Genomic DNA, 57,671 nt, shown 5'->3' on the forward strand with positions numbered 1-57,671 from the left:
AACGATCGTGACTGAAGTCGATCCTGAAGGGAACAGTGCACTTGAAGGCCTGTACAAATCGGGTGGTGCTTTCTGTACGCAATGTGAAGCGGAAGGTTTCCGTCGTATCACTTACTACATGGACCGCCCAGATGTGTTGGCAAAATTCACCACAACGGTTATCGCCGACAAAGCAGAAAATCCATTCTTATTAAGTAATGGTAACCGTGTTGATGAAGGTGAAGCTGAAAATGGTCGTCATTGGGTGAAGTGGCAAGACCCACACCCAAAACCAGCATACCTATTTGCTTTGGTTGCGGGTGACTTTGACGTACTTCGTGATGCTTATACTACGCAATCGGGTCGTAAAGTTGACCTAGAAATCTTTGTCGACAAAGGTAATCTAGACAGAGCTAACCACGCGATGGTTTCTTTGATTAACTCAATGAAGTGGGATGAAGAGCGTTTCAACTTAGAGTACGACTTAGACATCTACATGATCGTAGCCGTTGATTTCTTCAACATGGGTGCGATGGAAAACAAAGGCCTGAACGTATTCAATTCTAAGTTTGTTCTCGCGAACGACCAAACTGCAACGGATACAGATTACCTAGGTATTGAAGCAGTAATTGGCCATGAATACTTCCACAACTGGACAGGTAACCGAGTGACTTGTCGCGATTGGTTCCAGCTTAGCTTGAAAGAAGGCTTAACCGTATTCCGTGACCAAGAGTTCTCATCTGATCTTGGCTCTCGCGCAGTAAACCGCATCAACAATGTTCGTATTATTCGCGGGCCACAATTCGCTGAAGACGCAAGTCCAATGTCTCACCCAATTCGTCCAGAAAAAGTGATAGAAATGAACAACTTCTACACATTGACTGTGTACGAAAAGGGCAGTGAAGTGATCCGAATGATCCACACATTGTTGGGTGAAGACGGATTCCAAAAAGGCATGAAGCTTTACTTTGAACGTCACGATGGTACGGCTGCAACATGTGAAGACTTCGTCGCGGCGATGGAAGATGCGTCGGGCGTTGACCTATCTCAGTTCCGCTTATGGTACAGCCAGTCTGGTACGCCGACGCTGTCTGTTGAAAGCCACTACGACGCAGAGAAGAAACAATACACGTTAACAACTCGCCAAGTAACAGCGCCAACTCATGAGCAAACGAAAAAGCAGGCTCTGCATATTCCTCTTGATATCGAGTTATACACGGCAGCGGGTGAAGTTGTTGCGTTACAATGTAACGGTAAACCAGTTCATAATGTATTAGATGTGAACGAAGCAGAGCAAACGTTCGTGTTTGAGAACGTTTCTGAGCAACCGATCCCATCATTACTTCGTGAATTTTCTGCGCCAGTGAAATTGGAATACGACTATTCAGATGAAGAACTGATCTTCTTGATGGTAAATGCCCGCAATGAATTCTCTCGTTGGGATGCGGGTCAAATGCTATTAGCGAAGTACATCCGCAGCAATGTTGAGAAGGTTCAACAAGGTCAAGCGTTTGAGCTTTCGGATTCTGTTGTTGATGCATTCCGTGGCGTACTGTTGAGTGATTCACTAGAGCCTGCGTTTATTGCAGAAATGCTTTCTCTACCAAGCCACAATGAAGTATCAGGTTGGTATGAGCGTGTTGATATTGATGCGGTCGCATCAGTTCTTAACTCAATGAAAGTCACACTAGCTGCAGAACTTGAAGACGAGTTAGCAGCGGTTTATCACAGCCACGCGCTAACGGAATACACGATCGATCACGATTCGATTGGTAAGCGTACTCTACGTAAAGTTTGCCTAAGTTACTTAGCTCATACTGAGCAGGGTAATGACTTGGTTGTTGCGATGTACCAGCAAGCAAACAACATGACAGATACCATGGCAGCAATGGGTGCGGCAAACAGTGCACAACTACCATGTCGTGAAACCTTGATGGCGGATTACAGTGACAAGTGGAAACACGATGGTCTTGTTATGGACAAATGGTTTGCATTGCAAGGTACAAACCCAAGTTCAAATGCACTTGAAGTGATCAAAGCGTCGATGTCGCACCAAGCGTTCAGTTTGAAGAACCCGAACCGTACCCGTAACTTGGTCGGTTCATTTTTAAACATGAACCCGGTTCAATTCCACGACAAGTCTGGTCAAGGCTATGCATTTGCTGGCGAGATCTTACGTGAGCTAAACAGCAGCAACCCGCAAGTGGCTTCACGTTTGATTGACCCGCTACTTAAGTTCCGTAAGTTTGATGATGAGCGCCAAGCTCTGATCAAAAAAGAACTAGAGACGTTAAAGAACATGGACAACCTAGCAAAAGACTTGTTTGAGAAAGTGACGAAAGCACTAGAAGCTTAAGTTAAACGCTCAATAAGATAAGCTGTTTGCTATAACGAAAGGTCATCAGTGGTAGAGAATATCTGCCACTGATTTTTTGTTTCTGGTTCATCGAATTTTCGATAAGCTAGAGAGGTTTTCAAGCTCAGTTTCACAGTCAGACATCGTTAAGTGCCCAAAAACACCGGCACTGTATATTTATACAGGCATCGTATGAATCACTATATTTTCCAACTTAACATCTCATATCAGCAGTTTTTGGCCAGCTATTCTGGTGCGGCCAGTAAAGTTCAAGTGATAACAACAACAGGTTTACGCTTACAGTTACCTGCAACTCGGTTCAGACCATTTCTTACACAAATAGGGGTTAGAGGGCAGTTTAGGCTGACAACTGACCAAAAAAATAAGTTTATTAAGTTAGAAGCTCTGTAAACCTTGGCGTGCCTAGTGAGTTAAAAGGAATCTTAATCACATAATCAAACATTTCACCTCTTACCACCTCCAAAACAATTAACTATTTTTCAATAATGCTTTTACAATAAATGAATGCATTACCTTTGCTTAACTCGTTAGTAGAAAAGCGCTCAACGGCACGTTTCAAACACCAGATTAAGTGATCCCCCTAATAATAAAATATAATTCTAATTGTGGAGTGTGACTATGACCGCACGTGAAACTGTGGTTCCAGTTTTACTTGAAAAAGTTTACAAGCTGATTCAAGACAAACTTGACCTTGCTCATCGACCTCTCGTAACTCAACTTGCTCAACACTTGTTTAGTAACGTTTCTCACGACGATCTAACTCAGAGAAACGAATCCGATTTATATGGTGCTGTAGTTAGCTTATGGCATCACATCAATGAAAAGAAAGCCGGCGAAATCTCTGTACGCGTATTCAACCCGACGGTAAGTCGTCAAGGTTGGCAGTCTACTCATACTATCGTTGAGATAGTCGTTCCAGACAGTCCATTCCTTGTTGATTCCGTAAAAATGGCATTGACTCGCCTAGACCTTTCTTCTCACCTTATGCTTCATAACCCAACACAAATCTCTCGCTCAGATAAGGGCAGTGTTGTCGGTGTTAGCAATAACGAAGGTGCATTCCAATCGCTTTTCCATATTGAAGTTGACCGTCTTAGCAGCAAAGCTGAAATGACAGCACTTAAAACGGAATTGCTGGATATCTTTACCGACACTAGCTTAGTCGTGAACGATTGGTTGAAGATGGTTGAAAGACTTGAAGAAGTGACCAATCAAGTTGAACAGCAAAAAGAGAGCATTCCAGTAGACGGCCAGCGCTTTGATGAAACGTTGGCGTTTCTTCGTTGGTTAGGCCAACACAACTTTACATTCATGGGTTACAAGGAATATGACCTAGTTTCAGTTAACGGCGACACTGAGCTGCAACCGACCAAGGAGCAAGGTCTTGGTTTGTTTGCGAATTCAGATCGTGTACGTAACGTTAAGTTATCTGAGTTTTCTGATTCGGCACGCCTTGAAGCGAAAAAGCCTTATGTACTTATCGTAACCAAGGGCAACACGGCTTCACGCATTCACCGCCCAGCTTACAACGATTACATTGGCATTAAGAAGTTCGATAAGAACGGTAAGGTCATTGGTGAGCACCGCTTTACTGGTCTTTACACATCTGCCGTTTATAACCAAACCGTTGAAACGATTCCTCTTGTTCGCGAGAAAGTAGAGCGAATCTTGGATGCGAGTGGGTACCGTGAAGGTTCATACTCTTACAAAGCTCTGCACAACATTCTTGAAAACTACCCACGTGATGAACTGCTTCAAGCTCGAGAAGAAGAGTTACTAGAAGTCGGTACGGGTGTAGTGCAAATGCAAGATCGCGATCTTCTGCGTTTGTTTGTTCGCAAAGACCCGTTTGGTCGTTTCTTTAGCTGCATGGTTTACGTAACAAAAGATCGTTACAACACTGAGCTTCGTCGCCAAACACAGCGCATCTTAAAACAGTACTTTGGTTGTGAAGAAGAGGTTGAATTTACAACGTACTTCTCAGAAAGCCCGCTAGCAAGAACGCATTATATTGTTCGTGTTGAAAACAACAACATGGATGTGGACGTGAAAACAATTGAGCAAAATTTAATGGAAGTATCGTCTACGTGGGATGACCGCCTGTCTGAGTCAATCATTGCAAACTTCGGTGAGAGTAAAGGTCTGCCATTGTCGAAAGAGTACATGCGTGCATTCCCACGTTCGTACAAAGAAGACATGATGCCAGGTTCAGCTGTTGCTGACATCGAACGTTTAGAAGCATTAAGTGAAGACAACAAACTGGGTATGCTTTTCTACCGTCCTCAAGAAGAAGCGGCAGATTCAAAAGCCGTTCGTTTGAAGTTGTTCTACCACAGCGATGAGCCTATTCACCTTTCTGATGTTATGCCAATGCTTGAAAACTTTGGCCTACGCGTTATCGGTGAATCTCCATATGAAGTGCGTAAAACCAACGGTGTGACATATTGGATCCTTGATTTCTCTATGCTGCACAAGAGCGATAAGACCATTGATCTTCGTGAAGCTCGCGATCTTTTCCAACAAGCCTTTGCTGCAATTTGGGCGGGTGAGCTAGATAGCGATGGTTTCAACCGCTTAGTACTTGGCGCTGGTCTTTCTGGCCGTGAAATCTCAATCTTACGTGCTTATGCTCGTTACATGCGCCAAGTTGGTTTCCCATTCAGCCAACAATACATTGAAGACACATTGTCTCATTACCCAGAGTTAGCTAAAGGGTTAGTGAGTTTATTTGGCAAGCGTTTTGACCCGAAACTGAAGGGCAGCGCGAAAGGCCAACAAGATCTTATTAAGAAGATCACTGAACAGTTGGATCATGTAGAAAGCTTGGATGATGATCGTATCATTCGTCGCTACATGGAAATGATCACTGCAACGCTTCGTACTAACTACTACCAAGTCGATGACAACAAGCAGTCTAAACCTTGGTTAGCTCTGAAAATGAGACCAAGCGAGATTCCAGATATCCCTGCGCCGGTTCCTGCGTTTGAGATCTTCGTTTACGCACCAGACATTGAAGGTGTGCATCTACGTGGCGGTAAAGTAGCACGTGGTGGTTTACGTTGGTCAGATCGTCAAGAGGATTTCCGTACTGAGATTCTAGGCCTAGTTAAAGCGCAACAAGTTAAGAACACGGTTATCGTCCCTGTTGGCGCTAAAGGTGGTTTCGTATGTAAGCGTCAACACATGATGTCTGGCCGAGACGAGATCTTTGCTGAAGGTCAACGTTGTTACAAGCGCTTCATCCGTGCACTACTAGACGTATCAGACAACATCATTGAAGGTGAGGTTATCCCACCTAAGAGCGTTGTTCGTCACGATGAAGATGACCCGTACTTGGTTGTTGCTGCCGATAAAGGTACCGCGACATTCTCAGATCTAGCGAACTCAGTCGCTGAAGAGTACAATTTTTGGTTAGGTGATGCGTTTGCATCGGGTGGCTCTAACGGTTACGACCACAAAGCCATGGGTATCACGGCGAAAGGTGGCTGGGAATCTGTTAAACGTCACTTCCGCGAAATGGGTATCAACTGTCAGAGCACAGACTTCACTGCCATTGGTGTGGGTGATATGGCGGGTGACGTATTTGGTAACGGCATGCTGCTATCTAAGCACATTCGCTTACAAGCTGCGTTTAACCACATGCACATCTTCATTGACCCGAATCCAGAGTCGGCATCAAGCTGGGTAGAGCGTGACCGTCTGTTTAATCTGCCTCGCTCAAGCTGGGAAGATTACAATAAAGATCTTATTTCTCAAGGTGGTGGCATCTTCTCTCGTCGAGCGAAGTCTATCTCTTTAACACCTGAAATTCAGAAAATGCTGGGCACCAAGAAAGCATCAATGGCACCAAACGACTTGATCAAAGCGATCTTGTCTATGAAGGTTGATCTACTTTGGAACGGCGGTATTGGCACTTACGTTAAGTCTTCTAGCGAGACTCATACAGATGTGGGTGACCGTGCCAATGACGTGCTACGTATCGATGGCCGTGACCTGAAAGCTAAGGTTGTTGGCGAAGGCGGTAACTTGGGTATGACTCAACTGGGTCGTATCGAATACGCTCTTACGGGTGGCCGAGTGAATACCGATTTCGTTGATAACGTTGGTGGTGTAGATTGCTCGGATAACGAAGTTAACATTAAGATCTTCTTGAATGGCTTGGTGTCTAATGGCGATCTAACCGTTAAGCAACGTAACCAAGTTCTTGAATCTATGGAAGATGAAGTAGGTGAGATCGTACTAGACGACGCTTACTGTCAAGCTGAGTCTATCTCTGTTACTGAGCATCAAGGTGTTGGCTTAGTGAAAGAGCAAATCCGCTTTATCCACACAATGGAAAAAGCAGGGTACTTAGACCGTGGTTTGGAATACATCCCAGATGACGAAACGCTGCTAGAACGTGAGAAGCAGGGCCAAGCACTAACAAGACCAGAGCTATCAGTATTGATCGCTTACGGTAAAATGGTTCTAAAAGAAGATCTTGTGAGTGATGATATTGCGAATGATGAGTTCCATGCTCAACAACTGATGCAATATTTCCCAACAGAGTTACGCCGTAACTACTCTCAGCACATGGATAACCATCCACTTCGTGCAGAGATCATTGCGACTGCGCTTGCTAACCAAATGGTTAACGAGATGGGTTGTAACTTCGTGACTCGCTTGCAAGAAGAGACGGGCGCAAACATTGTTGATATTGCGAATGCTTACGCGGCATCACGTGAAATCTACGGTTTGGGTAAGGTACTGAAGAGCATCCGCGAACTGGACAACATCTCAAGTTCTGAAGCTCAATACGAATTACTTTACCATGTACGTCGTACGCTTCGTCGTCTAGCTCGTTGGTTGCTAAGAAACCGTACCGGTAAACAGTCAGTGAATGCATTGATTGAGCTTTACCAAGGTGATGTCGTCGCAATTACTGAGAAGCTGGATGAAAACCTAGTGGCTTCAGAAGTAGAAGAGCATCAAGCAATGGCTCAACTATGGATTGACCAAGGTGTAAACGCTGAGCTGGCTAATTCAGTGGCTCGTTTGTCTAGCCTGTACTCAGCACTGGATATATCCACAGTAGCCCGTGAAACAGGTAAAACAGTACAGCAAGCGTCTAAGCTTTACTTCAACCTAGGCGACCGTTTGTCACTGCACTGGTTCTTGAAGCAAATCAATGGCCAAGCGGTAGACAACAACTGGCAAGCATTGGCGCGTGCAGCATTCAGAGAAGATCTGGATTGGCAGCAACGTCAGTTAACTGGCCAAGTACTTAACTGTGGTTGTGCTTCAGATATCGATGTAATTAAAGCGCTGGATGACTGGATGGAAAGTAACTCTGTTTCTCTACATCGTTGGGAAAGCATCCTAAACGAATTCAAAGTAGGTTCTGTTCATGAGTTTGCTAAGTTCTCAGTAGCATTGCGTGAATTGATGCTGTTGAATCTAAACTGTATGTCGAAAGACTAGTCACTAGATAAGACGAAAAACTATAAGGGCAGGCCACAAGGTCTGCCTTTTTCGTTTCGGTAAAGTGGAAACAATAGGCCTAACGACTTTTGAAGAACCAATTTCGACGAATACGTTGTTTGTTGTTAAGTGAGCTGGTGGCTGTATTAAGGTTGAGATTAGAAATGGGTTAATAACCTGAACAAACGATAACGTTTGCTTAATAATGAACCTCATTCGTTAGCAAACTCGATTATCTTACCCTTACAGACAGTAATAGATTGAATAGTTGGGTAAATAAGTAAATAATATCGCCCCGTTTACACGGGGCTTTTTTCTATCGGAGGCACAATGCTTTACCGTCTAGCCAGAACTGGCTTTTTCCAACTTGATGCCGAAAAGGCACATGATCTTGCAATTCAAAATTTCAAACGCTTTACAGGCACACCTATTGATCTTTTGTATCGCCAACAATTACCTCATCGACCTGTAGAGTGCATGGGTCTTACTTTTAAAAACCCAGTTGGCTTAGCTGCCGGCCTAGATAAAAACGGCGAATGTATTGATGCATTTGGCGCAATGGGTTTTGGTTTCGTAGAAGTAGGAACAGTGACTCCACGTCCGCAAGCCGGTAACGACAAACCTCGTTTATTCCGTCTTGTTGAAGCTGAAGGTATCATCAACCGCATGGGCTTTAATAACCTAGGCGTCGACAACCTTGTTGAGAATGTTAAGAAGTCGAACTACGATGGCATCTTAGGCATTAACATTGGTAAGAATAAAGACACACCAATTGAAAAGGGCGCTGAAGATTACTTGATCTGTATGGAGAAGGTATATCAATACGCTGGTTACATTGCTGTGAACATCTCTTCACCAAACACTCCAGGACTTCGTTCTCTACAATACGGCGAAGCTCTAGACGATCTATTGTCTGAACTAAAAACGAAACAATCTGAACTGGAAGAGAAGCATGGTAAATATGTGCCTCTTGCTCTTAAGATTGCTCCGGATCTAAGCGACGACGAAATTCGCCAAATTTGTGAATCATTGATCAAAAATAAGATCGATGGTGTGATCGCAACAAACACAACATTGGATCGTTCAATCGTTGAAGGCATGAAACATTGCGATGAAGCGGGTGGCCTAAGTGGACGTCCTGTTCAATCTCGTAGTACTGAAGTAGTTCGTAAACTTCACGAAGAGCTTGGTGACAAACTGCCGATCATTGGAGTAGGTGGTGTTGACTCGTATGTTGCTGCAAAAGAGAAAATGATGGCGGGTGCTAAGCTTGTACAGGTTTACTCTGGTTTCATCTACAAAGGCCCAGGTCTAGTTGGCGACATCGTAAAAAATCTATAAGCTGTAATTGCTTTTATGTTTTAAAAGCGACAATCTGGCATCGTCTTACTAAAAGAGACACTGTAACTCACTGAGTTGTAGAGAAAAGCGATAAGAAAGAGGAATTCATTTCCTCTTTTTTTTTGCCTATTGCTCAGTAAAATTACTGTAATTGAAGGTAATTTTGCGTTTTACCTAATGGAATGGTTCAACAGTGTGAGACGAAATGATGCTTAAACCTAGCGATACATGGAGTTGGTATTATGATGAGCAGCAATGTTCATTAATGCTAAACCTCGGAGAGGATATGATTTTCAAAACGAATCTGGTCCGCAATAAGCTGGTGGACTGCGCGTTTAGAGATAATGAATTCACCGTTGATGACGCATCTTCATACCAAACCTTCAAAGAACAAATTTCTGGCTTAGAACTGTCTGAGCCTCGTCAAGCTGAACTCGCGCTTTATTGCGTGGCAGCAAAGCGCTTCCACAAGCCTGTACAGCCTAAGAGTTGGTTCTTCGACTCACAGGGTGCTGGCCATGAATACCCTCAAGAAGGGGATATCGTACAAATGAATAACGAGCATAGCTTAGGGTATTTCATTGTATTAGAAGTGGGAGAGTGTGCGAGCCTATGTGCATTTGTTGACCTAGAAGAGTTTCTGCTTACACCTTCAAAAGGGTTACGCTTTGGCGACTCGATTAAGGTCATGCACGACAGAATGATAGACGCGAACGCTATTCTTCATCAAACGCACATTGCGATGGTTGGTTAGCCTTCAATCTAGTCCATCATTTCTCACAAACATCGCAACGCATCAACCTATCAAATCTTCCCCAAAATCGGCTCATTAGCCGATTTTTTTGTGCCTAAAAAACCTCACTCTGATAAATACATCACTGCTTAACCATTTAAATAGTGAACTTACGATTGTTTTTTCGCCTTAATTTCTGCCTGTTTTTATCGCCAGAAGTGTAATTTACCCATCTTTATTCCCTGTTTTTGTCCTTTTGTAGCTAACTTTCAACCCTAAATTCCACTTGGTATATACCAATTTAAGGGTGAATATAAATTCACATTGTCGCTTTGACGGGGATTTGCTCATGAATCGTGTTGGTTTGATAAGTCTTATGTTCTAAGGGGATGTGGGTAAGCGATCGCTTCAACACTGTGCGTTTGCTAGCCAATTAGAAGAAAGATTCAATGAAAAGACGAGTTTAGTGTGATGCTCTAGTAACAAATTCAGGTATAATCGAGCTCATTTTTATCAATAAAAGAACACTATGAATCAATATCTAGCGGTTACCTCAAATGGCCTTGAGAATTTATTAGTTGAAGAACTAACCCAACTAGGGATTACAAACGCAAAACCTGTTCAAGCAGGTGTTAAATTCAAAGCCACCAATGAGCAAATTTATCGTTGTTGTTTGTGGAGCCGTTTGGCTTCTCGATTTGTACGTGTCCTTTCTGAATTTACTTGTATGGACGACATGGATTTGTACCTATCAACCACTGCGGTTAACTGGGTAAATCAATTCCATAGCTCTAAGCGTTTTGTTGTTGACTTCAATGGTACGAACAACGAAATCCGTAATAGCCAATACGGTGCAATGAAAGTAAAAGATGCCGTTGTTGATTGCTTCGAGAAGAAGTCTTTACCTCGTCCTTCTATCAGCAAAGAGAACCCCGACATTCGTATTCACGTTCGTCTACACCGTGATAAAGCGATTCTTGGTGTTGATATGGTGGGCAGCGGTCTTCACCAACGTGGTTACCGTCCAGAATCAGGTCGAGCACCTCTGCGTGAAACACTTGCTGCAGCGATTCTTCTTCGTAGTGGTTGGGATGCGACTAAGCCTTTCCTAGATCCTATGTGTGGTTCAGGTACGTTAGTGATTGAAGCGGCAATGATGGCTGCAAATATGGCTCCAGGTGTTAAACGCCAGAAGTGGTGTTTCGAATCATTAGAAGATTTTGAGCCAGAGCTTTGGGCTGAAGTGAAAGCTGAAGCGAACGTTCAAGGTCGTCGTGGCGTTAAGAAAGTAGAATGTAAGTTCTATGGCTATGACAATGACGAACGCATGATCAAAACAGCGCGTGACAATGCTCGTCGTGCTGGTGTTGAAGAGTTGATTGAATTCGAAGTAGGTGATGCTGCAAAACTTAAGCGTCCTACCGAGTTTACTGATGGTGTGATTGTTTCTAACCCACCTTATGGTGAGCGTTTAGGTACAGAGCCGGGTCTTATTGCTCTTTACACAGCATTTGGCGCGCAGCTTAAAGCTGAATTTGGCGGTTGTAACGCGTCTATCTTCTCTAGTTCAGATGAACTACTTAGCTGCCTACGAATGCGTGCAGACAAACAGTTCAAATTGAACAACGGTGCGTTACCGTGTCACCAAAAGAACTACTCAATTTCAGATCGTCCGATGTCAGAGCGTCCAACGGGCGAGCAAGAACAGCTGATTGCTCCTGACTTTGCAAACCGTCTTAAAAAGAACATCGGTAAAATCGGTAAGTGGGCTAAGAAAGAGCAATTAGATTGTTACCGTATCTACGATGCTGACTTACCAGAATACAATGTAGCGATTGACGTATACCCAGGTCACCTTGTGATTCAAGAATACGCAGCGCCTAAAGATGTACCGGAAGAGAAGGCGAAACGTCGCCTAACCGATATTATCCGTGCTTCTATTCAAGTAACGGGCGTTGAAGCAAACAACGTGGTTCTTAAGGTTCGTCAGAAGCAGAAAGGCCGTTCTCAATACCAGAAGATGGCTCAAGATTCTTCTAACCTAGAAGTGAACGAATACGGCGTTAAGCTGATTGTTAATCTTCATGATTACCTAGATACTGGCTTGTTCCTGGATCATAAGATCACTCGTCGTCGTATCGGTGAGATGGCTGCAGGTAAAGATTTCCTAAACTTGTTTGCTTACACGGGCAGTGCATCTGTTCATGCTGCTGTCGGAGGCGCACGCTCTACAACAACGGTTGATATGTCGAATACCTACCTTGAGTGGGCAAAGCAGAACATGGAGCTTAATGGCCGTGTTGGTCGTCAACATCAGTTTGTTCAAGCTGACTGCTTGCAGTGGTTGGTTAAGGAGCAGGGTTCTTACGACCTGATCTTTATTGATCCACCTACGTTCTCAAACTCTAAGCGTATGGATCAATCGTTCGATGTTCAACGTGATCACATTCAGTTGATGGAAAACCTTAAGCGTCTTCTTCGTGAAGAAGGCACGATTGTGTTCTCTAACAACAAACGTCACTTCAAAATGGACTTGGAAGCTCTAGACGAGTTAGGTCTTAAGGCTCAGAACATCTCAGCTAAAACGCTTCCATTGGACTTCTCTCGCAACAAGCACATTCATAACTGCTGGTTGATTACACATAAGTAATTAAGAGATTGTATAAGGATATAGCTTGCTGACTCTCTACAGTACAGAAGGGTGCCATCTATGTGAGATGGCATTCCAACTCACGGAACAGTTAAATATTAGCCATCACGTCAACGTTGTCGACATTGCATTTGATGATGAGCTCTTTTCCCGTTACGGGGTCACTATTCCGGTGCTCAAATTTGAAAGCTCTGATTTTTCTCAAAGCTCAGAACTTAACTGGCCATTTGGCTTGTTAGAACTTAATGATTGGTTAAAGAAGAATGGCATTACTTACAATTCATAATGGGCAATTAGCGTTTGGCGATCACCCGTTATTAGATCGTGCAGACTTTGCACTACAAGAAAACGAACGTGTGTGTTTAGTAGGGCGCAATGGCGCTGGTAAGTCTACATTGATGAAAATCCTGTCTGGGAACATCATCATGGACGACGGAAAGATGCAAATCACACAAGATGTGGTTGTATCTCGCCTTGAGCAAGATCCACCGCGTAATGAAGAAGGCACCGTTTATGATTACGTTGCTGGTGGCCTAGCGGAAATCGGCGAACAGTTGAAGATCTACCATGATCTTCTGGATCTCATCGGCACTGACCCTAGCGAAAAGAACTTAAATCGCCTTACTCGCGTTCAAGAGCAGTTGGATCATGCCAACGCATGGCGTTTTGAAGATCGAGTAAGTAACGTAATGGCTGCGCTTAAACTCACGGCTGAAACAAAACTGACTGATTTATCTGGTGGTTGGCAACGTAAAGCGGCACTTGCTCGTGCGCTTGTATGCGACCCTGACGTGCTTCTACTTGACGAACCGACTAACCACTTGGATGTTGCGACAATCGAATGGTTAGAAGGCTTCCTGAAAGACTTCCGTGGTTCAATCATCTTTATCTCGCATGACCGTGCTTTCATCAAATCGATGGCAACACGCATTGTTGATCTTGATCGTGGTAAGTTGAGCTCGTTCCCTGGCGATTACGAAAACTACCTATTAGATAAAGAAGAAGCGTTACGTGTCGAAGAGATGCAAAACGCTGAATTCGATAAGAAACTTGCTCAAGAAGAAGTATGGATTCGTCAAGGCATTAAAGCTCGTCGAACTCGTAATGAAGGCCGCGTACGTGCGCTTAAGAAGCTACGTGAAGAACGTTTGAACCGTCGTGAAGTGCAAGGCAAAGCGATTATCCAAATCGACGATGGCCAGCGTTCAGGCAAAATTGTATTTGAAGCTGAGAATCTTAACTTTGGCTTTGAAGGCAAAGAAATTGTTAAGGACTTTAGCTTTAACATTATGCGTGGCGATCGTATCGCTCTGATTGGTCCGAACGGTTGTGGTAAGAGTACAGTACTTAAACTACTTCTTGACCAGCTTAAGCCTGATTCAGGCCGTCTGCATTGTGGTACTAAACTTGAAGTCGCTTACTTCGACCAATACCGTGAAATCCTAGACCCTGAGAAGTCTGTAATTGATAACCTAGCGGATGGTAAGCAAGAAGTGACAGTAGGCGGCCGTGAGCGTCATGCACTAAGCTACTTGCAAGATTTCTTATTCTCTCCAAAACGTGCTCGTACTCCTGTTAAAGCGCTGTCTGGTGGTGAGAAAAACCGTCTGTTATTAGCTCGCATCTTCCTTAAGTCGAACAACTTATTGATTCTCGATGAGCCAACCAACGATCTAGATATCGAAACTTTGGAACTTTTAGAAGATTTGCTTGCCAACTATCAGGGTACGCTTCTTTTAGTGAGCCACGATCGTCAGTTTGTTGATAACACGGTTATGACAAGTTGGATCTTCGAAGGTGACGGTGTGATTGAAGAATTTGTTGGTGGCTATCACGATGCTCAGCAGCAAAGAAAGCAAGCATTAGAGTACCGACAGGTTGAAAAGCCATCAAAGCCTGAAAAAGTAGTTGAGGAAACTCCCAAAACTGCGCCAGTTAAGGCTAAACCTAAGAAGTTATCGTATAAGCTACAACGAGAACTAGAAGCGCTACCAATGCGTTTAGAAGAATTGGAAACTCAAATTGAAACTCTTCAGGAAGAAGTCAACGATCCAAGCTTCTTTTCAAAATCTGTAGAGCAGACACAACCAGTATTAGATAAGCTATCTGCAGCAGAGCAGGAGCTTGAAGTTGCTTTTGAGCGCTGGGAAGAGCTCGAGGCACTACAACAGGAAAGTTAAGAAGTAATAATGACTTGTACTAAATTTAAATTAACTACAGTTGCAGCATTAGTTTTTGCTGCAACTAACGCGAACGCTGCGCTTTATGAGATTGTTGAAGTGGACAGCCCTGTATCAGGTAATGAAGTGCATGGTGTTGCTATTGAGCCTGCAGCAATTCCTACGTTAGCACAAGGCCTTACAGCTACTTTAGGTTGTTTTGGTGGTGACAGTATTGATGGGAAGGCATGTTCATCTTACGTTCTAGCTGGTGAAACACGAAATACTCTAGAAGCGGTGAGTTATCGTGAAGAGGTGCCTTTCGCTATGGATGCTCCGTTTCAATACATTCAAGAGTTTGAAGACTTTGAAAACTATTGCTATCGAGAGCTAAGATATTCAACTTGTCAGAGCTGGGCAGAAAACCGTTGGAATGATACTTGGAGTAAGGAAAAAAATGACCTTACTTACGTTAATGCCAAAGCTTTTGTTGAAGATGGTGATATCTTTGAGAGCCACAATACGGTCATTAACTCATTGGATGATGACGCCCAGCCATTGGGTGTTAAGTCTGACGGCAACATCCGTAATAATGCGATGTTCACGACGGAACCAAGCGGACCAGCAGGTACTTCTGAAACTCGAGCGTGGCGCGCAATCAAAGCAAGTAACGGCACCGTTTATAACGTAGGTAGTGTATCTACGGAAGGCCCTAACACTGATACCTCGGATACAACGTTTAGTTCAAAAGCGGCAATCTGGGATGGAACGAAAACTACAGAGATCGACTGGATTAGATCTGGAAGTGCTCAACAGGGTGATTATTTTGCTCAAGGCAGTATGCGTTCAATTGTTGAGTCGAATTCTATCTTTTATGGTGTAGGCTATAACACTGCTGATGGTAACGGCGATCTTCAAGATATGAATGCAAGTGTCTTTGTAAGTAGTCAGATCGACTTTACAACTAATGTTGATTTATCTGCAGTTACTTGGGACACGAAACCTATCAGCGGCGCTGAGGTTAAATCTGGGTCATCTAATGATGATGCTAGATACAGTAACTCTGTTGCAACTGACATTAATGATAACTTGTTTGCTGTGGGTTACTCTAAACGTAATGGTTATGTACCAGAGAATGGCAGTGCAGGTAACAAGATTTTTGTTGTTACTGATGCGACAAATCCAACAGCAACATATTTAACTGATGGTATTTTCTTTGGCGGTTCGAGCGGCGAAGCTAAAGCGGTCAATAACTTCAATGAGTTTGTTGGCCAGATTGATGCGGAAACGACTCGTGAAGTTGATGGTAGTGAGCGTAGACACAGGGGCTTTATCTATCCATACAATTTACCTTCTTCAATCGATGCTCGCCGTGTTGATATTTTTGGTGGTAAAGCATGGTGGTTAGATGATTTAACTAACGATGGTGATGCATCTAGTCACAATAACCAATTTAGAATTATTGACGCAACCGACATCAATGATGCAGGTGTGATTTCTGCAACGGCTATCAAATGTACCGTCGACGGTAAAGATAAGCCTTATGACACAACATCACACAACTCATACTGTGGTGGTGCCTCATCTAACGCAGTTGAAAAGGTTGTAGCGGTTAAGCTAATCCCAATTAAGGGAGCAAGGTATGACACTGGCTCTGACGTTGATAGCATTGTAACTCGTAGCGCCGATACAGAGAAAGTAGATCGCCAAGGTGGTAGCCTAGGTTGGTTAACTTTGACTGTGCTTGGTCTGTTAGGGTTCCGCAGAAAATTTAAATAATTTTATCTCTTGAGCCCGAGTTCACAATTCTGAACTCGGGCTTTTTTTCGCCTTGAGAAAAGTGAAAATTTGATCGATTCTTAAAGTTGGAGTCACAAAAACTCCGCAAAGTTGTAATCATTGTATGTTAGTAAATGGAACACCCGTATGAGGACTGCACTATGAAGAGACAAAAGCGTGATCGACTCGAACGAGCACAATCTCAAGGTTACAAGGCTGGTTTAAATGGACGGTCGCAAGAAGCTTGCCCATATAGCCAAATGGATTCTCGGTCTTATTGGTTAGGTGGATGGCGTGACGCCAAAGATGACAAGCAATCAGGTCTCTATAAGTAGAATAGGGCGCAAAGAATTAAAGGTCAGGGCTCCATTGTCTGTTGATTACAACGGCTGGAGCCTTGTTAGTTTCAGAAGAGTGCCAAGTTTCCCAGAGCTATAAAGTACTATAATTTCACTATCATAAGAGCGTCTTGCTGGTGGATTTAACCTATTTCACGCTTAGGTCTGAACACCTTAATGCACCATAACTAAATTGATTGAAATAAAAATAAAGCAGCTATGGCTGCTTTATTAAAAATCTAACTAATAGATTAGAATGCTGACGTATCTTGGAAAAGGCCAACTTTCAGATCTTTAGCAACATAGATCTCTTTACCATCAACAAGTACGCGACCATCCGCAAGGCCCATAACTAGGCGACGGTTAACAACACGCTTCATGTGGATCTCGTAAGTTACTTTTTTCGCAGTAGGTAGAATTTGACCAGTGAATTTCACTTCACCAACACCTAGAGCGCGACCTTTACCTTCGCCGCCAACCCAACCAAGGTAGAAGCCAACAAGCTGCCACATTGCGTCAAGGCCTAAACAACCCGGCATTACAGGGTCACCTGGGAAGTGACAATCGAAGAACCATAGGTCAGGAGTAATATCCAGCTCAGCAAGAACTAAACCTTTACCGTAATCACCTTCAGTTTCAGACATTTTAGTGATGCGATCCATCATTAGCATGTTCGGTGCTGGTAGTTGAGGACCTTGTGGCCATAGTTCGCCTTGGCTTGATGCTAGAAGCTCTTCGCGAGTGTAAGAATCACGTTTGTTTTGCATTATCAATTACTCCGATTTTTGATAGGTGCATATTAGTGAACAGGTGTACGCTAAACAAGTCCGATCAGTACTAGACAAACCAGTTTTTAATGCGTCCAACGATTCCAATAGGGTGCTCATGTCTTTCAAAGTTTTCAATACGTTCCGCGATTTTGCTCAGAACGCTTTCTTGTTCATCGTCTCTAAATGGTTTGTTCATAATGAGAGGAATTGCTTCATCTACATTAGACACAGACCAAATATGGAATTCTTCATTCTTAATGCTTTCAATAAGGTCTGGCTTCAGTGCAAGGTGCCTTAAATTTGATCTTGGAAGTATCACACCTTGTTCGCCAGTTAAGCCATTGTGCTTACACACATGGTAAAAGCCTTCGATTTTTTCGTTTAGCCCACCAACCGCTTGTACACGACCAAATTGGTCCACTGCACCAGTAACCGCAATTTGTTGATTGATAGGGTATTCAGACAAAGCACTCACCAAAGAGCAAAGCTCTGCAAGAGAAGCACTATCGCCATCTACTTCGCAATACGATTGCTCAAATACCACAGAAGCGGCATAAGGTAGCGGATCTTCAAGGTTGAGTGCGCTGCTCACAAATGCTTGCATGATCATCATACCTTTAGCATGAAGATTACCACCAAGTTCGGCTTTGCGCTCAACATCGGCAATATCACCATCACCAAAGTGAATAACACAGGAAATTCGTGCAGGTTCACCATACGATATCGGGTGCCCAGGAACATCGATGACTGTTAGGCCATTAACCTGACCAACTTGTTCACCTTCAGTTTCAATAATGACTTGGCCATCTCGAATATCATCAAGAGCGCGTTCTGGTAGGTACGACTCTCGGTTGTATTTGTGTTGTTGAGCTTGTTGGATATGGTGAATATCAATCTCACCATTGTTAGCTTCAATCAAAGCTTCGTTCAATAACGCATTGTGCCAAATAGGGCATAATGGAGTATAGCTTTGATCTTCAGTCTCTCTTGCTCCGGCAGTAAGAATGCCCGTCAACGCTTGTTGCGTGATGGTTGGCAGTTCATAGCGTAGTTGAAGCCACTTAAGGTAACCAAGATATTGAGTCAAATTCTCTTCAGAGATCTTGATATCTTGCTCAATTTCGCTAAATAGGCAAAAACCGGTTTGAATATCGCTGTCTAGATAATCAAGGTCACCTAATTGAGCTCTATCACCAACCACAATCAACTTAATGTTGTAGGTAAGAGGCAAAGTTGGAGATTGGTTCAAGTGCTCTGGGTTGCTACTGATAGGCTCTACGGCTTCACCAAGCAGCGCAGATTTAAGCAGTAACCAGCTTCCTGGGTTTGCTAAGATCAAGTTTGCTGAAACGATCAGATAACCGTTGTTTGCTCTAGCCAGGAGGCCAGGTTTTGTCGCAACAACCTTACCGTCTTTCGATTGAACTTGGTCAAAAAGAGAGGCAGCATTTAAAGATTCAGTTTTTATAACCGGTAGAGTGTGATCATCTAAAGCAGTGACTAGAGATTCAACAATCATTTGACGATAGATCGAATTGTCCGGAGCGTTTACAAGTAAAACACGCGAAAGGTTAGACAAACGGACAAAGCGGGTTAGCGCATCTTTGAATCTATGTTGAATATCTGAAAACGGGAAAGGCGAGATGTCAGGGAATTGCTCTAATTGAGCGCTATATTCGTCGTACTGAGGCGTAACATGTCGCCAATCTACTTGAGTCATTTAAGTTTCTGATTATGATAATGAGGTAGGGAGTATATAGAAAAACCGATCTCGCTTGTAGCTCTATGTGGTAGTTACTAATCACTAAGCTAATATAAGTATGATCTTGGTCTATTCTTTCAAGACAATAATTGTTAAACAGCCCATTTTGGGTTACGCTGTCACTAGGATTAACTCTCGAGATTAGACATGAAATATCAGCAACTTGAAAACTTGGAATGTGGTTGGAAATGGAACTATCTGGTCAAAAAATGGAAAGAAGGTGAATCGATCACTTGCCATATTGATTCAAGTGAAGCTGATGTTGCTGTTCAAGCCTTATTGAAGCTGGAACACCAGCCTACGGGTGTTCTTGAGTGGATCTCTAACAACATGTCTCCTGAGCTCGATAACAAGCTTAAACAAGCGATCAGAGCTAAGCGAAAGCGCCACTTCAATGCTGAACAAGTTCACACCAAGAAGAAATCAATCGACCTTGATTATCGTGTATGGGAAAAACTATCTCAACGAGCGAACGAGCTAGGTTGTACGCTTTCCGACGCCATCGAGTATTTGGTTAGCGAAGCGTCTCGTAGTGAACAGGCCAGCAAGACGGTGACTAGCCTTAAAGAAGACTTAAGCAAACTCCTTTCTGACGATAAATAACCATCAACAGTAGTGGTGACATTATGATGTACGTAATCTTAATCGGTGCGGTATTAGTTTTTTGGTTAGTAGCAGTCGATCGACCGGTGTTGAAAATTAAATTTAGTGACGGGGCGATCGAACAAGTTAAAGGGCATCTTCCACCGAGCTTTAAGCATAACCTTCAAGAGATTGGTCATAACAATACCTTTAAAGGTGAGCTAAAAGTGTATGCAAAACGTTCTGGCTACAATCTCAAGTTCACTAAAGATGTGCCTAAAAACGTACAGCAACGTATTCGTAACGTGTTCCCGCATAATGGTTTTAAGTCTAAAGGCTCAAAGAAAGCGTAATCGTTGAGAGTTACGCGCTAGCTAGTCAATCTTCATACTAAGTTAATCCTTCATTTCTCTTAAATCTCCGCATACTGTTCTCACCCTCAACAAAGAGAGAGCAGTATGAGATACCTAGTATTACTATTATGTTTTTTATCCCCAGTCGCTTTTCCCGACGATGCATTGGTTAATCCTGTAGCCAAAAAGATAAAAGTCACCGTCATGAAAGGGCTCAACAAGAGTAATGTTGATTTCGAGGGTTATTGCGATCTGATGATTGAGATGAAGCACTCTAAAGGTTACGCAAGAATCAAAAAGGTGAGAACGTCTGGAGATAGTAAAGTTTGCAAGCAGGCAAAAAAAAATCTACCGACGAAGAAAAGGTTCAAATACAGCTTTCCAGAAAAGTATATCCGGCTACATATCACACACTAGCCACTCTCAACGCACTATAACTAAATATCCTTAATTTTATTGAAACAATTTCGTGAACCAATCTCTAATTTCTATTAATATTAGTTTTGTTATAAAGGCAGGATATGCCGATACAAGAGCATTTACGGCAAAGGAAAGTCACGGTTGTTGTTAGCAAATAAAAGTTATACCCCTGAAGTCGTTGAGATCTCAAGGAAGGTCTCAATCAATGTTGAAGCTCGCTTTAATCGATGGTTAATCTCACCTGAATATAAGCTCGCACAATCTACAGTAGACACGTTACTAAGTTTGGAAAATAGGTATTGTGATAGCGTCATATTTGATGAATCTGACCGCATATCTCACAACCAACGTATTTTATTGCGCTGCGAGCAGGATAGAGTCAATGCTCATCGCGAGAAAGTCGACGCGAAGCAACAAACCTTACGATACGTTATCGATGATGTCAGCAATGCCGCTTCTGCGCTAATGCTTGAGAAGCTTCAAGGTACCTTAATAAGTTCGTTGTTTTCAGACTTACCCGATTACAATCAATTCGCTAGTGTTGCGTATTCGCCATCTTTAAACTTTTCCAAACTCCATGAAATATCCGCGAAAAGTAGGCCATTGAGCTCAAGTTTAATCGAGTTTGTTTCCAATCAAGAGTTTGCAGATAAATATGGAAAGAAATCTAAGGTGATTCTCGATCCAAAAATTGCAGCACGACAGATAGGTATTGAAAATTGTCGTTTATTGTTCCCATTGTTAATGAGTCAACAGCTGATCAAGTGGAATGATGGCAATATTAAACACATCACACCTAAGGTTTGGCAGCACTTGGTCGTGACGTCAAATGCGACTCGAATTCGACTTCAAGAAACGTCGGTTAAAGATCCAAACGTAGGAATTTTACTTGGCGTGTTGCGAGTTCTGCCTTTGTTTCTAATTTGTAACCACTTTTCTTCCACGTTTGAAGACGCATTGGTAAAAACGATGCTTGGTTATCGTGAAGCAAGTGACAAACATGACGAATATTATGCTTGTACTGAGGTGATGCCAAATACACAGTTTCTCGAAGCGATGGTCGAGCAGTTAGAGCTTAAACTACTAAAAAACCTCGTTGAATTTATAGATTGGAGCCCTGGAAACCAGTTCATAAAGAGGGCACTTCTAGAGGAAGTGAATGACACTCCTGTACTTGAGCGAACGGTTTATGGGGCAGCTTTGGCTCAAGGTAGGAAGTATTCTGTTTTCGAAGCGTTAGAGAATAGTGAGTTATTTAACGTTAAGCACCGACCTTATTGGTTTTCAACTGTTCAAATGTCTATAGCGACGATTGAGCAGATGCAAGATCAAGTGCCTGGAAAACTGACGACGAACATGTAAAAAGGGAGCCACATTAAATGTGGCTCCCTTTTTTTGTTGCACTGTAACTTAATGTAAGTACCTGACTTATTATTATAATCTTGCTTTATACCGTTTAACAGACCACTTCGAATGTAAACGACTCCTGCTTGGCAATTGCATGCTTAACGGGTATACCAAGGCGCTGGCAAGTCATCAGAACTTTCAGCTTCCTGTCGGCAGGAGCGTGCTCTGACAGAATTACTGAGCTTAGGCATTCTCTATTAAGGTAGAGCTTATTACCGATCATTTCCTCATCAGATAGCACCCAACGGTATTCCTTTTCATAACGCCAATTAGAATGCTTAATTTTGAATATCTCAGCTCCCAGTCTTGCTGTTTGTAAACCACTTAGCGATGCCGGGAGGAACATACTAGGTTCGTCTTCATACTGGACTTCAAAACAGTTGAGATTGGCCTCGCCGTTATAGCAGTTGAGATCATACTCGATACACATGCCTTTAAAGTTGTCACCATACTGTGACCATAGTATTGGATGATCACTCGACTGAGAGAAACACATGATCTTAAAGTTTTCTTGAAGTTCTTTGTTGCATACTTGGTTAGATTCAAAAGGGTTATTAAAAGTTTTAGAGTAATCAAACCACAACGAACACTCGGAAATAGATTGTATGTTTCTGTCGTGGAGCGATCTGAACTTATAAAGTTTAGGCAACATATCAAACACCTAGTTTACAAAATTGCCTGATGTTAACACTTTAATTTATTTTTAAGGATTGAATGCATAGCATTTGATTGCTTAATCACCAAATTTATTCATATAACTGTTTGATAGATCAAAATTTAAACACGAAATAGTAGCCTGTCAAAGTGGTTTATTTTGCGTTAAGGCTAAGTTTTCAGGCTGCAGTTTTGAAGAAAGATACAACGTAACTTTATTTATGGTTGAATTATCTTGTCAAAGTAGAGGTCGAGTAGGGAAATAGGTGATCAAAATTAAAGCCGAGCTTTAAAAGGACGGCTTTAGTAGTATTGAGCCTACGAGTGAATCAAGTTTAGAAGTGGTACCTTGCACCTAGGTAAGCGGTTTGAGGTGACACATCGATGGATTCAATTTCAACGTTTGCAAAGCGGTAACCAATATGAATGTCGATATTGTCTGTCACTATTGCACCAAGCTCAGCACCAACTTGGTAGGCTGCTTCAGACTTAGAGTCTGATACTCCAAAAGCTTTCGCTTCCATATCCATAGAGCCAACACCGGCTAATAAAGATACATACAGATCTAATACGTCACCTTTAACAATAAACTTTGGTTTAATGTTTACGAAGAAAGCATGGCCTTCAATATCCATTAAGTCGTTATAGCTAACTTTTCCGATTTTTCGGTACTCGGCTTCTAGCCCCAGTTTGACGACATCATGTGTATTGAATTCGTAGCCTCCAACCAAGTTATAGCTAAAGTCTGATAGATCTGATGAATCTTCAATGGCGCTGCCACGATATTCTAATTCAGTTTCATTATAAAAGCCGATATCAACACCAGCATAAAAATGACCATGCTCTCTAGGTGAGTTTTCGTTTTCACTAGCAAGCGCCTGCGAGCTGATGCCAAAAAAAGCGGTGAATAGCGATAGGGCGATTGTACTGATTTTCATGTAAAGCCTTCTAAGATAATAAGTTATTCAGTTCCAGAATATGTTAACAAACAAAAGATACTCTAACTAATTGAGAACTAGCCTAAATATCTGATTTTAAAGACTTGTTGGTAATAGAAGTGTCATTATCGCAGTTATGAGACAAGGTAAATACAGTCCAGACAGAGGTTAATAGAATTTATGTTGCACTGTAACTTACTATTAGCCAAGTCGTTTAGAGAAGTTCGTTTTGGATGGCAACGCAATTTGGCAACAATGACTGTTGAGCATCAGACAATTCAAAGTTAGTGGTTTGAAAAACTAGTACGGATGTATAGCGTTGATAGTTGATTCAATTTGGTAAAGAACCAGCCAACATAGATAACCTCCGCAAGATGATTCGAGAGTACGCTTGGTCTTTTGGAACCGTTATATCTAGCGAACAAGAGTAACCAAGTCTTTTCAGTCTATTGGTAGTACGGACAATAGACCGAGAGTTAGTGGAAGCGTTAATCATCTAGGTTCTTTCGGGAAACAAAATCAGCGTAATAGTTTTTAATTCTCAACCAGCAGAGACTCTGGACTAACTTTGGAGAAGCATTCGTATTTAGAAGTCTAATTAAGTTTGAGCAGACATGTGATAAAGCCATCACGATTTAATTCAATCAACGCGGAGTCAAAAAAGCCATAAAGTAAATAGATAGATTCATGCGGCGCTGTACGTGAAATCTACTGGTAATAAGGCTACGAACACTCACAGATCTTAATCTCCGCCACTGCGTATTATGTATATTATGTTAAATTGATTTTGGTGTTTATAAGGCAGGTATCTTTAAGTGATGCCCTGCCTCTTGTTTATCTATCAAATCGGCGTTCTATTTAACAGTAAGGCTATTTACCATAAAATACCTAATAAACATATTTCCTAATCTTCGATTAAGAATACGTTTATTAGACTTCAAGCATTAATCGATCAATTGCTTCTGTGATCTCTTTAGTTCTTACTGGCTTGGTCACGAAATCATTCATGCCTACATCCAAGCACGAACATTTGTCTTCTACTGATGTGTGTGCTGTTAGCGCGACGATTGGTGTTTTGATGTTCGCGTCTCTCATGTATTTGGTTGTGGTTAATCCATCCATGACCGGCATCGACACATCCATTAAGATAATGTCTATCGAGTCATTGGCTCTTTCCACAAAGCCAATCGCTTCCTCACCGTTGCTTGCGATGAAAACTTCGTGGCCTTGTCGCGTTAGGATTAATTTGATCACCATTTGATTGGTTGGATTGTCTTCGACAACTAACACTGAATAACGGCTTCTTAACTCTCGAGAAGATTCATCTTCGTTGTTGGCCAGATTATTCGTAACTCTAGTAAGCACTGGTAGTTGTACTTCGAATTTGGAACCTTTTCCAGGCTTACTCTTTACCGATATGCGCCCACGCATCAGCTCAACCAGTCTTTTAGTGATGGCCAAGCCTAAACCTGTGCCACCAAATCTACGTGTGATTGTGCTATCAGCTTGCACAAATGGACTGAACAGCGACGAAAGTTGTTGTGAGCTAATGCCAATCCCTGTGTCTTCTACTGTTATATAGAAAGAGCTCTGCTGGTACTTGATAGAAACATGGACATGCCCACGCTCTGTGAACTTAATCGCGTTACCAATCAGGTTAAATAGGATCTGTGCTAATCGGCTTGGGTCTATGTAATGAAGCTCACCCTCAGGGATATCGCTGGTTACTGTTAGCGCCAAACCTTTATCGTCTGCTGTCTTCTTTTGTTCAGACAATACAAAAGTTACAGTGTCTCTTACATTGCTCCATTGAGGTGCTAGTGAGAAGCATCCAGATTCAATCTTAGAAAAATCCAGCACGTCACTGATAATTGCCAACAAAAGCTCAGATGATGTGCTCATATTAAGCAGTATAGACTGTTGCTCTTCGTCCAGTGATGTGGATTTTAGGGTGTCTATTAGGCCAATGATGGCATTTAGCGGTGTTCTTAGTTCATGGCTCATCATTGCGAGGAATTCAGACTTGGCCTTGTTCGCTCTTTCTGCGTCTTTTCTTGCTGTGACAAGCTCTGCTGTACGTTCTCGAACGGTTGCTTCAAGCTTTTCTTTGTTCTCAATATCGAAAACAGCACGCTCTATCAACGGTCGGAAACGGTTTAGTGTGGCCTTGGTTTCAATACTAAAGTGCTTGGTATTCGAGTGGATAAAGATGATGACGGATTGTGTTAGGCCGCTATCTATACCTGTAATCAGAACGGAGTTGATTTGGTCGAGAATAATGGGATGCAGAGAGTTGAATTCCCCAAGAGACTTGGGTTCGAAAAGAATGGCGCATTCACCATTAATGACTCGCGATAGCTTGCCACAATCGCTCCAATTCATCTGTTCGAAGACTTTGTTATTACTTAGCAGGGTTTTGAAACTGCCTTCGTTCCCTACCCTTGATACCACGATAAAGTCATCAAACTTAATGTATTTTTTGAGCACAAACTCAAGACTGGAGAATATCTCAGATATGTTACTTGCCTTACTGATCGCAGAGATGGTTGATAAGATCACCCTGTTCTCTTCAGCCAGTTTTCGCTCACGGGCTTTTAGTTTTTGCAGTTCAATACGAGCTTCTTGCAGCGCTTCTTGACCTTCAGAACCCATTACTTTTTCAACCTATAAAACGTTGCAGACGATACCATTAAATTCCCGTGTGCATTCTCACCACCAGAGAGCCTGCCTTGTTCACCAAACGTAAATGGACATATGTACGGAAGCCCATTAAGTGCTTGATTTATTTGCTCACAAACCTCATCCATATCTTGTTTAAGGTTCAACATTGGGCCTGCACAAAAGATATTGATCGCCCCTAGTTTCTCTTCAAGATCCATGTCGTTGTAGTATGAGGACTGAATGATATTCGCGGCGCGGCTAATCAATTGCTGCTTAGAACCTTGCATCAAGTAGATGGTGTCACCTTCACTGATGTCTGTGAATAGCTCAATCCCATTACATTCTGTCTCTCTGATCGAATGAGACAATTTGAAATATGGGTAATCGTATGAAGAGCCGACTTTCCTGCCTAGTGGGTAGACAGACGACTTTTCGAAGATATAACCATCATCACTGCCACCTAAGTGGAAATTTGTCCATTCGTTGTAAACGGTGACGGCTGGCCTGTGGTCTATCTCCAACAAAATTCGGTTTCTTACTTTGGTCACGGTGCCTGAATAGCGCGTAGGTGTATGACCGGCGCTGAAAGAGGAATAGATGGACTGAGACGCAAACACTACCGTCAAAGATACGCCATTTATAGACAGCGACTCTTCGGTGAAGATACTCCAGTTTCCTGAAACCTGATTGTCTGCAGCACTGCCACCAATAATTGGCACTTCAGTACCAAATTTCTTATCGATAGCCGCCATCACCTTTTCTTCGTTACCCGGTGTGGAATGCAACAAGATAAGATCAGGGATTTCACCTTCTCGGTTGGCGTTCTTGAGTGCTTTGTCTATCGCGTTGAAGGTACTGCGGCCGATGGAGTCGCTGAAATGTTCGATTCCCGTACCATAGGCGTTGATCCCCGAGTCATATATAATGAGGACGCCAATGACTGGACCAGAATGAAAACCAGTTTCGGTCATAATGCCATGACAAGTAGTACAGCCATGTATGGGAGTGTTCGGGAGAGCATCTACGAAATATCTCTGCACAGCGAGTGTCGAATACTCTTCTGTGCAGTAGCAAATAAGACAAGCAATATCGTCAGGGTTTTCCACCCCGCTGAGCAACTCATCTACTGCGATTTTATCGTCTAGGGAGTAAGAGACTTTTGATAGAAATTTCATAGATTCTGGCTAACTTTATTAATGCTCTCTTTATAACACTTTAATGCACTGTGTTTCACTGATTTGGTACATATTTCTATCAAAAGACCCGAGGCGTGCCCCAGTTTTATCTCTGTTACTCTTTGGACAAGTTTACAGAAAACGTGCTCACCTGTTGTGGAAATGTAACCGTTATTGAGGAGGTCTTATCATTAGTTTGTAACAGCCAATTTGATGGCCCTTTTTCTTCCAGAATTCCGCTTTCATTATAGCTAATGATAAATTTGCCAGTTTTAGATGTTTCGATCGAATACCCTAGGTTATCGCCCGAAATTAAAACATTATGATTATCAATACCAAATTCACAAGGTTTTGAAACTATACAGTTCACTGTTTCGTTATTATCGTATGTTACTGTTCTCCAAGTAAATGCAGCTATTAAAATAACCAACATGACGATAATTTGAACAAGCCTGCCTTTTGTTAGCTTTTGTGCCGCCATTATAATCTTTACTCCTTGTTACAAAGTTCAAAGTTTTTAAATAAAAATCCAATTCCAGACCAAGCGTAAGGTTACTACTCTGTCATTGATTTGTTAATTCAAGTATAGTGTCGCGTTGAAAATGCCACTTTTTTTTAAAATCAGCAAGTGGAAATAAAGCCCTGAATAGGCTGAATTTCCTTTTCTAATTTGGGTGGCATTACGACGTGAGTCGTGTTGGAAGTAAAGTGTAGTAAATAAGAAATTGGAAGCATGCAAATGAGCCAAGAAAAGCAGCTTGAACAAAACTACAACTATACGGTCGTCCGTCAATTTACCCTAGTTACAATTTTGTGGGGTATTGTCGGTATGGGCGTTGGTGTTTTGATTGCCGCTCAATTAGTTTGGCCACAGCTAAACTTTGATACGCCGTGGTTGACGTACAGTCGTTTACGTCCCCTGCATACTAATGCGGTTATTTTTGCGTTCGGTACAAGTGCGCTGTTTGCAACATCATATTATGTTGTACAACGTACCTGTCAGACGCGTCTCTTTGGTGGCCCTCTCGTAGCCTTTACCTTTTGGGGTTGGCAAGCGATTATCCTGTCCGCTGCAATTACTTTACCGTTAGGTTTAACCTCTGGTAAAGAATACGCAGAACTTGAATGGCCAATCGATATTGCTATTACTCTTGTGTGGGTAGCTTATGCGGTCGTGTTCTTCGGAACCATGATTAAACGTAAGACATCGCACATTTACGTAGCAAACTGGTTCTTCGGAGCCTTCATCATCACGGTTGCCGTGTTGCACATCGTTAACAGCCTAGCTGTTCCTGTATCTGCGTTTAAATCGTACTCGATTTATTCCGGAGCGATCGATGCAATGGTGCAATGGTGGTACGGACACAATGCGGTAGGCTTCCTATTGACAGCTGGTTTCCTAGGTATGATGTACTACTTCGTTCCTAAACAAGCTGGTCGCCCTGTTTACTCTTACCGTTTGTCGATTGTTCACTTCTGGGCTCTCGTGTCTCTGTATATCTGGGCTGGTCCTCACCACCTACACTACACTGCACTTCCTGACTGGACTCAATCTCTAGGTATGGTTATGTCTTTGGTTCTGTTTGCTCCATCTTGGGGTGGCATGATCAACGGTATTATGACTCTATCTGGTGCGTGGCATAAGCTTCGCTACGACCCAATCCTACGTTTCCTAATCGTTTCTCTATCATTCTACGGCATGTCGACCTTCGAAGGCCCAATGATGGCAATCAAAACGGTTAATGCACTATCTCACTACACGGACTGGACTATCGGTCACGTTCACTCTGGTGCGTTAGGTTGGGTTGCAATGGTTTCTATCGGTTCGGTTTACCACTTAGTTCCTAAACTATTTGGTCAAGAGCGTATGTACTCTGTATTTCTAATCAATGTTCACTTCTGGTTGGCAACGATTGGTACGGTTTTCTACATTGTTGCAATGTGGATCTCTGGCGTGATGCAAGGTCTGATGTGGCGTGCAGTTAACTCTGACGGTACATTAACTTACAGCTTCGTTGAATCTGTAGAAGCGTCTTACCCGTTCTACTTTGTACGTTTCTTAGGTGGTTTCATCTTCCTATCTGGTATGTTCTTAATGGCATACAACACGTACAAAACTGTTTCTGCACCTAAAGATAGCCTTAAAGCTATCCCTCAACCGGCTTAAGGAGATTTAGAATGAGCTCAAATTCAAATAATCGCCATGAGTTGGTAGAGAAGAACGTTGGCCTACTAGCGATTCTTATCGTTATTGCTATCAGTTTTGGTGCTTTAGTAGAAATTACCCCACTTATTTTCCAAAAGCAGACTACTGAACCTGTAGAAAATCTACGTGTTTACTCTGCTCTGGAAATGGAAGGTCGTGATATCTACATTCGCGAAGGTTGTAACGTATGTCACAGCCAAATGATTCGTCCTTTCCGCTCTGAAACTGAACGTTACGGTCACTACTCTGTAGCTGGCGAAAGTGTTTGGGAACACCCATTCCTATGGGGCTCTAAGCGTACTGGTCCTGATCTAGCGCGTGTTGGTGATCGTTACTCTGATGAGTGGCACCGTGTTCACCTTATCGACCCTCGTGAACTTGTTCCTGAATCAAACATGCCTGGTTTCCCATGGCTTGCTGAGAATGTACTTGATGGCAAATTGACTAAACAGAAGCTTGAAATCTTCCGTAATCAATTTGGTGTTCCTTACACAGACGAACAAATTGCTAACGCTAAACAAGATGTTGAAGGAAAAACAGAGATGGATGCAATCATCGCTTACCTTCAATCGCTTGGCCACGCAATGAAATAAGGAATAATTATGGACATTATTACATTTCAAAGTGTTTGGACTGTTACTGTTTTTGCTTGTTTCATCGGCATCGTTTGGTGGGCTTTCGGTAAAAATCGTAAGTCGCGCTTCGACGAAGATGCAAACCTAGTGTTCGCTGATGAAGCACCTGCGAAAGATAAAAATCAAGGAGTGACGAAGTAATGAGTACATTCTGGAGTATTTGGGTAACAGTAATCACAATCGGTACATTGATTGGCTGTGCAGCCTTGCTTCGTTGGTGTTCCAACGATAAAACAGGTGTAGAAGAAGGTCAGGATATGGGCCATGAATACGATGGTATTCGTGAGCTTAATAACCCACTACCTAAATGGTGGACATACCTTTTCGTGAGCACAATTGTGTTTGCAGCTGTTTATCTAGCTCTATACCCAGGCCTTGGTAACTTTAAAGGTCTACTAGGTTGGACGAGTTCAAACCAAACAGTTCGTAGCGTAGAAGAGTCTCGCTCTGCAATCGCTGCTGCACAAGCAAACAAACAGTTAGACGCATACGCGAAAGAGCTTGATGATGCAGACACCTACTTTGGTGAAGCATTCAGAAAGCTAGCTCACGACGAAAATGGTCTACGTTCTGTCCCTGACATTGCATCAGATGCTGATGCAATCAAAGTGGGCCAACGCTTGTTCCTACAAAACTGTTCTCAGTGTCACGGCTCTGATGCACGTGGTCAGAAAGGTTTCCCGAACCTAACTGATGACGCATGGCTATATGGTGGTGAACCACAAGCTATCGTTACTACCATCATGCATGGTCGTGTCGGTCAAATGCCAGGTTGGAAAGACGCTCTTGGCGAAGAAGGCGTAAAAGAAGTAGTTAGCTACACGCTTAGCCTTTCAGGTCGTAGCGTAAACGCACGTGAAGCAGAAGCTGGTAAAGCGCGCTTTGTAGTGTGTGCAGCGTGTCACGGTACTGATGGTAAGGGTAACCCTGCTGTTGGCGCACCTGACCTGACTGACCGCGACTGGCTATTCGGCGATTCTCGCGCTGATGTGACGGAAACAGTCATGTATGGACGTTCTGGTGTAATGCCGGCTTGGAAGGACATCCTCGGTGAGGATAAGGTTCAGCTCGTCTCTGCCTATGTCTGGAGCCTCAGCAACTCAGATAAAGAGTAACATAATAATAACAGCCCCTTCTTAAGGGGCTGTCTTTCTTTTACAGTTATAACCTTAAGTGTTTGTAAAAATTAGTTTTATTTCATTGTATATATTGAGAATAATAATATGGAACAACCTTGGTATAAACAGTTTTGGCCGTGGTTTTTGATCTTCCTAACCGTTGGCGTTTCTATGCTAACATTGGTTCGAGTCGCGATACTTACCAACCATTCAGTTAACGTTGTCACTGAAGATTACTATAAAAAAGGTAAAGGTATTAATGTAGACATTTCAAAAGTAAATGTCGCTAAAGAGCTTGGCCTATCAGCTTCAGTTAGCGAGAAAGGTAACTCCGTTATCATTACCCTAGACAAAGGCAAGCTAGACCACTTCCCTGCTATTAGCGCAATGTTCGTGCACCGAACGCTGCCTGACCGTGATTTTACTCAGCTACTGACCGCTGATGCGAGAGGCAATTACACGTTGACTCTGGACCATGAAATGCAAGGTCCATGGTTTATCGAGCTTTCTCCGCATGATTCTGAATGGTTAGTGCAAGGTCGCATGAACTTCCCTATTGATACTCCTACTCAACTAACGAACTAAAGCTTATGTGTGAATCCTGTTATCACTGCGGTGAAGATGTACCAGCGGAAACGGATTTTAAAGTAGAAATCTTAGGATCGGTGCGACCGATGTGTTGTCCGGGTTGCGAAACCGTAGCCCAGACAATCGTTGATAGCGGTTTGGTCTCTTACTACCAATATCGTACCGCTCCAGCTGAAAAAGCGGATCTCGTGCCAGAGCAACTTCTGGCACTCAGTCATTACGACAACGAAGATGTTCAATTGGAGTTCGTCCGTAACTCTGAAAACACCTCTGAAGTGACATTGTCACTAGAAGGTGTCTCTTGTGCTGCTTGTGCATGGCTTATTGAGAAGCAAGTCTCTTCAAAGTTAGGGGTTGTTAGTATTCGTGTTAATACCACGACTAACCGCGCCCTGCTCAGTTGGGACAACACTCAGACAAAACTGAGCGAGCTGTTGTCTGCAATCCATACATTAGGCTACAAAGCCGCACCTTTTGAGGCTGATCAACAAGAAGCCGCCTATCATCGTTCGATGAAGAATTATCTCTATCGTCTTGGTATTGCTGGTTTAGCAACCATGCAGGTCATGATGCTTGCTGTGGCGCTTTATCTTGAAGTCTTTGGTAACCTTGAGCCCGAATTCAAAAGCTACTTCCGTTGGGTGAGCTTAATCTTCGCAACGCCGGTTCTGCTCTACTCTGCATTGCCTTTCTATATCAACGCGTGGCGTAGCCTCAAAGGTCGAACATTGGGTATGGATGTGCCTGTGTCGATTGCTCTGTTGTTTGCCTACGTTGCAAGTTTGGTCGCTACGGTGACTGAAAAAGGTGAAGTATTCTTTGAATCCATCTCGATGTTTACCTTCTTCTTACTGCTTGGTCGTTTCCTTGAAATGCGCGCTCGTCGTAAAGCTGCGGCTGCTAGTGGTAACCTGCTTAAGCTCGTTCCTGCTATGGCAACAACGTTAGATGGCGAACAAGTTCCGGTAAAAACCTTAAAAGTTGGCGACCAAATTCGCGTTCTTCCGGGTGAACACATTCCTGCCGATGGCAAAGTATTATCTGGCAGAGTCCATATCGATGAATCGATGCTGACTGGCGAATCTATACATGTGGTCAAAAACGAAGGCGATACCGTCTTCGCTGGTACATTGAATGGTGATGAATCGTTTGAATTGGAAGTGATGACGTCAAAAGCGGATTCGGTTATTTCCAATATCGTTCGCCTGCAAGACGAAGCGCAATTGTCTAAACCTCGCATTGCAGAAATTGCTGATGTTGTAGCTCGATACTTTGTTGCAGTGATCTTAATCATCTCATTCGGTACTTGGTTTTACTGGCACCAAACACGACCAGAAGACGCTTTCTGGATCATGCTTTCGGTATTGGTAGCAACATGTCCTTGTGCTCTGTCATTGGCAACACCGACGGCGATTACCTGTTCCACTTCTCGCATGGGTAACTTCGGTATTTTGCTGCGCAAAGGCCACGTATTCGAAACCTTGTGCAAAGTGAATCACTTGATCATCGATAAAACAGGCACATTGACTGAGGGTGATATTCGTATCAGCCAAGTTGAAACCTTCGCTGAACTTGATAAAGACACTTGTCTCAAAGTAGCGGCGAGCCTGGAGCAACACGCTAACCACCCTATTGCGAAAGCGTTCAAGACTCATCTTTCTGATGAGATCGAAGTAGAGTCTGTCAATAACGTGATTGGTTCCGGCATCACTGGTGAGTGGAATGGGCAAGAAGTTGCGATTGGTAGTAGTGAATTCATTCTAGGTGAAGCTCAACCATCGGAAAGTAACGGCATTTACTTGTCGATGGCGGGTCGTCATATCGCGACATTTACTTATGAAGATCCAATCCGTAAAGAAAGCATTGAGTTTATTAAGCAATTTAAAGAAGCGGGAATCAAAACGACTCTGCTGACTGGCGACTCTTTGATCAATGCGAAGCCTGTTGCTGAAGAGATCGGTATTACTGATATTGTTGCTAACGCGAAACCTGAAGATAAACTTGCTTACCTGAACTCTCGAGATGCAAGTGATATTACCATGATGGTTGGCGATGGTATTAACGATGCCCCTATTCTTGCGGGTGCCCACCTTTCAGTCGCTATGGGCGGCGGTACGGATGTGGCGAAAGCCTCTGCAGATATGGTGTTATTAGGTGATAAGCTCGATAGATTACTTAAGTCGCGTACTTTGGCATTAAAAACGCGTAAGATAATCCGTGAAAACCTAGCTTGGTCATTAGGATATAACTTACTTATCCTTCCATTGGCTGTCGCGGGTTTGGTTGCTCCATACATTGCCGTTGTGGGCATGTCTGCCAGCTCTATTATTGTTGTGTCTAACTCGTTAAGGCTTTTAAAAGAGCAAGGTAAATAATGGAAAGTTTATACATTCTGATCCCCATTGCGATTGTTCTGGTGTGCATCGCTGTTGGTATTTTTCTATGGGCGGTGAAGAGCGAACAGTTTGAAGACCTAGAACGTCAAGGTCACAACATTCTGTTTGATGAAGACGAAAAGGCTCACAACCATTCTGATAGCAAACCTGTCAAGAATGAGAAAGCTAACAGCGAAAGCCAAACTAACGTAGACAAAAAGAACGATGACGCCTGATTGGATCGGAGCCTTTGTTGTTGGATTGATCGGCGCAGGCCACTGCATGGGAATGTGTGGTGGTATTGCGTCGCTTCTTTCGATTGGCAACAGTAAACCTTCCCCTATTATTCCCCTACTTTATAACCTAGGGCGCTTGCTGAGTTATGCCGTGATTGGTGGTGTGATTGGCGGTGCAATCTCTTCGATAGGTCAACTAAGCGATTTTAACGCTCTGCTGGGTTGGCTGCGATTAATTGCTGCTGGCTTTATGATCGTCTTAGGTTTGTATATCGGTAAGTGGTGGTTCGGCTTGTTGTTCTTTGAAAAAGTCGGACAGAAGCTATGGCGCTATATTTCTCCTTTAGGTAAATCATTTCTACCATTGAAGCACCCTAGTCACGCTTTACCGTTTGGCTTTATTTGGGGTTGGCTGCCATGTGGCTTGGTTTACTCTATGCTTACGTGGGCAGCCGTATCAGGAAGTTGGTACAACGGAGCCGGTATCATGCTTGCTTTCGGTTTAGGTACGCTTCCGGCAATGCTCACCGTTGGTATGGGCGCTAATTTCCTCAAAAAACTGCAACAAGCTGACTTATTTCGCCAATTAGGCGCAATTTTAATCCTCCTTTACGGTTTCTATACCGGATATATGGCATTGCAGCTCATTATTTATACCGTATAGGCAATCTTTAAATCCGGTTTTTTTACTACCCAACTGGATAAAGGAATGCTAAAATATTGACGTATATCAAATAGTGAAAGATTGTTATGATTTCTGAAAAGCCTGTGACGAAACGTGTTCAGTCTGGTGGCTGTGCGATCCATTGCCAGGATTGTAGTATTAGCCAGCTCTGTATTCCGTTTACTTTGAATGAATCTGAACTCGATCAACTTGATCAGATCATTGAGAGAAAAAAGCCTATTCAAAAAGGCCAAGAGTTATTTAAAGCCGGTGACGAGCTTAAATCTCTATATGCTATTCGCTCTGGAACGATCAAGAGCTACACGATTACCGAGCAAGGTGATGAGCAGATTACTGCATTCCACCTAGCGGGCGATCTTGTTGGCTTCGATGCGATTACTGGTGACCAACACCCTAGTTTTGCACAAGCGCTAGAAACTTCTATGGTATGTGAAATCCCATATGAGATTCTTGATGACCTATCAGGAAAAATGCCTAAATTGCGTCAGCAAATTATGCGCCTGATGAGTAACGAGATTAAAGGTGACCAAGAAATGATTCTGCTTCTTTCTAAGAAGAACGCGGAAGAGCGTCTTGCTGCATTCCTTTACAACCTTTCGACTCGCTTCTCTCAACGTGGCTTCAGCCCGCGTGAGTTCCGCCTAACGATGACTCGTGGCGATATTGGTAACTACCTTGGTTTGACTGTTGAAACAATCAGCCGTCTTCTAGGTCGCTTCCAAAAAGCAGACATCTTGAGCGTTAAAGGCAAATATATCACTATCGAAGATCACGATGCGTTGATGGAACTTGCTGGCGTTTCAAAAGAATAGTCTAGATATCAATGATGTAGTTCAATAATGAGCTACATCATGTTTCTCTCTTAAAACCTCTTATATTTCTCTTAATCTCTCCATAACTACGCTACATTATTTATATGTTCGGTCTGAAAAGTAGGCTTAGTTATGAGTATCTATAACAAAATTTTAGTTGTCGCAGACATTAATCACGATGAGCAACCTGCTCTAGTTCGTGCTATCCAACTTGCTAAGAAAAGCACCTCAACAAGCCACATCACTTTCTTTTTGTCGATATACGACTTCTCGTATGAAATGACATCTATGCTCTCTATCGATGAAAGAGACGCAATGCGCAAAGGCGTAATTCATCAACGCGAAATTTGGATGAATAAAGTCGCAGAACCTTACCTAGATGATTCTATTGAATTTAATGTACAAGTGGTTTGGCATAACCGCCCGTACGAAGCGATCATTGCTGAGGTTTACAGCGGCGAGCACGACATCTTAATCAAAGGCACGCGTAAGCACGATACCTTGGAATCTGTCATCTTCACTCCAACCGATTGGCACTTATTGAGAAAGTGCCCTAGCCCAGTGCTATTGGTTAAAAACGATTTCTGGCCAGATCACGCGAAGATTTTTGCTTCAGTTCATGTTGGTTCTGAAACAGAAGCTCATTTAGAGCTTAACGATACGATGGTCGACAGATTACTAGAGATCACCGGTCGTTTGGATGCTGAACCTTTCTTGGTGAATGCCTACCCAGTGACACCTGCGAATATCACCATTGAACTGCCAGAGTTTGACCCAACGTCTTATACTGACGCGGTTCGTGGTCATCACTTAACGGCAATGAAAGCATTGCGCCAGAAGCATGGTATGTGTGAAGAACAAACTGTGGTTGAGCAAGGCTTGCCTGAAGATGTTATTCCTCGCGTCGCTTCTGAAAATAACGCTGCGATGGTGATTCTGGGTACAACGGGTCGTACTGGCTTGTCTGCCGTATTTATTGGTAATACAGCGGAACATGTTATCGACAAGATTAACTGTGATGTGTTGGCTCTTAAACCGTCTGGTTACGTGAGCCCATTAGACCCTAACCTTTCGAAAGGTTAAGTCATAGAAAAGTTTAACTTATAAAAAAACGCCTCAAGCATTGCTTGAGGCGTTTTTGTTTATCTAGAGCAACGCCATTCCAAACACAGAATGGCAAACATCATCTTTATCCAATCTAATGGTTAAACATTCGTTACGTCGATGAACATTGACTCATCAATGTTAGATGATGAGATTTCAGCTTCTTCGAATTCGTATGCTTTGCGGTCTTCACTACGGTCCAGTGGAAGGTTCACGAAGTCAAACAGCTCGCGGTCAGCCAGTTGGCTTGGACTTACGTTCTGGATTGATTTGAAGATCTTCTCAACACGACCGGGCGTTTTCTTATCCCAATCAATTAGCATCGCTTTAATGTTCTGACGCTGTAGGTTCTCTTGAGAGCCACATAGGTTACAAGGAATGATTGGGAACTCTTTGTGTTCAGCGTATTTGATTAGGTCCGTTTCACGACAGTAAGTCAGTGGACGGATAACAACGTTACGACCATCATCTGAACGAAGCTTTGGTGGCATAGCCTTTAGGCGCGCACCGTGGAACATGTTTAGGAACATGGTCTCAACGATGTCGTCTAGGTGGTGACCCAGAGCGATCTTAGTTGCACCAATCTTCTCTGCGAATGAGTACAAAGTACCACGACGAAGACGAGAGCATAGGCCACACGTTGTTTTACCTTCTGGCACTTTCTCTTTAACCACTGAATACGTATCTTTATCTACGATGTAGTAAGGAATGTTCAGCGTTTCAAAGTACTCAGGAAGAATGTGTTCAGGGAACCCAGGTTGTTTTTGATCTAGGTTTACTGCCACAACATCAAATTTGATCGGTGCTGCTTCACGTAAACGTAGCAAAATGTCTAGCATCGCAAATGAATCTTTACCGCCACTAATACATGCCATTACTACGTCATTCTCTTCGATCATGTTGTAGTCGATGATGGCATTTCCAACATTTCTTCTCAGACGTTTCTGAAGTTTGTTGAATTCAAGTGTTTCTTTTCTATTATCGTTTTGGTTCATTGCGACTCTCACACCGTCGTATTACCGACTGTAGATTGCTAGTGGGACTGTTTTAGGGCGTGGATTATACGGATTTTTATTTGATGTTGAAATAGTAACGGCAGGATAAACAAGCTGAGTAATAGAAAGATTCTGCTTTTATTGTTCGATAAGCTCCCTAGCTGCTAGAGAAACGCGGCTTCACATGCTCTCGGTTGGTATCGAAGATAAAGAAAAGCAGCCTGTTCTAATTCGATAAGGCTGCTTTAAGATATGTCGTAAAAGCTTAGGGGAATGATTCCGCTAAGCTTTTACTTCACTAACAATGATTCCGTTAAAAATTATTGCGCGGGAATGTACGGCAATACGCGAACTGTTGGTTCCGGTAACGTGATGCTGTCACTTCCATTCAGTTCTTCTAAGGTGAATTTCGCTCGCCCTTCTTTGATTGGTAGTTGCTTACCATTTGAAAGCTCGATGTTACTTTCCAGTTTATTAGCGAACTCTAGCGTTAACCCTTGGATATCTGGCGTGAACCAACCAGAGAACATGCCGCTGACGTCTTCAAGCATCGCCTGCATCTGTGGCAATAGGTTTTCTATCTGTGCAACTTCTACTGTTCCAGCTAAAGGCTCTTGAGTCATCACAACTAAAGAATACGCACACTCTTGTTCTTGAGTTTGTACAAAGATAAGAGGATTTGCCGAGCGTAGATTTTGATCTACCGGTAGAAGCAGTTCATTGGCTGGAGAGACTTTTAGCTCTTCGTAGTGCTCTTCTTTTTCCATCCAAGCTTTGCTGATGTGACAGGTTTGCTGAGCTTGTTGATCAACAAAGAAGACCGCAACTTTGACATCATCATGCCCTTCTTTGGTGTTGTTTTTCAGCTGAGTATAAAGCTTAGAATACGTGAACATGTATTCTTGCGCTGAAGCAGGAAGAGAAACCCCAAGGCTTAATGAGGCTAATAAAGCGAGTGCTGTCTTTTTCATTATTATAATCTTGTCGAAGTTGAGCGTTTATAAATAGAAAGAGCAGCCAATGAGCTGCTCTTTTTGTGACATTACTTGGTATAAGCCGACTATCGAAGGCAACCAAGTTGGTATCAAAATGAGTTACTTTTTCCAGTATACCTCGTTGTGACGGATCATAGCTTGTAAATCAGTCACATAGTCGGAACCTCGCTCAGAATATTTTAGTAAGCCATTGGTGAGCTCTGTCGCCGTTGCGGTTGTTAAAAGATCATCACCTTGCGCAGCAAGTTTTGCACGAATCGCTCTTAGATCGGCGTAAGCACGATTACGATTAAGGTTCATGAAGTAACGATGTACGGATTCTTGGCTTGAAGAGAAAGTTGCGACTTCATGCGAGCTACCTTCGTTACGTTGTAGCGGAACAAGGCCACAACCTTTGGTGTAACACCAATGTCCAAAATAGTTGTTCGCTTTGGTGGCGAAACGCGATGTTCCCCAAGCCGACTCATTTGCTGCCTGTGTCAGTACAAGCGCTTCTGGCAGCACATTGACGCGGTTAAGCATCTCTGTCAGCCATGCCTGATCCAAACCTTCACTAGGTACTGGCAGGCTGTACAATTTCCCTAACCTTTTCGCATAAGACGCATCTTCAGAATCAATATTGCTTAAACCAGACTCAGAGAGCTTAGTTAAAAACGCGCGTTCTTTGGTGATACGTTTGTTTTCGATATTGATGCTTGGACGTAGGAACGAAAAGAACGTGTCCTTTTTCTCATTCACATCTTCGATGGCCGCAAAGTTTGGTGTGCTCGAAGAAACCGTCAAGTCACCAAACTGGTCAGTTGAGTTGGAGCTCTGCTCTGTCGTTCGTCGACGCTCTTCTTCTTGGTAAATATAAGGACCAATCAGTGAAATAGAGCCAACAAGAGCCAGTGCCGTCACTTTAAGCGCAAGTGATTTGCTTGTGCTTGCCTGTGTGTCTTTATGCATCGAACACCTGTGGGTTTTTGTTATTGTCGTCGTTATTGCTGTCGTTGTTATCGTCATCGCTCTTTGGACGATCCGAAGCAATCAGTTTCAATTTGATGCCAAACATTTCACGGTAAAGGATACCTTTCACGTGGAAGAAGAACGGAAGAACGAAGATTAAGCCAATGCCGTACATCATTGCAGCCACGATGAACATCAACATAACCATTAAGTAGATAGACGCGACTACGAAGATCTTCTTATTTACTGCTCTTAATGAAAGCAGCAGCGATTGCATTGGCGGCACTTTCTTATCACAAATCAGCAGAATTGAATGGCTGAACGCAAGCGAGAAGTAAATCGACAAGAACGGCAGAATCATACCTGCGATGCCTTGAAGCATTAGGCTAAACAAAGTCACTAGAATAACCGGAACCGTAAACTGCAAACCTTTACCGATGTGGCGTACTTTGGTTTGTAGGCCAGCGGCGTGGCTCATTGCCATTAAACAGATACCGGCATAGATAGGTGCGCTGATCACTTCATAGCTAAAGTTCGCAATAAAAATCGATTCAACAATTTGTGGCGTGAACGATTCTGGGTCGATAACCGCATCCAAGATAACCGCAGGATCACCAAGCTGTAGTTTTAGTGCGATATAAAAGATAGCGAGCTGCACAAACATCAAAGCAATAATCGCTGGGGAAAACGAAAGAAAGTGACTTATCGTATGTTTCCAAGCTTCTTGGAATACAGCCGTTGCTTTGAGCTCATAATCGCCAGAAAGTGCACGGTTGATACTACCGCCCAAATTAAAATCTTTTTCGATGTCGTTGTTCATATTGATACCTAGGTGTGCCGATTAAGCGAAGCCACCTAACTTATTGATAAAAAATTACCTTCATTATACTCATATGTCGGATACAAACTAAAATATGAATCTGTAACAAGGCTTGCTTTTGCGTCTTAATGGTTAATAATTAGACACTTGTTAGGGTGTAAACCCAGTAAATAACAGTATGGTAAAGGATGTTTACTTTTACCTGCGAAATTTTTTATCTTCGAAAGGTAAAAAATGCTTTGAATTCACGTTTTTGGTGATTATGATGCGCGCCTTAAAGGTGTATAGCAACAGGTCTCAAATAGAACCAAGGTGGAGAAAAACAGACGTTGAACGCTAAAAAATCAGTAGGAAAGCCAGTAGTACAGCTAACTGGCATCAGTAAAAGTTTCGATGGTAAGGAAGTCATCGGCAATCTGGATTTAAACGTAAATCATGGTGAGTTTCTCACGATTTTAGGCCCATCAGGTTGTGGTAAAACAACCGTGCTAAGAATGATTGCGGGTTTTGAAACGGCAGATAGTGGTCAAATACTATTAGCTGAACAAAACGTAACCCAAGTTCCTGCTGAACAAAGGCATGTAAACACTGTATTCCAAAGCTATGCCCTATTCCCGCATATGACCGTTTTCGACAATGTGGCATTTGGCTTACGCATGCAGAAAGTTCCAAACAGCGAGATTGAACCTCGTGTAATGGATGCTTTGAAAATGGTGCGCCTAGAACAAATGGCACAACGAAAGCCACACCAGCTATCTGGTGGCCAACAGCAACGTATCGCAATCGCTCGTGCTGTCGTTAATAAGCCTAAAGTTCTTTTGTTGGATGAATCTCTATCTGCTCTGGATTACAAACTACGTAAACAGATGCAAATCGAGCTGAAACAATTACAACGCCAACTTGGTATCACGTTCATTTTTGTAACGCATGACCAAGAAGAAGCGCTGTCTATGTCTGACCGTATTATTGTTATGCGTGATGGTGTGATTGAACAAGACGGAACACCAAGAGAGATCTACGAAGAGCCTAAGAACCTATTTGTAGCGCGTTTCATTGGTGAAATTAACGTATTCGAAGCGACAGCGAAATCTCGTCAAGATGAAAAACGCATTGTTGCGACAATCGAAGGTGAAGAGTCCATTATCTATCACGATAAAGACGTAACACCGGGTCAAAAACTGCAAGTATTGCTTCGCCCTGAAGATCTTCGTATCGAAGAAATTAAAGAGTCTGAGCAACGCGGTATTGTTGGCCACATTGTCGAGCGAACCTATAAAGGCATGACATTAGACTCAGTCGTAGAACTTGAATCTGGTATGCGTGTCATGGTTAGCGAATTCTTCAACGAAGATGACCCTGATGTTGATCACTCACTGGGCCAAAAAGTTGCAGTAACTTGGGTTGAGAGCTGGGAAGTGGTATTAGAAGATGAGCAAGAAGTTTAATTTACAAAACGCAATTGTTGCTTTTATCACAGGTTGGTTAGTGCTGTTCGTGATGATTCCAAACATCATGATCATTGGTACTAGCTTCCTTACTCGTGATGAAGCGAACTTGATCGAGATGACCTTCACTCTCGATAACTACGTGCGTTTGGCTGACCCGCTGTATTTTAAAGTGTTGATGCACTCTTTCTATATGGCAATTGTCGCAACCCTACTTTGTTTGATTATTGGTTACCCATTCGCTTACATCGTGGCAAAAATGCCGGCGAAGTGGCGTCCAATCATGTTGTTCCTAGTGATAGTGCCATTCTGGACTAACTCTTTGATTCGTACATACGGATTGAAAATTGTACTGGGTACGCAAGGTGTCTTGAACAAAAGCTTGTTAGCGCTCGATATCATTGATAAACCGCTACGTATCATGTACTCAGAAACCGCAGTAATGATCGGTTTAGTGTACATCCTACTTCCGTTTATGATTCTGCCGCTGTATTCAGCGATTGAAAAACTGGACGATACGTACTTAGAAGCGGCTAAAGATTTAGGTGCGAACAAACTGCAAACGCTATTGAAAGTTGTACTGCCACTAACAATGCCGGGCATTATTGGCGGCTGTTTATTAGTACTACTGCCAGCGTTAGGTATGTTTTACATCTCTGACCTATTAGGCGGAGCTAAGAACCTATTGATTGGTAACGTGATTAAGAGCCAAGTGCTCAACGCTCGAGACTGGCCGTTTGGCGCAGCGACGAGTATCGCACTGACCATGGCAATGGCTGTGATGCTGTATGCCTACTACCGAGCAGGTAAGCTATTGAACAAGAAAGTGGAGCTAGACTAATGGGTCGCACAGTTAAGTTCAGCTTTATGGCGCTGGTATACGCCTTTCTATACCTACCTATTATCGTATTGATCGCTAACTCGTTTAATGCCAATAAGTTTGGTATGAAATGGGGTGGCTTCACCACTAAATGGTATGACGCGCTTATTAACAACGACAGCCTAATGCAGGCTGCGTGGCACTCGATCAACGTAGCGGTGTTCTCTGCAACAGCTGCAACGATTGTCGGGAGCCTTACAGCAGTAGCCCTATTCCGTTACCAATTCAAAGGTAAAGGCATCGTAAATGGCATGCTGTTCATCGTAATGATGTCTCCAGATATCGTAATGGCGATTTCGCTTCTTGCGCTATTCTTGGTAATGGGTGTTCAACTGGGCTTCTTTACCCTACTTGCTGCTCACATTACCTTCTGTCTACCGTTCGTTGTAGTAACGGTATACAGTCGCTTGAATGGCTTTGATGTGAAGATGCTAGAAGCCGCAAAAGACTTAGGCGCAAGTGAATGGACGATTCTAAAGCAGATCATTCTACCTCTTGCTAAGCCAGCGGTTGCTGCGGGTTGGTTATTGAGCTTCACTCTGTCTTTGGACGATGTGATCATCAGCTCTTTCGTAACAGGCCCAACGTATGAAATATTACCACTGAAGATTTACTCAATGGTTAAAGTGGGTATCTCTCCTGAGGTAAATGCCCTAGCAACAGTGATGTTAGTGGTGTCGTTGATACTGGTGATCATTTCTCAGTTATTAGCGAGAGAAAAAATCAAGTAAGTCTCCTACTCTGTATAGAGACTGGCTTGATAAGAAGTTAAGAGACTTCAAGTTCAAAAAAGTGTTAATCATAAACAGAATGGTAAATTGCCATTCTGTTTTTCTATCTACTGCCTTCGGGCAACGTTTAGTTTGGAGCTAACGTCAATGAAAAAATGGGCTACTCTATTAGTTGGTAGTGCATGTGCGCTTTCAATGTTATCTGCACCATCATTTGCAAAAGATAACAAAGAATTGGTATTCATGAACTGGGGACCTTACATCAACAGTGAGATTCTAGAACAGTTCACTGATGAAACTGGTATCAAGGTTATCTACTCGACTTACGAGTCGAACGAAACCCTGTACGCAAAGCTAAAAACACACAACAAAGGCTACGACCTAGTTGTGCCGTCGACTTACTTCGTATCTAAGATGCGTGACGAAGGTATGCTACAAAAGATCGACAAAACTAAGCTGAACAACTTCAAGAATCTAGATACTAACTACCTAGATAAGCCGTACGACCCAAGCAACGACTACTCTATTCCACACGTCGTTGCGATCACAGGTCTTGCTGTTAACACTGACATGTACGACCCAGAAGATTTCCAAAGCTGGGCTGATCTATGGAAGCCTGAGCTTGAAGGTCAACTGATGATGATGGACGACACTCGTGAAGTGTTCCACATCGCACTACGTAAGTTAGGTTACTCTGGTAACACGACTAACGAAAAAGAGATCGACGAGGCTTACGCTGAGCTGCGTAAGCTAATGCCGAACGTTCTAGTATTTAACTCAGACAACCCAGGCGCGCCTTACATGTCTGGTGAAGTCGGTCTTGGTATGCTGTGGAACGGTTCTGCTGCTGCAGCGCAAAACGAAGGTCTACCAATCAAACTGGTTTTCCCTAAAGAAGGCGGCATCGGTTGGGTTGATAACTTTGCGATTAGCTCTGGTGCGGTAAACGTAGAAGCGGCTCATAAGATGATCGACTTCCTACTTCGCCCTGAAATTGCTGAGCAGATTTCTCGTGACACAGGCTACCTAACAGCCGTTAAAGCGTCTAACGAGAAGTTCAAAGACAGCCCTGCGCTATTCCCATCGCAAGAAGACCTTGATCGTGTTGAATGGCAAGCTGCGGTTGGCGATAAGACAGTGAAGTACGAAGATTACTTCATGAAACTTAAAGCAGGTCAGTAATTTAGCTTATTATCTCATGGCGACTAAGTAACTGGTTTACTTAACAAGCCGATATAGAGATTCAATAAGTTAAAAATAAGAATATCAATGAATAGGCAGCTTAGGCTGCCTATTTTATTATATCGCTGCTATAATATGGCACGATTTTTCGAAATCCTTTACCTTGGGTTCACTACCCAGCTCCAAATCAAACAAATGAACGGAACAGTAATGAAAAAAACACTGTATACCGGCGCATTGTGTGCTGCTACTTTACTTTCTACACCCTCTTTCGCAGCTGACCAAGAACTGTATTTTTACAACTGGTCTGAATATATTCCAAATGAAGTATTAGAAGACTTCACAGAAGAGACTGGCATCAAAGTCTACTACTCTACTTATGAGTCTAACGAAAGCATGTACGCTAAGTTAAAAACTCAAGGTACGGGTTACGACTTAGTGGTTCCTTCTACTTACTTCGTTTCTAAGATGCGTAAAGAAGGCATGCTTCAAGAGCTTGATAAAACCAAGCTAAGCCACTTTGCAGATTTGGATCCAAATTACTTAGATAAGCCATTTGACCCAAATAATAACTACTCAATCCCATACATCTGGGGTGCGACGGGTATTGGTATCAACTCAGACATGCTAGACAAGTCTTCAGTTAAAAACTGGGGCGATCTGTGGGATACGCAGTGGGAAGGTCAACTGATGATGATGGATGACTCTCGTGAGGTTTTCCATATCGCTCTATCTAAACTGGGCTACTCTCCTAACACGACTAACCCTGAAGAAATCAAAGAAGCCTACGAAGAACTTCGTAAGCTAATGCCAAACGTATTGGTATTTAACTCAGACTTCCCAGCGAACCCTTACCTAGCAGGCGAAGTGTCTCTTGGTATGCTTTGGAATGGCTCTGCTTACATGGCACGCCAAGAAGGCGCAACGATCGACATTATCTGGCCAGAGAAAGGCGCTATCTTCTGGATGGACAGCCTAGCAATTCCAGCAGGTGCTAAGAACACAGAAGCGGCTCATAAGATGATCGACTTCCTTCTTCGCCCTGAGAACGCTGCGAAAATTGCTCTAGAGATTGGTTACCCGACACCAGTTAAAACCGCTTACCCTCTTCTTCCTAAAGAATTTGCTGAAGACAAGAACGTTTTCCCACCACAATCAGTGATGGATAACGGCGTTTGGCAAGATGAAGTTGGTGAAGCGAGTGTCATTTATGACGAGTACTTCCAAAAACTTAAAGTGAACAACTAAGTTATTGTTAGTTAATCAGTTAAGTAAATAAAGCGGCGTAAGCCGCTTTATTTTTTTCAGATTCAGAAACTGATGCGCTTTATCAAAGACAAGGCTTAGGCCGTTAAAGAACCTTTCTCTGAACATAACAATTCCCCGACGAGTTTAGGTACCTCGATACTCGCCTTGCCGTAACGCTTCTCTTCAAATTCACTTTCAACCGCACTTGGTTCGAGGTTTATCTCGATAGTATGTGCACCATGCATTTTCGCATCGTGAACAAAGCCTGCCGCTGGATAAACAACACCTGAAGTTCCGATAGAGATAAACAGATCCGCTTCTTCCAGTGCTGAATAGATGTCGCCCATTCGTAATGGCATTTCGCCAAACCACACAATATGAGGGCGCATCTGCGCTGGAATTTGACAGCAGTGACAGAGTTCGCCGGTTCCGATGTCACCTTTATGTTCAATAACTTGATTCGATTCACTGCAACGTGCTTTTAAAAGTTCACCGTGCATGTGAATAATGTTGTTGCTGCCGCCTCTCTCGTGCAGGTTGTCGATGTTCTGAGTGATTATTGTTACTTTGCCATCAAGTTTGTCTTCGAGCTCACCTAGCGCCTTATGGGCGGAGTTTGGTTGAATGCTCTCACCTTGTAAGCCATGGCGACGCTTGTTATAGAATGCTTGAACCAAGTCGGGATCTTTCGCAAACCCCTCTGGAGTCGCGACATCTTCGATTTTATGGTTTTCCCATAGCCCGTCTTGTGCTCGGAATGTTTGTATCCCCGACTCCGCAGAGATGCCAGCGCCAGTAAGAATTACGATATTTCGATATGGGAAATGCATACAACGTCCTTTTCAATATGTCACTTTGTAACAGCTTAGCACTGTTCAAATTCCAACAATAGTTTTAGGGATTAGACCATAGTCTTAGGCAACTGAATTCATTGGCTATTTGTGACATAACTCGCTTGGTGGGTGCTGCCGTTGTTACTCAAACTCTCTGTTTTGCTTTTCACTGAAACAAAAAAAGCGACCGAAGCCGCTTAGTTCTGTTTAACAGGCGTCTACTTGATGAGCCTAAACCTATCAAAGTGAACGACGTTAGTCTTCATTGATAGACGAGATCTTATGGATTGAAAGATCCGCGCCGTTGAATTCGTCTTCTTCACTTAAACGTAGGCCTGTTAGTTTGCTTAACACACCATAAACAATCATTGCGCCAATCAAAGCCACAGCAATGCCCGCCAGTGTGCCGACAACTTGAGAAGCAAAGCTCACGCCCCCTAGCCCCCAGAATGTTTGCGAACCGAAGATACCTGCTGCAATGCCACCCCAAGCACCACATACGCCGTGCAGAGGCCACACACCCAATACATCATCAATCTGTGTTTTGTTTTGCATGTAAGTGAACAGGTAAACAAACAATGCGCCTGCCACGCCGCCAGTTACTAACGCGCCTAATGGGTGCATTAAGTCTGAACCTGCACAAATCGCTACTAAACCAGCCAAAGGGCCGTTATGGATAAAGCCTGGGTCATTCTTACCAGCAACAAGCGCCGCAAGAATACCGCCAACCATGGCCATGAGTGAGTTCATCGCCACTAGGCCGCTGATGCCGTTGATTGCTTGAGCTGACATCACGTTAAAGCCAAACCAACCGACACATAAGATCCAAGAGCCTAGTGCTAAGAATGGGATATTCGATGGCGCGAAGTTGGTGTGTTTGCCTGCACGGATTCGACCTTTACGCATCCCTAAGAAGTAAACCGCAACCAAAGCAATCCAACCACCTACGCCGTGAACCACTACAGAGCCTGCGAAGTCATGGAACCCATAACCAAACTGGCCTTCTAGCCAATCTTGGAATCCAAAGTTGCCGTTCCAAATGATGCCTTCAAAAAATGGATAGATGAAACCAACCGTAAACAGTGTCGCAATCAAAATTGGGTAGAAACGTGCGCGCTCTGCGATACCGCCTGAAACGATCGCTGGGATTGCCGCTGCGAATGTCATAAGGAAGAAGAACTTCACCAGCTCATATCCGTTGCCTTGCGACAGTGTTTCTGCGTCTGCAAAAAAGTGTGCACCGTAAGCAACCCAGTAACCGATAAAGAAGTAAGCAATGGCGGAGACACCAAAATCCGACAGGATCTTAACGAGCGCGTTTACTTGGTTCTTCTTTCGAACGGTACCGACTTCTAGAAATGCAAAGCCAGCGTGCATCAAGAAAACCATGATGGCACCGAGTAATAGGAATAAAGTATCTGAACTTTGGGTAAGGGTTTGTACTGCACTATGAACTTGAGTCACCGTTTCACTCATTAAAGCATTCTCCTTCGCTTTATCTGATTTGCACTGATATCGTGCGATTCAATGTTGTAATTAATTAAAGACTCAACAGTGAACGCAAGATGCGTTCCAAGTGTGTGGTGTAATTTTCGTGCAACAGTTTTTGCTTTTAACTTACTGATTAATAGTGCATAAATTTATCGGTGCACTTTCTTGGTTCTTAATAAGCGTGAAAATGGAAACAAGAATTGCACCAATTAAGGGAGTTGCACCATATTGAAGCGGTCAATACCATGCTTCATTAAGTTTCGTTGCTGATTAGAAAAAAAGCCCAATGACCGAAATCATTGGGCTTTCAAAAGGATTATTGTGCTAGATAATTTGCTATCTAATGAGCCAATACTCGACTACAAGTTTGGACCTGTTGTCGGGTTTTGCGGTAGGTTTTGACTTAAACGCTGCATACCTTGATACATACGAATAAACCAAACCACAATCGCAACACCACCAAACAACATGCCTACATACGGGATGTAGTAAGCGATGTCATCGATAATATGGTTTTGATACCAGTAATCGTTCACACCAATCAACACGCCATTAGAGGTCGCTACCGTCACGATAAGCACAACAAAGAACGTCAGGTTCAAGAAGAACGAGCGAATCAAGCCGTAGTAATGCGTATCCACTACTTCGCCGTCTTCGCCTTTATCTAAACGATAGCCCGCGTAGATGATGGCAACCACACCAGAGAGAAGACAAGTAAATGGTGTAAAGCAGCTTAGGATGTAAGCAACCCAAATACCTTTATGAGGTTTGTTCATTCTTATTCACCCCTTCCGTTTTCTCTGTTGCAGCGTTTGCGCTTTGTTCAACGCCGTTTTTCTCTTGTTCCATCACTTCTTTGTACCAAAGGTCATGGTGCTCTTTTGCCCAAGTTTCATCAACTTCGCCTGTTACCATGCCTTCTAGTGCACCTTCCATACCGAACAAGCCGATGTAGATGTGGAACACAAAGCCACAGATAAGGATCAAAGCAGCCAACATGTGGACTAGGTTTGAAAGCTCCATATCACGACGCGTTTGACCGAAAATTGGGAAGTCTAAAACCAAGCCACTGATCGCAGCCACACTACCCATTACAATCAATAGCCAGAACAGCGCTTTCTCACCCGCGTTCGAAAACTCTGCAGATGGATGAGAACCTTTATGTTTCCCGACCATACCGCCCAGTTTCATGAACCACTGGATATCGACCATCTTGAAGATAGACTTGCGCCACCACTTGATAAGAACAGCCATCAACAGCACATAGAAAATTGGGCCGATGTAGTTATGGTATTGCTTAGCCAGTAGAACGATGAAACCCCACAGATCCGTTGGGATATAAGGTTTCAAGAAGTGTTTACCGTAAACCAACATCAAACCACTGAACGCCAGTGTTAAGAAGGTAAACGCCATACTCCAGTGCAAGGCACGGTCAAGTCGCGACCAACGTTTGATCTTACGACCGGTTCTTGGCGCGCTTAGCATTAGCGGGCCAATCACAACGTACATCAAAGTCACGAAAGCAATACTGCCAAAGATAGCGACAGCACCGGCTGGTGACATCCACTTCTCTTTCAATATGTACCACGTTTGACCTGGAGTACTGATTAACACACCGTGCTCAGCAGATTGAGATGTGGTGTAACCTTCTTCACCGTTTCTTACTTGTCGCCAAAAATCAGCACCAGCAAGTTGTGTGATTTCTCGTTGAGCAGAGCTCGATTGAGTTTGTGATGAGTTCGTCTCAGATGCATGACTCATAGGAGACAGCATTGTTAGTGCTGCCAACATTGGCAGCACAACAAGGAAGAGACGCTTAAACATTGTAAGCATATGTCTCTCCTAACTAGCTCTTCATCGCATCGTAAGAAAGGTCATTGCCGTCTGTCCAGCCTGCACCCTTCGCACCACGTTCAACAACACGCTGACGGAATACATCAGAGACTTTCTCTGCATCACCCGCTAGTAGTGCTTTGGTCGAGCATAAAGAAGCACACATTGGTAGCTTGCCTTCAGCAATACGGTTCGCACCGTACTTCTGACGTTCTTCCACAGAACCTGGCTCTGTTTCTGGGCCGCCAGCACAGAAGGTACATTTGTCCATTTTACCGCGCTCACCAAAGGCTTCCTGTTTAGGAAATTGAGGTGCGCCAAACGGACAAGCAAACAAGCAGTAACCACAACCGATACATAGATCTTTATTGTGAAGTACGATGCCGTCTTCTGTATGTTCAAAACAGTCTGCAGGACAAACTGCCATACATGGCGCATCAGTACAGTGCATACATGCTACAGAGATAGAGTTTTCACCCGGTTCGCCATCGTTCAGTGTGACAACGCGGCGACGTTGAATACCCCATTCCAGAGCATCATCATTTTCATTCTTACATGCAGTGACACAACCGTTACATTCGATACAACGTTTGGTGTCACAAAGAAATTTCATTCTAGCCATTTTAAGACTCCTTACGCTTTACGAATATTACAAAGGGTTACTTTCGTTTCCTGCATCAACGTGACAGGGTCGTAACCATATGTGGTTGCTGTATTGGCTGCTTCGCCAATAACGTAAGGATCAGTGCCTTCAGGGTATTTAGAACGCAAATCTTCGCCTTCAAACTTACCACCGAAGTGGAACGGCAAGAACGCTAAACCCGGTTTCACACGACGAGTTACCATCGCTTTCACCTTAATTCGGCCCTTCTCAGCACCTTCAACCCAAACGTCATCGCCATCTTTAAAGCCAATGTCGTTTGCATCTTTCGGGTTCACTTCAACAAACATCTCTTGTTGTAGTTCTGCTAGCCAAGGGTTCGAACGGGTTTCTTCACCACCACCTTCGTACTCAACCAGACGACCAGAAGTAAGAATAATCGGGTATTCACCAGATTTGTCTTGCTCTTGGATTGACTTATACAACGTAGGTACACGGAAAATCGCTTCTTTGTCATCCCATGTTGGGTAGTCAGCAACTAGGTCACGACGTGGTGTGTAAAGTGGTTCACGGTGCAGTGGTACGCGGTCTGGGAATGTCCAAACGATCGCACGCGCTTTCGCGTTACCAAAAGGAATACAACCGTGCTTGATAGCCACGCGTTGAATGCCGCCAGAAACGTCAGTCTTCCAGTTTTTACCTTCAGCAGAGGCTTTCTCTTCTGCTGTTAGGTCATCCCACCAACCCAGTTGTTTCAGTAGTTTGTCACTGAACTCAGGGTAGCCATCTTTGATTTCGCTGCCTTTTGAGTAGCTGTCTTCAGCCAGTAGGCTTTGACCTTCAAACTCGACACCGAAACGAGTACGGAAGTTACCACCACCTTCAGCGACAGGTTTAGACGTATCGTAAAGGATGTGCGTACCTGGGTGTTTCATCTCTGGGTTGCCCCAACATGGCCAAGGAAGACCGTAAGTCTCGCCATTCGCTGGGCCGCCTTCTGCAGCAAGCGTGGTCTTGTGGAACGTGTGCCAGTTTTGCTGGTGCTCTTTCAAGCGCTCTGGGCTTTGACCTGTGTAACCGATCGTCCACATACCTTTGTTGAATTCACGTGTGATGTCTTCAATCAATGGTTGGTTGTTCTCAACACGGATGTTTTTGAACAGCTGATCAGAGAAACCAAGCTTCTTAGAAAGAAGGTACATGATTTCGTGGTCAGGCTTAGATTCGAACAGAGGATCAACCACCTTGTCACGCCACTGTAGCGAACGGTTTGATGCCGTTACACTGCCGTAGGTTTCAAACTGAGTAGTAGCTGGAAGCAAGTAAACGCCATCAGTACGATCGTTCATTACTGCCGCGACTGTTGGGTATGGGTCAACGATAACCATCATATCCAGCTTCTGCATCGCCTTCTTCATCTCTGGACCACGAGTCTGAGAGTTCACTGCGTGACCCCAGTAGAACATGGCACGGATGTTTTCGCGTTGACGAATCTTGTCTTTGTCTTCAAGCACGCCATCAACCCAACGAGAGACAGGAATACCTGCACTGTTCATTGGTTTTTGACCGCCGTAAGCGTTGTCGTCGAAACGACCTTTGATCCAGTCAAAGTCTACGTCCCAAACTTTCGACCAGTGGCGCCAAGAACCTTCAGATAAGCCGTAGTAACCTGGAAGCGTGTCTGACAGTACGCCAAGGTCAGTTGCGCCTTGTACGTTATCGTGACCACGGAAAATGTTTGCACCGCCACCTGACTTACCGATGTTACCTAGCGCAAGCTCAAGTACACAGTAAGCACGTGTGTTGTTGTTACCAGTCGTGTGTTGAGTACCACCCATACACCAAACGATACAACCCGGACGGTTTTCAGAAAGCAGTTTTGCTGTGTGATAAACGTCTTCTTCGCTTACGCCAGTAACGCGCTCAACTTCAGCTGGGCTCCACTTCGCGACTTCTTCACGGATCTCGTCCATGCCGAATACACGTTGGCGGATGAATTCTTGGTCTTCCCATTTGTTAGCAAAGACATGCCATAACACACCCCAGATAAACGCAACGTCTGAACCTGGACGAAGAGAAACATAGTGATCAGATTTCGCTGCAGTACGCGTACGACGAGGATCCGCAACAACGATCTTACAATTGTTCTTCTCTTTCGCGATCAAGATGTGTTGCATCGCTACTGGGTGAGCTTCTGCTGGGTTTGAACCAATGAACAGCATCGATTTACAGTTGTGCATGTCATTGAACGAGTTTGTCATCGCACCGTAACCCCAAGTGTTTGCAACACCGGCTACTGTGGTTGAGTGACAAATACGCGCTTGGTGGTCAACGTTGTTGGTACCCCAAAGCGACGCCATTTTACGGAATGCGTAAGCTTGCTCGTTGCTGTGTTTTGCACTACCTAGGAAGTAAACCGAATCAGGGCCAGACTCTTTACGAAGCTCTAGCGCTTTGTTACCGATCTCTTCAATCGCTTGTTCCCAAGAAAGCTTCTTCCACTTACCGCCTTCCAATTTCATTGGGTACTTAAGACGACGTTCACCGTGGCCGTGTTCACGCAGAGCTGCGCCTTTCGCACAGTGTCCACCAGCGTTGAATGGGTGATCGAACGCAGGCTCTTGACCTGTCCAAACACCGTTTTGAACTTCAGCGTAAATACCACAACCCACAGAACAGTGAGAACAGATAGTACGTTTCACTTCTGTTTTCGCTTCAGGGTCGACTGATTTAGCCTGCGCTTTCTTCATCATGCCCGGAGCGAATAGACTTGCGCCTACTACCGCGCCACCAGCGGCTAATGAAGTGTTTTTCATGAAGGCACGTCGAGACACACCCAGTTGATTGGTTTCTTTGCTCACACTATCGGAGCGTTTGACAAGTTTCATCCGTTATCTCCTAAAGTGTGTCGTAGTAATCGCGAATGTGTTGCGTTTCACGATAGCCCGTCTTCTTCATGTCTTCTTTCGGCATTTCAACCGTTTCTGAAGCAGTTGCCACTTTCGTTGTACCAGCGACAACGGCACCAGCAACGGCTGCAGTCGTTAAGCCTTTGAGTAAGTCCCTACGGCTTGTGTTTATTTCTTTATTATCTTTCATCATTGCTTCCTTACCTTACGGTAGATCTTTTTGGAGGCTTAATGCCCCTCTATCGATATAATCGCGTACTGCTCGATTACTCGTAATCAGTGACGTTTTTCACATCAATCTTTAATTTATGCTTACTGCTTTTGGTATTAACGCTAAAACGCACTTGCTCTAACGTTAGGAATGCTTCACACAGCTGAGCCGCTGATTTGTAGAAGTTCGCACTTTCTGCAGTTTCAAGCTGACGCGTAAAAGAGTTGAACCAAGGACCAAGGTGCTTATTGAATACCGCTTGTTGCAGTGCTTCTTCTTCAGCCGTTAGCATTGCCATTACTTCACACAATGCCGCAATATGATCTTCTGGCTCTTTCACTTGATCGTCACGCTCAATGCCTAAAAGCTCTAAATCATGACGAATCTCTGCCAATGGTTTTTCCATCATGGCGCCAGTTCTATGCCAAGAACCAAATGGAACAATCTCTCCACGGCCAATGCCAATGAACAGGTCTTGATATTCGTCTTCTAATGCTTCGCGATTTGATTCCGTTGCCGCTTGTTGAATCGCAATCCAAGCTTTTTGCATCGCGCTGTCAGACGCTTCAATGTCTAGCGTCTTAAGGAAATCAATCACCTCTTCAGAAGGTGCGCTTCGAAACAATGCAGAAAGAACCAAATAGATTTCAGTTCTTAGTGTCTGTTCTTGATCTAGCTTTTGTGCTTGATTTAAATGGGTTTCCAATGCCAACTCCTAGTATTTCAGTTGTTTCAATGGGTCTTGAGCCATCGAATCAAACATATCTATCACACGGCAGTCTTCACACATCGCAATACGGTTGATTGCTGATTCGTCTGAAAAATGAGAGTGACCGCGTAACTTATTTTGTAGCATGTCAATCATAGACTGCGGTGCGAATGGCTTATGACAACGAATACATTCCGCTGCCTTCTCTTCATGAATCACAACGGCCTTCTGACGTTCTTCTTTCACCCAGTTCATACGAGGCGTTAGAGTCAGAACATTTTCAGGACACGCTTTTTCACACAGACCACATTGAATACAGTCTTGTTCTACAAACTTAAGTGATGGAGATGCGCCATCGGTATGAAGAGCACGTGTAGGACAAACAGCCACACAACTCATACACAAAGTACAATCTTTGCTTTCACACGAAACCGTGCCATATGGCGCATTCGAAGGAAGCTCAACAATGTTCTCAACAGGAATGCGAGATGAAGACATAGCATCAAGTGCTGTGAATAGACGTTGACGTTTATTGCCTTGAAGATCGCCAAGTGCAAGATCGAATGAATCAACACAAAGTGTTGGAGGACCTTCACGTAGAGACTCTAAATACAGGATATCGATGGTTTCTTTTGGAACACCGATTTGGTCTAGTAACTCTTGAGCGATCCCTACTTCGTTATTAAGAACACGAATGATGGTTTCTGGCATAAAACGAGAAGCAGCAAACAGAACTTGAGTTGCGCCATTCACTAGCGCTGCAAACCAAGTATCAATACCAATAGAAGGCAGTTCTTCAACAACGATTGGAATCACGTTATCTGGCAATGCTTTTAGCGCCATCACATTGTAGGTTTCATGACGAGAGCTACAGATAAGTACGATTGGATCCAGACCGCCCGCTTGCTCATAATTCGCTAGCGTACGTTCAATAAACTTTTGTGTATCGTCAGGATTTGGAAGCGCATAGGTAATTGCTTCTGTAGGACAGCTAGTTGCACAAGTACCAACGCCTTGACATAGGTAAGGGTTGATCTCAATCTTGTGGCCTGTCTTATCAGAGCCTTCACTTGAAAGTGCGCCAGCGGGACAAGCATCTACACAACGCTCACAGCCTTTTACGCCACGAGAACTGTGTGCACAAAGGTCAGTGTCTAGACGGAAGAACTTAGGCTTATCAAATGTGCCCATAAGCGTTGGAATCTCTTCCAGTGCTTCAGCCAGTTTTGGATAGCCACGGCCTACAGGGTAATAACCCGGTACAGGTACTTCTTCTGTCATGCAGCTATTCAGACATAGGTCTAAAACAACATCAAAACAATCGTGATTAATCGCGACCTTCGCCAGGTTGCTTGATGTGCCTTTGTTTTCGATCACAACTTCAAACGTGCCAAGGAAACCGGATACTTGAACCGAATTCGCGAAGTACAGTTCTGGGTTTGTGCCCTTTTCGCCATCTGTTGACAATAAGGTTAGGCTCGTCAATTGAGGTAATTGAGCCGCAGCACTTTCAATGATCGCAGTTGGACCAATAACAAGAGTATTACCGCCGCTTTCGTAGCTAACGGTAGGTGGAATCAGATTTGTTAACTCAACTGTATTTTCAAATGCATACAGTCTTGCTTTAGCGTTATTTGAAGTTGCTTGTTCTAATAATTGTTTAAGCATTGCTCAGTTCCATCTTTGGACATGGATAATCTGTTCAACCTTCATTGTAGTAAGCGATAGAGAACTTGCAGAGTAATCCGTTAACAACTAACCCTTTAGCCAGTGTGTCGTTGGTTAGACCGTGAACTCGTCTATCTACAAAAAAGTTGATAATGAACGTTATTTAGCAAATGCCATGCCAATTTAATATGTCTTATATTTCAGTAATTTAATCCTTTATAACGTTTATTGTGCGTATAAAAAAACCGCTTGGGACATTTTGTCGCAAGCGGTTCATTGAGTGTTTAGTCAAAATGTACCTATTCTTTGTGTGGTATATTTTGTCCCATCTCTTTCAGGTCAGCTTCGTCTGACATTGTAGCGTCATTATCTAACACTGTGTTTTTATACAGCTCTTTTTCTTGTTCGGTTATTTCGGCACTTTCTGACGTTTCAAATTCATGATCAGATACCTCAAGATCGCTTTCAGAATTTTCTAAAACCTCATCTTCGTCTTTATTATCAATGAGTTGCTCTTGTTCTAGTGCAGTGTCTTCTTCCGTTTTGTCTTTAACCCAATCACGCAAGGTTTCCGCTACCCCTTCAGAAAGAGACTTCAAATTACTGTAATCGTCGTCGTAATCATCTAAACCATCACGAACGTTGAACTCTTCTGAGAGGAATAATTTACGCAATGCCGCTTTTTTTACGCTTTCTGAGGCTTCTGACACCAATAATTGAGCAACAGACAAGTCTTCAGTCGTTTCTGATGCTGTCTCCTGATAGTCAATAGCGTGAGCGTCTTCATTGTGTTCTGGAGACTCATTTTCTAAAGTCTCACGCTCTAATGACTCCGATGTTTCTGCGTCTATAGATGAAGCAGTAGTCGAAGCTTC

At 43.4% G+C, this 57,671-nt stretch carries 50 protein-coding genes (2 of these 50 cut by a window edge); 29 read left to right on the plus strand and 21 right to left on the minus strand.

The window, feature by feature from the left end:
* The 10 genes from pepN to rmf all read left to right on the plus strand — a co-directional run.
* A protein-coding gene (pepN, locus tag MSG35_RS06245; RefSeq protein WP_248383386.1) for an aminopeptidase N crosses the window boundary here: on the plus strand, nt 1–2,335 show its 3' portion. The gene continues 272 nt to the left of window position 1, outside the view; 2,335 of the gene's 2,607 nt are visible here — the last part of the coding sequence; the start codon falls outside the window, past its left edge; the stop codon is at nt 2,333–2,335.
* A gap of 192 nt (nt 2,336–2,527) precedes the next feature.
* A complete protein-coding gene (locus MSG35_RS06250; RefSeq protein WP_086711486.1) occupies nt 2,528–2,746 on the plus strand; it encodes a DUF2835 domain-containing protein in 219 nt (72 codons plus the stop codon).
* 228 nt (nt 2,747–2,974) lie between these two features.
* Nucleotides 2,975–7,816 carry an NAD-glutamate dehydrogenase gene (locus MSG35_RS06255; protein WP_248383387.1) on the plus strand — a complete coding sequence of 1,614 codons (4,842 nt, stop codon included), beginning with the start codon at nt 2,975–2,977 and terminating at the stop codon, nt 7,814–7,816.
* Nucleotides 7,817–8,146: 330 nt separating this feature from the next.
* Nucleotides 8,147–9,157, plus strand: coding sequence for a quinone-dependent dihydroorotate dehydrogenase (pyrD, locus tag MSG35_RS06260; protein ID WP_017063847.1), 1,011 nt, complete (start codon nt 8,147–8,149; stop codon nt 9,155–9,157).
* A gap of 205 nt (nt 9,158–9,362) precedes the next feature.
* Nucleotides 9,363–9,911 (plus strand): cell division protein ZapC, encoded by a 549-nt coding sequence (locus tag MSG35_RS06265; protein ID WP_017059680.1) that lies wholly within the window; start codon nt 9,363–9,365, stop codon nt 9,909–9,911.
* 508 nt (nt 9,912–10,419) lie between these two features.
* Nucleotides 10,420–12,540 (plus strand): bifunctional 23S rRNA (guanine(2069)-N(7))-methyltransferase RlmK/23S rRNA (guanine(2445)-N(2))-methyltransferase RlmL, encoded by a 2,121-nt coding sequence (rlmKL, locus tag MSG35_RS06270; RefSeq protein ID WP_060982081.1) that lies wholly within the window; start codon nt 10,420–10,422, stop codon nt 12,538–12,540.
* Between the two features lie 25 nt (nt 12,541–12,565).
* The gene (locus tag MSG35_RS06275; protein ID WP_017101106.1) at nt 12,566–12,826 is read left to right on the plus strand and encodes a glutaredoxin family protein; all 261 of its coding nucleotides are present in this window, start codon (nt 12,566–12,568) and stop codon (nt 12,824–12,826) included.
* Nucleotides 12,804–14,720, plus strand: coding sequence for an ABC transporter ATP-binding protein (locus tag MSG35_RS06280; protein WP_248383389.1), 1,917 nt, complete (start codon nt 12,804–12,806; stop codon nt 14,718–14,720). The genes MSG35_RS06275 and MSG35_RS06280 overlap by 23 nt, the downstream gene beginning before the upstream one ends.
* 9 nt (nt 14,721–14,729) lie before the next feature.
* Nucleotides 14,730–16,478 (plus strand): DUF3466 family protein, encoded by a 1,749-nt coding sequence (locus MSG35_RS06285; protein WP_248383390.1) that lies wholly within the window; start codon nt 14,730–14,732, stop codon nt 16,476–16,478.
* A 161-nt stretch (nt 16,479–16,639) separates the two neighbouring features.
* Nucleotides 16,640–16,813 (plus strand): ribosome modulation factor, encoded by a 174-nt coding sequence (rmf, locus tag MSG35_RS06290; protein ID WP_017059676.1) that lies wholly within the window; start codon nt 16,640–16,642, stop codon nt 16,811–16,813.
* 254 nt (nt 16,814–17,067) lie between these two features.
* Here rmf and fabA read toward each other — a convergent pair whose 3' ends face one another.
* Both fabA and MSG35_RS06300 read right to left on the minus strand, forming a co-directional pair.
* Nucleotides 17,068–17,583, minus strand: coding sequence for a bifunctional 3-hydroxydecanoyl-ACP dehydratase/trans-2-decenoyl-ACP isomerase (gene fabA / locus MSG35_RS06295; protein ID WP_017059675.1), 516 nt, complete (start codon nt 17,581–17,583; stop codon nt 17,068–17,070).
* Nucleotides 17,584–17,653: 70 nt separating this feature from the next.
* Nucleotides 17,654–19,306: a Lon protease family protein gene (locus tag MSG35_RS06300; protein WP_048660791.1), complete on the minus strand. Its 1,653-nt coding sequence runs from the start codon at nt 19,304–19,306 to the stop codon at nt 17,654–17,656.
* 189 nt (nt 19,307–19,495) lie between these two features.
* Between MSG35_RS06300 and matP the strand changes: the two genes are divergently transcribed.
* From matP to MSG35_RS06320, 4 genes are all read left to right on the plus strand, one after another.
* A complete protein-coding gene (matP, locus tag MSG35_RS06305; RefSeq protein WP_010440786.1) occupies nt 19,496–19,951 on the plus strand; it encodes a macrodomain Ter protein MatP in 456 nt (151 codons plus the stop codon).
* A gap of 23 nt (nt 19,952–19,974) precedes the next feature.
* On the plus strand, nt 19,975–20,283 hold the full coding sequence (locus tag MSG35_RS06310; RefSeq protein ID WP_017059672.1) for a DUF3634 family protein: 309 nt from the start codon (nt 19,975–19,977) through the stop codon (nt 20,281–20,283).
* Nucleotides 20,284–20,388: 105 nt separating this feature from the next.
* Nucleotides 20,389–20,700, plus strand: a complete 312-nt coding sequence (locus MSG35_RS06315; protein WP_055318438.1) for a hypothetical protein — start codon at nt 20,389–20,391, stop codon at nt 20,698–20,700.
* 144 nt (nt 20,701–20,844) lie between these two features.
* On the plus strand, nt 20,845–22,065 hold the full coding sequence (locus MSG35_RS06320; RefSeq protein ID WP_048661960.1) for a hypothetical protein: 1,221 nt from the start codon (nt 20,845–20,847) through the stop codon (nt 22,063–22,065).
* Nucleotides 22,066–22,159: 94 nt separating this feature from the next.
* On the opposite strand, the gene MSG35_RS06325 is transcribed toward MSG35_RS06320, so the two are convergent.
* From MSG35_RS06325 to MSG35_RS06345, 5 genes are all read right to left on the minus strand, one after another.
* Complete coding sequence (locus MSG35_RS06325) at nt 22,160–22,762, minus strand: DUF2971 domain-containing protein (RefSeq protein WP_248383392.1); 603 nt, start codon at nt 22,760–22,762, stop codon at nt 22,160–22,162.
* Between the two features lie 337 nt (nt 22,763–23,099).
* Nucleotides 23,100–23,702 (minus strand): porin family protein, encoded by a 603-nt coding sequence (locus tag MSG35_RS06330; protein WP_081229566.1) that lies wholly within the window; start codon nt 23,700–23,702, stop codon nt 23,100–23,102.
* A 930-nt stretch (nt 23,703–24,632) separates the two neighbouring features.
* On the minus strand, nt 24,633–26,354 hold the full coding sequence (locus MSG35_RS06335) for an ATP-binding protein (protein ID WP_248383394.1): 1,722 nt from the start codon (nt 26,352–26,354) through the stop codon (nt 24,633–24,635).
* Nucleotides 26,354–27,538 carry an FIST N-terminal domain-containing protein gene (locus tag MSG35_RS06340; protein ID WP_052878447.1) on the minus strand — a complete coding sequence of 395 codons (1,185 nt, stop codon included), beginning with the start codon at nt 27,536–27,538 and terminating at the stop codon, nt 26,354–26,356. Before MSG35_RS06340 ends, MSG35_RS06335 begins: the two co-directional genes overlap by 1 nt.
* A 115-nt stretch (nt 27,539–27,653) precedes the next feature.
* Complete coding sequence (locus MSG35_RS06345) at nt 27,654–28,019, minus strand: hypothetical protein (RefSeq protein ID WP_048610975.1); 366 nt, start codon at nt 28,017–28,019, stop codon at nt 27,654–27,656.
* Between the two features lie 252 nt (nt 28,020–28,271).
* On the opposite strand from MSG35_RS06345, the gene ccoN reads away from it, so the two are divergent.
* From ccoN to uspE, 10 genes are all read left to right on the plus strand, one after another.
* Entirely contained in the window at nt 28,272–29,705 is a 1,434-nt protein-coding gene (ccoN, locus tag MSG35_RS06350; RefSeq protein ID WP_248383395.1) for a cytochrome-c oxidase, cbb3-type subunit I, read from the plus strand.
* Nucleotides 29,706–29,716: 11 nt separating this feature from the next.
* Complete coding sequence (ccoO, locus tag MSG35_RS06355; protein ID WP_017059643.1) at nt 29,717–30,337, plus strand: cytochrome-c oxidase, cbb3-type subunit II; 621 nt, start codon at nt 29,717–29,719, stop codon at nt 30,335–30,337.
* Between the two features lie 9 nt (nt 30,338–30,346).
* Entirely contained in the window at nt 30,347–30,520 is a 174-nt protein-coding gene (locus tag MSG35_RS06360; protein WP_004733679.1) for a CcoQ/FixQ family Cbb3-type cytochrome c oxidase assembly chaperone, read from the plus strand.
* Nucleotides 30,520–31,494, plus strand: a complete 975-nt coding sequence (gene ccoP, locus MSG35_RS06365) for a cytochrome-c oxidase, cbb3-type subunit III (protein WP_017063857.1) — start codon at nt 30,520–30,522, stop codon at nt 31,492–31,494. Before MSG35_RS06360 ends, ccoP begins: the two co-directional genes overlap by 1 nt.
* 108 nt (nt 31,495–31,602) lie before the next feature.
* Complete coding sequence (locus MSG35_RS06370) at nt 31,603–32,082, plus strand: FixH family protein (protein WP_017059641.1); 480 nt, start codon at nt 31,603–31,605, stop codon at nt 32,080–32,082.
* Nucleotides 32,083–32,087: 5 nt separating this feature from the next.
* Nucleotides 32,088–34,460, plus strand: a complete 2,373-nt coding sequence (locus MSG35_RS06375; RefSeq protein WP_029235846.1) for a heavy metal translocating P-type ATPase metal-binding domain-containing protein — start codon at nt 32,088–32,090, stop codon at nt 34,458–34,460.
* Nucleotides 34,460–34,696: a cbb3-type cytochrome oxidase assembly protein CcoS gene (gene ccoS, locus MSG35_RS06380; protein ID WP_017059639.1), complete on the plus strand. Its 237-nt coding sequence runs from the start codon at nt 34,460–34,462 to the stop codon at nt 34,694–34,696. The genes MSG35_RS06375 and ccoS overlap by 1 nt, the downstream gene beginning before the upstream one ends.
* Complete coding sequence (locus tag MSG35_RS06385; protein WP_248383396.1) at nt 34,686–35,360, plus strand: sulfite exporter TauE/SafE family protein; 675 nt, start codon at nt 34,686–34,688, stop codon at nt 35,358–35,360. The genes ccoS and MSG35_RS06385 overlap by 11 nt, the downstream gene beginning before the upstream one ends.
* Before the next feature lie 86 nt (nt 35,361–35,446).
* On the plus strand, nt 35,447–36,193 hold the full coding sequence (locus tag MSG35_RS06390) for an FNR family transcription factor (RefSeq protein WP_017059637.1): 747 nt from the start codon (nt 35,447–35,449) through the stop codon (nt 36,191–36,193).
* Between the two features lie 132 nt (nt 36,194–36,325).
* On the plus strand, nt 36,326–37,276 hold the full coding sequence (gene uspE / locus MSG35_RS06395) for a universal stress protein UspE (RefSeq protein WP_017070547.1): 951 nt from the start codon (nt 36,326–36,328) through the stop codon (nt 37,274–37,276).
* A 122-nt stretch (nt 37,277–37,398) separates the two neighbouring features.
* On the opposite strand, the gene ttcA is transcribed toward uspE, so the two are convergent.
* The 4 genes from ttcA to MSG35_RS06415 all read right to left on the minus strand — a co-directional run bounded on the left by ttcA (nt 37,399) and on the right by MSG35_RS06415 (nt 41,055).
* Nucleotides 37,399–38,292 (minus strand): tRNA 2-thiocytidine(32) synthetase TtcA, encoded by an 894-nt coding sequence (gene ttcA / locus MSG35_RS06400; RefSeq protein WP_017059635.1) that lies wholly within the window; start codon nt 38,290–38,292, stop codon nt 37,399–37,401.
* Nucleotides 38,293–38,612: 320 nt separating this feature from the next.
* Nucleotides 38,613–39,263 (minus strand): DUF2987 domain-containing protein, encoded by a 651-nt coding sequence (locus MSG35_RS06405; protein ID WP_248383398.1) that lies wholly within the window; start codon nt 39,261–39,263, stop codon nt 38,613–38,615.
* A 123-nt stretch (nt 39,264–39,386) separates the two neighbouring features.
* Nucleotides 39,387–40,235, minus strand: coding sequence for a glucosaminidase domain-containing protein (locus MSG35_RS06410; RefSeq protein WP_060982055.1), 849 nt, complete (start codon nt 40,233–40,235; stop codon nt 39,387–39,389).
* A complete protein-coding gene (locus MSG35_RS06415) occupies nt 40,228–41,055 on the minus strand; it encodes a hypothetical protein (protein WP_048612081.1) in 828 nt (275 codons plus the stop codon). The genes MSG35_RS06410 and MSG35_RS06415 overlap by 8 nt, the downstream gene beginning before the upstream one ends.
* A 329-nt stretch (nt 41,056–41,384) precedes the next feature.
* Between MSG35_RS06415 and potA the strand changes: the two genes are divergently transcribed.
* The 5 genes from potA (at nt 41,385) to MSG35_RS06440 (ending at nt 46,541) form a co-directional block, all read left to right on the plus strand.
* Complete coding sequence (gene potA / locus MSG35_RS06420) at nt 41,385–42,500, plus strand: spermidine/putrescine ABC transporter ATP-binding protein PotA (protein ID WP_017059631.1); 1,116 nt, start codon at nt 41,385–41,387, stop codon at nt 42,498–42,500.
* Nucleotides 42,484–43,341, plus strand: a complete 858-nt coding sequence (gene potB, locus MSG35_RS06425) for a spermidine/putrescine ABC transporter permease PotB (protein ID WP_248383400.1) — start codon at nt 42,484–42,486, stop codon at nt 43,339–43,341. The genes potA and potB overlap by 17 nt, the downstream gene beginning before the upstream one ends.
* Entirely contained in the window at nt 43,341–44,111 is a 771-nt protein-coding gene (gene potC, locus MSG35_RS06430) for a spermidine/putrescine ABC transporter permease PotC (RefSeq protein WP_004733706.1), read from the plus strand. Before potB ends, potC begins: the two co-directional genes overlap by 1 nt.
* Nucleotides 44,112–44,258: 147 nt before the next feature.
* On the plus strand, nt 44,259–45,293 hold the full coding sequence (locus tag MSG35_RS06435; protein WP_248383402.1) for an extracellular solute-binding protein: 1,035 nt from the start codon (nt 44,259–44,261) through the stop codon (nt 45,291–45,293).
* A 210-nt stretch (nt 45,294–45,503) separates the two neighbouring features.
* Nucleotides 45,504–46,541 carry an extracellular solute-binding protein gene (locus MSG35_RS06440; RefSeq protein WP_017059627.1) on the plus strand — a complete coding sequence of 346 codons (1,038 nt, stop codon included), beginning with the start codon at nt 45,504–45,506 and terminating at the stop codon, nt 46,539–46,541.
* A gap of 95 nt (nt 46,542–46,636) precedes the next feature.
* Here the strand turns inward: MSG35_RS06440 and cobB are convergent, their stop codons facing one another.
* The 10 genes from cobB to MSG35_RS06490 all read right to left on the minus strand — a co-directional run.
* A complete protein-coding gene (cobB, locus tag MSG35_RS06445; protein ID WP_248383405.1) occupies nt 46,637–47,371 on the minus strand; it encodes a Sir2 family NAD+-dependent deacetylase in 735 nt (244 codons plus the stop codon).
* 258 nt (nt 47,372–47,629) lie between these two features.
* Nucleotides 47,630–48,850, minus strand: coding sequence for an ammonium transporter (locus tag MSG35_RS06450; RefSeq protein WP_052878438.1), 1,221 nt, complete (start codon nt 48,848–48,850; stop codon nt 47,630–47,632).
* A gap of 374 nt (nt 48,851–49,224) precedes the next feature.
* A complete protein-coding gene (locus MSG35_RS06455) occupies nt 49,225–49,641 on the minus strand; it encodes a hypothetical protein (RefSeq protein WP_017059624.1) in 417 nt (138 codons plus the stop codon).
* Nucleotides 49,625–50,698 carry a formate dehydrogenase subunit gamma gene (locus MSG35_RS06460; protein ID WP_012603931.1) on the minus strand — a complete coding sequence of 358 codons (1,074 nt, stop codon included), beginning with the start codon at nt 50,696–50,698 and terminating at the stop codon, nt 49,625–49,627. Before MSG35_RS06460 ends, MSG35_RS06455 begins: the two co-directional genes overlap by 17 nt.
* Nucleotides 50,699–50,711: 13 nt before the next feature.
* Entirely contained in the window at nt 50,712–51,320 is a 609-nt protein-coding gene (gene fdh3B, locus MSG35_RS06465; RefSeq protein ID WP_004733723.1) for a formate dehydrogenase FDH3 subunit beta, read from the minus strand.
* Between the two features lie 11 nt (nt 51,321–51,331).
* The gene (locus tag MSG35_RS06470; RefSeq protein ID WP_248383407.1) at nt 51,332–54,187 is read right to left on the minus strand and encodes a formate dehydrogenase subunit alpha; all 2,856 of its coding nucleotides are present in this window, start codon (nt 54,185–54,187) and stop codon (nt 51,332–51,334) included.
* Nucleotides 54,188–54,197: 10 nt separating this feature from the next.
* Nucleotides 54,198–54,398 carry a twin-arginine translocation signal domain-containing protein gene (locus MSG35_RS06475; RefSeq protein WP_004733728.1) on the minus strand — a complete coding sequence of 67 codons (201 nt, stop codon included), beginning with the start codon at nt 54,396–54,398 and terminating at the stop codon, nt 54,198–54,200.
* Between the two features lie 76 nt (nt 54,399–54,474).
* A complete protein-coding gene (locus MSG35_RS06480) occupies nt 54,475–55,125 on the minus strand; it encodes a molecular chaperone TorD family protein (protein ID WP_248383409.1) in 651 nt (216 codons plus the stop codon).
* 9 nt (nt 55,126–55,134) lie between these two features.
* On the minus strand, nt 55,135–56,796 hold the full coding sequence (locus MSG35_RS06485) for a 4Fe-4S dicluster domain-containing protein (protein WP_050634332.1): 1,662 nt from the start codon (nt 56,794–56,796) through the stop codon (nt 55,135–55,137).
* Between the two features lie 299 nt (nt 56,797–57,095).
* Nucleotides 57,096–57,671, minus strand: partial view of a DUF3306 domain-containing protein gene (locus tag MSG35_RS06490; protein WP_248383410.1) — the 3' portion only. The gene runs 108 nt beyond the window's last position; 576 of the gene's 684 nt are visible here — the last part of the coding sequence; its start codon lies beyond the right edge, outside the window — the gene reads right to left on this strand; the stop codon is at nt 57,096–57,098.

The organism is Vibrio sp. 1CM23M (genome assembly GCF_023161755.1).
Lineage (GTDB): Bacteria > Pseudomonadota > Gammaproteobacteria > Enterobacterales > Vibrionaceae > Vibrio > Vibrio coralliirubri.

What these genes read in the sequence shown, in the direction of transcription:
- MSG35_RS06340 (WP_052878447.1), bottom strand. Translation starts at nt 27,538, where the DNA reads ATGAAATTTCTATCAAAAGTCTCTTACTCCCTAGACGATAAAATCGCA.
- rlmKL (WP_060982081.1), top strand. Translation starts at nt 10,420, where the DNA reads ATGAATCAATATCTAGCGGTTACCTCAAATGGCCTTGAGAATTTATTA.
- MSG35_RS06410 (WP_060982055.1), bottom strand. Translation starts at nt 40,235, where the DNA reads ATGCATAAAGACACACAGGCAAGCACAAGCAAATCACTTGCGCTTAAA.
- potB (WP_248383400.1), top strand. Translation starts at nt 42,484, where the DNA reads ATGAGCAAGAAGTTTAATTTACAAAACGCAATTGTTGCTTTTATCACA.
- MSG35_RS06385 (WP_248383396.1), top strand. Translation starts at nt 34,686, where the DNA reads ATGACGCCTGATTGGATCGGAGCCTTTGTTGTTGGATTGATCGGCGCA.
- MSG35_RS06470 (WP_248383407.1), bottom strand. Translation starts at nt 54,187, where the DNA reads ATGAAACTTGTCAAACGCTCCGATAGTGTGAGCAAAGAAACCAATCAA.
- matP (WP_010440786.1), top strand. Translation starts at nt 19,496, where the DNA reads ATGAAATATCAGCAACTTGAAAACTTGGAATGTGGTTGGAAATGGAAC.
- cobB (WP_248383405.1), bottom strand. Translation starts at nt 47,371, where the DNA reads ATGCATTTCCCATATCGAAATATCGTAATTCTTACTGGCGCTGGCATC.
- MSG35_RS06390 (WP_017059637.1), top strand. Translation starts at nt 35,447, where the DNA reads ATGATTTCTGAAAAGCCTGTGACGAAACGTGTTCAGTCTGGTGGCTGT.
- ccoN (WP_248383395.1), top strand. Translation starts at nt 28,272, where the DNA reads ATGCAAATGAGCCAAGAAAAGCAGCTTGAACAAAACTACAACTATACG.
- MSG35_RS06435 (WP_248383402.1), top strand. Translation starts at nt 44,259, where the DNA reads ATGAAAAAATGGGCTACTCTATTAGTTGGTAGTGCATGTGCGCTTTCA.
- MSG35_RS06285 (WP_248383390.1), top strand. Translation starts at nt 14,730, where the DNA reads ATGACTTGTACTAAATTTAAATTAACTACAGTTGCAGCATTAGTTTTT.
- ttcA (WP_017059635.1), bottom strand. Translation starts at nt 38,292, where the DNA reads ATGAACCAAAACGATAATAGAAAAGAAACACTTGAATTCAACAAACTT.
- fabA (WP_017059675.1), bottom strand. Translation starts at nt 17,583, where the DNA reads ATGCAAAACAAACGTGATTCTTACACTCGCGAAGAGCTTCTAGCATCA.
- MSG35_RS06475 (WP_004733728.1), bottom strand. Translation starts at nt 54,398, where the DNA reads ATGAAAGATAATAAAGAAATAAACACAAGCCGTAGGGACTTACTCAAA.
- MSG35_RS06330 (WP_081229566.1), bottom strand. Translation starts at nt 23,702, where the DNA reads ATGAAAATCAGTACAATCGCCCTATCGCTATTCACCGCTTTTTTTGGC.
- MSG35_RS06280 (WP_248383389.1), top strand. Translation starts at nt 12,804, where the DNA reads ATGGCATTACTTACAATTCATAATGGGCAATTAGCGTTTGGCGATCAC.
- pyrD (WP_017063847.1), top strand. Translation starts at nt 8,147, where the DNA reads ATGCTTTACCGTCTAGCCAGAACTGGCTTTTTCCAACTTGATGCCGAA.
- MSG35_RS06335 (WP_248383394.1), bottom strand. Translation starts at nt 26,354, where the DNA reads ATGGGTTCTGAAGGTCAAGAAGCGCTGCAAGAAGCTCGTATTGAACTG.
- MSG35_RS06310 (WP_017059672.1), top strand. Translation starts at nt 19,975, where the DNA reads ATGATGTACGTAATCTTAATCGGTGCGGTATTAGTTTTTTGGTTAGTA.
- MSG35_RS06345 (WP_048610975.1), bottom strand. Translation starts at nt 28,019, where the DNA reads ATGGCGGCACAAAAGCTAACAAAAGGCAGGCTTGTTCAAATTATCGTC.
- MSG35_RS06460 (WP_012603931.1), bottom strand. Translation starts at nt 50,698, where the DNA reads ATGCTTACAATGTTTAAGCGTCTCTTCCTTGTTGTGCTGCCAATGTTG.
- MSG35_RS06415 (WP_048612081.1), bottom strand. Translation starts at nt 41,055, where the DNA reads ATGAACAACGACATCGAAAAAGATTTTAATTTGGGCGGTAGTATCAAC.
- potC (WP_004733706.1), top strand. Translation starts at nt 43,341, where the DNA reads ATGGGTCGCACAGTTAAGTTCAGCTTTATGGCGCTGGTATACGCCTTT.
- MSG35_RS06360 (WP_004733679.1), top strand. Translation starts at nt 30,347, where the DNA reads ATGGACATTATTACATTTCAAAGTGTTTGGACTGTTACTGTTTTTGCT.
- MSG35_RS06405 (WP_248383398.1), bottom strand. Translation starts at nt 39,263, where the DNA reads ATGAAAAAGACAGCACTCGCTTTATTAGCCTCATTAAGCCTTGGGGTT.
- ccoP (WP_017063857.1), top strand. Translation starts at nt 30,520, where the DNA reads ATGAGTACATTCTGGAGTATTTGGGTAACAGTAATCACAATCGGTACA.
- uspE (WP_017070547.1), top strand. Translation starts at nt 36,326, where the DNA reads ATGAGTATCTATAACAAAATTTTAGTTGTCGCAGACATTAATCACGAT.
- ccoS (WP_017059639.1), top strand. Translation starts at nt 34,460, where the DNA reads ATGGAAAGTTTATACATTCTGATCCCCATTGCGATTGTTCTGGTGTGC.
- MSG35_RS06315 (WP_055318438.1), top strand. Translation starts at nt 20,389, where the DNA reads ATGAGATACCTAGTATTACTATTATGTTTTTTATCCCCAGTCGCTTTT.
- MSG35_RS06255 (WP_248383387.1), top strand. Translation starts at nt 2,975, where the DNA reads ATGACCGCACGTGAAACTGTGGTTCCAGTTTTACTTGAAAAAGTTTAC.
- MSG35_RS06375 (WP_029235846.1), top strand. Translation starts at nt 32,088, where the DNA reads ATGTGTGAATCCTGTTATCACTGCGGTGAAGATGTACCAGCGGAAACG.
- MSG35_RS06455 (WP_017059624.1), bottom strand. Translation starts at nt 49,641, where the DNA reads ATGAACAAACCTCATAAAGGTATTTGGGTTGCTTACATCCTAAGCTGC.
- MSG35_RS06485 (WP_050634332.1), bottom strand. Translation starts at nt 56,796, where the DNA reads ATGCTTAAACAATTATTAGAACAAGCAACTTCAAATAACGCTAAAGCA.
- MSG35_RS06440 (WP_017059627.1), top strand. Translation starts at nt 45,504, where the DNA reads ATGAAAAAAACACTGTATACCGGCGCATTGTGTGCTGCTACTTTACTT.
- MSG35_RS06300 (WP_048660791.1), bottom strand. Translation starts at nt 19,306, where the DNA reads ATGACTCAAGTAGATTGGCGACATGTTACGCCTCAGTACGACGAATAT.
- MSG35_RS06265 (WP_017059680.1), top strand. Translation starts at nt 9,363, where the DNA reads ATGATGCTTAAACCTAGCGATACATGGAGTTGGTATTATGATGAGCAG.
- MSG35_RS06370 (WP_017059641.1), top strand. Translation starts at nt 31,603, where the DNA reads ATGGAACAACCTTGGTATAAACAGTTTTGGCCGTGGTTTTTGATCTTC.
- MSG35_RS06250 (WP_086711486.1), top strand. Translation starts at nt 2,528, where the DNA reads ATGAATCACTATATTTTCCAACTTAACATCTCATATCAGCAGTTTTTG.
- MSG35_RS06450 (WP_052878438.1), bottom strand. Translation starts at nt 48,850, where the DNA reads ATGAGTGAAACGGTGACTCAAGTTCATAGTGCAGTACAAACCCTTACC.
- ccoO (WP_017059643.1), top strand. Translation starts at nt 29,717, where the DNA reads ATGAGCTCAAATTCAAATAATCGCCATGAGTTGGTAGAGAAGAACGTT.
- rmf (WP_017059676.1), top strand. Translation starts at nt 16,640, where the DNA reads ATGAAGAGACAAAAGCGTGATCGACTCGAACGAGCACAATCTCAAGGT.
- MSG35_RS06325 (WP_248383392.1), bottom strand. Translation starts at nt 22,762, where the DNA reads ATGTTGCCTAAACTTTATAAGTTCAGATCGCTCCACGACAGAAACATA.
- fdh3B (WP_004733723.1), bottom strand. Translation starts at nt 51,320, where the DNA reads ATGGCTAGAATGAAATTTCTTTGTGACACCAAACGTTGTATCGAATGT.